Origin of the sequence: Agarivorans sp. Toyoura001 (assembly GCF_005405585.1) — a bacterium.
Lineage (GTDB): Bacteria > Pseudomonadota > Gammaproteobacteria > Enterobacterales > Celerinatantimonadaceae > Agarivorans.
The window spans coordinates 112746-157191 of record NZ_BJEQ01000010.1; the positions used below are offsets into that span (position 1 = coordinate 112746).

At 42.8% G+C, this 44446-nt stretch carries 43 protein-coding genes; 29 read left to right on the forward strand and 14 right to left on the reverse strand.

Going from position 1 to position 44446, the window contains the following annotated elements:
• Positions 1-34: 34 nt before the first annotated feature.
• From FFR00_RS13150 to FFR00_RS13175, 6 genes are all read right to left on the reverse strand, one after another.
• A complete protein-coding gene (locus FFR00_RS13150; protein ID WP_137673861.1) occupies positions 35-625 on the reverse strand; it encodes a hypothetical protein in 591 nt (196 codons plus the stop codon).
• 239 nt (positions 626-864) lie between these two features.
• Positions 865-1347, reverse strand: a complete 483-nt coding sequence (locus FFR00_RS13155; RefSeq protein WP_137673862.1) for a hypothetical protein — start codon at positions 1345-1347, stop codon at positions 865-867.
• A gap of 2 nt (positions 1348-1349) precedes the next feature.
• On the reverse strand, positions 1350-1892 hold the full coding sequence (locus tag FFR00_RS13160; RefSeq protein WP_137673863.1) for a TIR domain-containing protein: 543 nt from the start codon (positions 1890-1892) through the stop codon (positions 1350-1352).
• 283 nt (positions 1893-2175) lie between these two features.
• A complete protein-coding gene (locus tag FFR00_RS13165; protein WP_137673864.1) occupies positions 2176-3204 on the reverse strand; it encodes a nucleotide kinase domain-containing protein in 1029 nt (342 codons plus the stop codon).
• Positions 3194-3736 (reverse strand): adenylate kinase, encoded by a 543-nt coding sequence (locus tag FFR00_RS13170; protein WP_137673865.1) that lies wholly within the window; start codon positions 3734-3736, stop codon positions 3194-3196. The genes FFR00_RS13165 and FFR00_RS13170 overlap by 11 nt, the downstream gene beginning before the upstream one ends.
• Positions 3733-4815, reverse strand: a complete 1083-nt coding sequence (locus tag FFR00_RS13175; RefSeq protein WP_201798746.1) for a thymidylate synthase — start codon at positions 4813-4815, stop codon at positions 3733-3735. Before FFR00_RS13175 ends, FFR00_RS13170 begins: the two co-directional genes overlap by 4 nt.
• Positions 4816-5037: 222 nt before the next feature.
• Between FFR00_RS13175 and FFR00_RS13180 the strand changes: the two genes are divergently transcribed.
• From FFR00_RS13180 to oxyR, 5 genes are all read left to right on the forward strand, one after another.
• Positions 5038-5598, forward strand: a complete 561-nt coding sequence (locus FFR00_RS13180) for a TIR domain-containing protein (RefSeq protein WP_201798747.1) — start codon at positions 5038-5040, stop codon at positions 5596-5598.
• Complete coding sequence (locus FFR00_RS13185) at positions 5592-6257, forward strand: hypothetical protein (RefSeq protein WP_137673866.1); 666 nt, start codon at positions 5592-5594, stop codon at positions 6255-6257. The genes FFR00_RS13180 and FFR00_RS13185 overlap by 7 nt, the downstream gene beginning before the upstream one ends.
• An 18-nt stretch (positions 6258-6275) precedes the next feature.
• Positions 6276-8285: a TIR domain-containing protein gene (locus FFR00_RS13190; protein ID WP_137673867.1), complete on the forward strand. Its 2010-nt coding sequence runs from the start codon at positions 6276-6278 to the stop codon at positions 8283-8285.
• Between the two features lie 816 nt (positions 8286-9101).
• Positions 9102-12440, forward strand: a complete 3339-nt coding sequence (locus FFR00_RS13195) for an esterase (protein ID WP_137673868.1) — start codon at positions 9102-9104, stop codon at positions 12438-12440.
• 215 nt (positions 12441-12655) lie between these two features.
• Complete coding sequence (gene oxyR, locus FFR00_RS13200) at positions 12656-13546, forward strand: DNA-binding transcriptional regulator OxyR (RefSeq protein ID WP_137673869.1); 891 nt, start codon at positions 12656-12658, stop codon at positions 13544-13546.
• On the opposite strand, the gene FFR00_RS13205 is transcribed toward oxyR, so the two are convergent.
• Complete coding sequence (locus FFR00_RS13205) at positions 13543-16119, reverse strand: penicillin-binding protein 1A (protein WP_137673870.1); 2577 nt, start codon at positions 16117-16119, stop codon at positions 13543-13545. The genes oxyR and FFR00_RS13205 overlap by 4 nt on opposite strands.
• Before the next feature lie 159 nt (positions 16120-16278).
• On the opposite strand from FFR00_RS13205, the gene pilM reads away from it, so the two are divergent.
• The 9 genes from pilM to FFR00_RS13250 all read left to right on the forward strand — a co-directional run bounded on the left by pilM (position 16279) and on the right by FFR00_RS13250 (position 25191).
• Positions 16279-17355 (forward strand): type IV pilus assembly protein PilM, encoded by a 1077-nt coding sequence (gene pilM, locus FFR00_RS13210; RefSeq protein WP_137673871.1) that lies wholly within the window; start codon positions 16279-16281, stop codon positions 17353-17355.
• Complete coding sequence (locus FFR00_RS13215; protein ID WP_137673872.1) at positions 17348-17923, forward strand: PilN domain-containing protein; 576 nt, start codon at positions 17348-17350, stop codon at positions 17921-17923. The genes pilM and FFR00_RS13215 overlap by 8 nt, the downstream gene beginning before the upstream one ends.
• Entirely contained in the window at positions 17923-18519 is a 597-nt protein-coding gene (locus tag FFR00_RS13220) for a type 4a pilus biogenesis protein PilO (protein ID WP_137673873.1), read from the forward strand. Before FFR00_RS13215 ends, FFR00_RS13220 begins: the two co-directional genes overlap by 1 nt.
• Positions 18516-19043, forward strand: coding sequence for a pilus assembly protein PilP (locus FFR00_RS13225; protein ID WP_137673874.1), 528 nt, complete (start codon positions 18516-18518; stop codon positions 19041-19043). Before FFR00_RS13220 ends, FFR00_RS13225 begins: the two co-directional genes overlap by 4 nt.
• Positions 19044-19053: 10 nt before the next feature.
• On the forward strand, positions 19054-21126 hold the full coding sequence (gene pilQ, locus FFR00_RS13230; RefSeq protein ID WP_137673875.1) for a type IV pilus secretin PilQ family protein: 2073 nt from the start codon (positions 19054-19056) through the stop codon (positions 21124-21126).
• A 170-nt stretch (positions 21127-21296) separates the two neighbouring features.
• A complete protein-coding gene (aroK, locus tag FFR00_RS13235) occupies positions 21297-21812 on the forward strand; it encodes a shikimate kinase AroK (RefSeq protein ID WP_137673876.1) in 516 nt (171 codons plus the stop codon).
• A 7-nt stretch (positions 21813-21819) separates the two neighbouring features.
• The gene (gene aroB, locus FFR00_RS13240) at positions 21820-22896 is read left to right on the forward strand and encodes a 3-dehydroquinate synthase (RefSeq protein ID WP_137673877.1); all 1077 of its coding nucleotides are present in this window, start codon (positions 21820-21822) and stop codon (positions 22894-22896) included.
• 10 nt (positions 22897-22906) lie between these two features.
• Positions 22907-24373 (forward strand): AAA family ATPase, encoded by a 1467-nt coding sequence (locus tag FFR00_RS13245; protein WP_137673878.1) that lies wholly within the window; start codon positions 22907-22909, stop codon positions 24371-24373.
• A 2-nt stretch (positions 24374-24375) separates the two neighbouring features.
• Positions 24376-25191 (forward strand): Dam family site-specific DNA-(adenine-N6)-methyltransferase, encoded by an 816-nt coding sequence (locus tag FFR00_RS13250; RefSeq protein WP_137673879.1) that lies wholly within the window; start codon positions 24376-24378, stop codon positions 25189-25191.
• Here the strand turns inward: FFR00_RS13250 and FFR00_RS13255 are convergent.
• Positions 25188-25370: a DUF2970 domain-containing protein gene (locus FFR00_RS13255; RefSeq protein WP_137673880.1), complete on the reverse strand. Its 183-nt coding sequence runs from the start codon at positions 25368-25370 to the stop codon at positions 25188-25190. The two genes, FFR00_RS13250 and FFR00_RS13255, sit on opposite strands and share 4 nt — an antisense overlap.
• Before the next feature lie 118 nt (positions 25371-25488).
• On the opposite strand from FFR00_RS13255, the gene rpe reads away from it, so the two are divergent.
• The 9 genes from rpe (at position 25489) to FFR00_RS13300 (ending at position 34599) form a co-directional block, all read left to right on the forward strand.
• Positions 25489-26166, forward strand: coding sequence for a ribulose-phosphate 3-epimerase (rpe, locus tag FFR00_RS13260; protein WP_137673881.1), 678 nt, complete (start codon positions 25489-25491; stop codon positions 26164-26166).
• Positions 26167-26175: 9 nt separating this feature from the next.
• Entirely contained in the window at positions 26176-26871 is a 696-nt protein-coding gene (locus FFR00_RS13265) for a phosphoglycolate phosphatase (RefSeq protein WP_137673882.1), read from the forward strand.
• A gap of 30 nt (positions 26872-26901) precedes the next feature.
• Complete coding sequence (gene trpS, locus FFR00_RS13270) at positions 26902-27906, forward strand: tryptophan--tRNA ligase (protein WP_137673883.1); 1005 nt, start codon at positions 26902-26904, stop codon at positions 27904-27906.
• 146 nt (positions 27907-28052) lie between these two features.
• Entirely contained in the window at positions 28053-28961 is a 909-nt protein-coding gene (locus tag FFR00_RS13275) for a cation transporter (RefSeq protein ID WP_137673884.1), read from the forward strand.
• Between the two features lie 88 nt (positions 28962-29049).
• Positions 29050-29631 carry an aminodeoxychorismate/anthranilate synthase component II gene (locus tag FFR00_RS13280; protein ID WP_137673885.1) on the forward strand — a complete coding sequence of 194 codons (582 nt, stop codon included), beginning with the start codon at positions 29050-29052 and terminating at the stop codon, positions 29629-29631.
• A gap of 294 nt (positions 29632-29925) precedes the next feature.
• A complete protein-coding gene (locus FFR00_RS13285) occupies positions 29926-31137 on the forward strand; it encodes an aspartate aminotransferase family protein (protein WP_137673886.1) in 1212 nt (403 codons plus the stop codon).
• 115 nt (positions 31138-31252) lie between these two features.
• The gene (gene astA, locus FFR00_RS13290; RefSeq protein ID WP_137673887.1) at positions 31253-32284 is read left to right on the forward strand and encodes an arginine N-succinyltransferase; all 1032 of its coding nucleotides are present in this window, start codon (positions 31253-31255) and stop codon (positions 32282-32284) included.
• A 40-nt stretch (positions 32285-32324) separates the two neighbouring features.
• A complete protein-coding gene (gene astD / locus FFR00_RS13295; protein WP_137673888.1) occupies positions 32325-33794 on the forward strand; it encodes a succinylglutamate-semialdehyde dehydrogenase in 1470 nt (489 codons plus the stop codon).
• Positions 33795-33804: 10 nt separating this feature from the next.
• Positions 33805-34599 (forward strand): DUF1338 domain-containing protein, encoded by a 795-nt coding sequence (locus FFR00_RS13300; protein ID WP_137673889.1) that lies wholly within the window; start codon positions 33805-33807, stop codon positions 34597-34599.
• Positions 34600-34648: 49 nt separating this feature from the next.
• Here FFR00_RS13300 and crp read toward each other — a convergent pair whose 3' ends face one another.
• Positions 34649-35287 (reverse strand): cAMP-activated global transcriptional regulator CRP, encoded by a 639-nt coding sequence (gene crp / locus FFR00_RS13305; protein ID WP_016403770.1) that lies wholly within the window; start codon positions 35285-35287, stop codon positions 34649-34651.
• 211 nt (positions 35288-35498) lie between these two features.
• Between crp and FFR00_RS13310 the strand changes: the two genes are divergently transcribed.
• Positions 35499-35903, forward strand: coding sequence for an OsmC family protein (locus tag FFR00_RS13310; protein WP_137673890.1), 405 nt, complete (start codon positions 35499-35501; stop codon positions 35901-35903).
• A 1-nt stretch (position 35904) separates the two neighbouring features.
• Here the strand turns inward: FFR00_RS13310 and FFR00_RS13315 are convergent, their stop codons facing one another.
• The 3 genes from FFR00_RS13315 to FFR00_RS13325 are packed head-to-tail and all read right to left on the reverse strand — an operon-like array spanning position 35905 to position 38055.
• Positions 35905-36774 (reverse strand): phosphoribulokinase, encoded by an 870-nt coding sequence (locus tag FFR00_RS13315; protein WP_137673891.1) that lies wholly within the window; start codon positions 36772-36774, stop codon positions 35905-35907.
• A gap of 37 nt (positions 36775-36811) precedes the next feature.
• Positions 36812-37060 (reverse strand): YheU family protein, encoded by a 249-nt coding sequence (locus FFR00_RS13320; RefSeq protein WP_137673892.1) that lies wholly within the window; start codon positions 37058-37060, stop codon positions 36812-36814.
• Complete coding sequence (locus FFR00_RS13325; protein WP_235836224.1) at positions 37057-38055, reverse strand: hydrolase; 999 nt, start codon at positions 38053-38055, stop codon at positions 37057-37059. The genes FFR00_RS13320 and FFR00_RS13325 overlap by 4 nt, the downstream gene beginning before the upstream one ends.
• A gap of 124 nt (positions 38056-38179) precedes the next feature.
• Between FFR00_RS13325 and FFR00_RS13330 the strand changes: the two genes are divergently transcribed.
• Together FFR00_RS13330 and FFR00_RS13335 are read left to right on the forward strand one after the other, a co-directional pair.
• Positions 38180-39571, forward strand: coding sequence for a coniferyl aldehyde dehydrogenase (locus FFR00_RS13330; protein WP_137673893.1), 1392 nt, complete (start codon positions 38180-38182; stop codon positions 39569-39571).
• Between the two features lie 32 nt (positions 39572-39603).
• A complete protein-coding gene (locus tag FFR00_RS13335) occupies positions 39604-39843 on the forward strand; it encodes a DUF3624 family protein (protein ID WP_161985167.1) in 240 nt (79 codons plus the stop codon).
• Between the two features lie 6 nt (positions 39844-39849).
• Here the strand turns inward: FFR00_RS13335 and miaA are convergent, their stop codons facing one another.
• Entirely contained in the window at positions 39850-40779 is a 930-nt protein-coding gene (gene miaA / locus FFR00_RS13340) for a tRNA (adenosine(37)-N6)-dimethylallyltransferase MiaA (protein ID WP_137673895.1), read from the reverse strand.
• Between the two features lie 118 nt (positions 40780-40897).
• Positions 40898-41107 carry a DUF1127 domain-containing protein gene (locus tag FFR00_RS13345; protein WP_137673896.1) on the reverse strand — a complete coding sequence of 70 codons (210 nt, stop codon included), beginning with the start codon at positions 41105-41107 and terminating at the stop codon, positions 40898-40900.
• A 792-nt stretch (positions 41108-41899) separates the two neighbouring features.
• Here FFR00_RS13345 and FFR00_RS13350 point away from each other — a divergent pair.
• From FFR00_RS13350 to FFR00_RS13360, 3 genes are all read left to right on the forward strand, one after another.
• Positions 41900-43024: an alanine--glyoxylate aminotransferase family protein gene (locus FFR00_RS13350; protein WP_137673897.1), complete on the forward strand. Its 1125-nt coding sequence runs from the start codon at positions 41900-41902 to the stop codon at positions 43022-43024.
• A gap of 80 nt (positions 43025-43104) precedes the next feature.
• The gene (locus tag FFR00_RS13355) at positions 43105-43719 is read left to right on the forward strand and encodes a flavin reductase family protein (RefSeq protein ID WP_137673898.1); all 615 of its coding nucleotides are present in this window, start codon (positions 43105-43107) and stop codon (positions 43717-43719) included.
• 2 nt (positions 43720-43721) lie between these two features.
• Complete coding sequence (locus tag FFR00_RS13360; protein ID WP_137673910.1) at positions 43722-44222, forward strand: C40 family peptidase; 501 nt, start codon at positions 43722-43724, stop codon at positions 44220-44222.
• Positions 44223-44446 lie beyond the last annotated feature (224 nt).

The following is a 44446-nucleotide window of genomic DNA, read 5'->3' on the forward strand; positions in this document are numbered from 1 at the left end:
AATCAGTCAGAAGGCTAAGTTAACTCAGTACATTTTAGGATTTATCAGTACCGGGTTTTGCGATACCTTCTCTTTGTATTTCAATTAGTTTTACAACTTGCTCAACTGCCAATATGTAATCTTTTGCCGAGTCCATTGATGGTTTAACTTTGGCGTGCGCAACCCGATTACGCAGTTCATATACTTCTATGACGAGCTTCTTTGTTTCTGGCTCTAACAAATCAGTTGATATTACTCCCAAATAAACTGATTTGAAGCTATCCATTGGATCAACTAGAATTCCTGCATCTCTGCCGATGCGAAAGAGAGCGCCATCAACACTTTTCCAGCCTTCTAAAATCATATTTGTTGGATCATGCTTGGTGGTATATATCTTTGCCAGAGCAACATCCGTCTTCTGGGCTTTTGATGAGTTCACCGAACTATTAGCAATGATTTCTTTTGAGCTTTCGAGTAATTTCCTTGCGTCGACATTGAATTCAGCCTCTATCGGCCCAGCCTTTATTTTACGTAAAAATAGCAGTAAATCAGAGATTCTGTTGCGATGAACTAGCCCTAAAATCAAAACAACAATAGGCCATGCGGTCGCATTAATGATTTTACTAATAAATGTTAATTGATCCATATTTCCTCAGAAGCCTAACATTTTAATCGTGTGCATGCGTATATACACGATACTTAATCTATGTGAGACAACACGCATATTGGATTCACCACTATTAAACAGTATGTGCCCCATAGCGCCTCAGCATCATAAACGAAAAACTAAACTCTTCATTATCGGTTTCATTCTAAGTCGATTCGGACTCAAACTAAGTTTGGATCTGAAAGTTGCCTAAGAGAGCTGTGGCGATTCACGTGTTCTTATTCATTATTACCATCTTCAAGCTCAGTAAGATCTTCAACTCCAGCCATATCAGCTAACATTTTTGTATATATTTTTAGTATGCTTTGTAGTTTGACTAGTTCGGATCTAAATTCTTTGCATTGGTCAGGGTTTTCAAAAGCACCATTTAGCGATAGTCCGTGCCACTTGGCTGTAAACGGTCTTACTACTTGGTTTAACACAATAATTGCAATCTTAGTAAACTCGACGCAGTGGCGGCCATTGTTTTTCATTACATCGCGTGTACTTTCAAATATTGAATAAACGCTAGCTAATGCTGTTTTCTCATTACCATGGGCGTCATCTAGTGGCTGAGAGGTAATTCTTGTAAGCAGTTCAATGTATAACTCCCAAGCGGCGGCTTTATCCACATCTTGAGGATTCCAGTCCATTTCGAGGAAAGGCGCTTTGACTTTGAGGGAGGTCATGTCCCAGTTTTCCAACCACTTTGACCACTTCATATTTAGCTCCAACTAATTGAAGAACGATTCTGTCCAAACATTTCACGTGAATTGTCTGGGTTAAGCTGTCTACGACGAATAAAGGCTTCATGAATCCATTGTTGAACAGTATATGGATCATTTGACCAATTGTAGATCTTTGCGAAACCACAATCCAAATTGTCTTGCAGCCTTGGCGGTATAGTACCCTTATTGTATTTACTTGTATCTGTTCTTGGGTAAGTTGGAAGAATAATACCAATTAAGCCTGTTCTTGAGTTTAATTTTGTATCTCGAATACTCGATGATATTTCCCAATCAACATGCTTTCTTTTCCATGTTTCCGATCCAATCAAAACTACACATACACTTGCTGTACGGATGAATTCATCCCTAATTTTTTGGCGTATAGTTTCTGTTTTTACAAATAGATTAATGTCACCATCGTTGACAGCCTTAGTTTCTAAAATGTCATAAACTCCAGAGAAGAGCCTCTCAAACTCAAGTTTATAAGGTTCATCATTTTTGTGGTGGTAACTAATAAATACATTGTGACGATTACGCATTCTTTCTCCATCTATATTTAGCTGTGTATTGCTTCGAGCTATCACTAAGTCTGATGTGCAAGTTATTCTGAATAACTCTTTATGCAGCTCTATTTTCATTAAGTCGATTGAAGATATCCCAGCTAGTCTAGTAGATTCTATTTTATCTAATTTACGAGCAATCCCTTTTCAGTTTATTTCGTCTCTTAAAATAAAACGAGCCATGGACACTAAAACTAGTTACTGGATGTGTCCCAAACTATACGTACGTTTATGTTTTTCATGCAATTTAGATAAATGGTTCTCAAATAAGACTTTTCTGAAAAGGTTCAGGGAACTTATATTTCTGCTTCGGCCTTTTACCGCTAAATATAGTTCTACAGCGCTTATCAACCTCACACGCCCCGCTATTTTCCATATCCATAAGGGTGTATATGCGCTCATCTTTAGGTAGGAAGTGGAATAGTTCATCCATAAGCCAGATTTCGTTATACTTCTTGGCAATTTCGAATTGATTTAAAGTAAACCAAAATAGACACTCTTCGCTGGTCATGCCGTCTCGATTAGAGAATAACCAGTTAATTCCTCTTTCACATCCAGGCCCTGAGATAACAAAGTTATGCTCTGTAAATGGAAATTCTTTTAGATAAGTGAAATCAATGAATATCTGGTAGGAAAGGAACTTCCCAATACCAGAGAAACTCATTAGGTGTGAATAAACATCTAATTGTGAACGAGCTTTAGATACACCTTGTAGGATGCTGTTTTTGTTGTAGTAAACAAACTTGATCATTCGCAGTATCATGTTTTCTTCAGCTTTTCCCTCTACCTCTTGTATCGCTTTACCAAAGTTTACTTTGGGGCCCCCTAAAATGTAGGCTGCACTGAAAAATACATACTTGGGATTATGTCTCTCTCTCTCTGCTAAACGATATCTATATTCACTATTGATTTGGGCTAGGGTCAGCTTTTTAAACTCAATAGGGCCTCCTAATAAGTCTAAGGTCTCCCCTTTGTTGATCACGCGAAATAAGAAACAATTAAGTAATTTGTCTTCATATGACATCGATGGATTGTCTATCACATGGACTAGTAGCCACCTAGTTTCTTTATCCCACTTTCTCTTGGTATTAACAAATTTATACTTGCCTAAGATTGGGTCAGTCGTCCAAGGCGGTCGCTCTTTGAGAATCTCTTTCTTATAGAAAATTTTGGTTCGCTCTCTTTGGTGATGAAACCACTCTTTGACTACTTCAGGATTTAGAGTTGGCTTGGCATTCTTAACGATATGTTCTCGAACATTACAAAATAAAGTGTCTGCCTTATATTTCATTTCTTACCTCATTAACGAAAAATAGCTCAAAGCTATCTACCCCATCAAACTTGTTCTCAAAAACGTAGTCTGCGTGAGGTTTGTTCATCTCTATTTCATTATCAAAGTCGTACTCCTGATAGATAGACTTGAATGGCTGGAGATAAATTATCTTGAAATCATTATTTCTACACCAAGCAAACTCTTCATTAGTTCTAAGGTCACTAATCACAACATTACTATATTTTCCCGCTTTAAATTTTGAATCTAACATCCTAATAAATATTAAATTCTCTATCTCGCGAAGATGATTCAAATGAAGCCAAATTTTTCTGGGGGAAATGGTTATCCTCTCATTCTGGCTTGTCGATAAATCCAATGGCGCTTCTTTCACTAAAGGAGGGTAATCACGTTCTAGCCAAGGGTAAATGTTAGTGGCAAGCTCTTTTAGTTGATCACTAAAGGATAACCTTGTGAAGTCGTGAACGGCGCACAAATGTTCGGTAAGATAGTCTTTGCCAGCTCCAGATATCCCCATAAGTGCTAGTTTCATAACTCTTCCTGAGGTTGCTTTTTAAAGCTGCTGTTAAGAACGCTGTATCTAAACTCTTCAGAAGTGTTGTGTAAATCCAACTCTTGATGTTGTTCAGCTTTTTTCTCGTATACGAAACAAAGGATGTTAGTTGTATAGCCCCAGAGTAAATTGCCTACTGTTTTAACACTGTAGTAATCGAAAATAGCTCTTGCTTCTGTTACTCCGGACTCAAATGAAAATTTATCACTGGTGATAAATCCTGTAATCACATCAACAAGATTTTCAAAGAATTCCTTGTTTAGATTTATTTCGTTAGGGAAGGTCAGGGTGTCCGATGCATGAAGATGAAGTTGCTGTAAGGCTTCGTTCGCTAAAATATTATAGCCTTGCTTTTCAATGGATTGGTATAAGTGCAGATTGGTGACAGAGTGGTTATAAAAGCCCAATGTCAACTCATCATCTACCTCTTTTTTCAAATGCTGCAAAACAAGCTCTTGTATCACAGTAAACTCGAATATATTGATGTTGCAAACACCAAATAAAATGTCACCAGACCTTTGTGTTACTTTTAAATTCAACTTTTTATTTGGAGTAACGTAGAAATTTAGTAAGTTATTACATGGAACGTCTAGAGTATTTTCTAAGTTGTATTTGTCTCTCAAAGATGTATAAGTATCTTCAGATGGAAAGTACAAACTCAGTACTGCTCGTCTGGTGAAAATACCATCTTTTTTGAAGCATTCTAAGATGTTCTCCAATTGTCCAAAAGCGTACAGTCTTTCGCCGTAGGCGGCTCTCCAAGTAGTACCATCATCAGAATAGTTTGGAGCTCGGGGTATAAAAAACTCTAAATAAGGTTTGATATCTTTCCTACCAGCCAAGACCCAGAATGTTTCTGCAATCACAGCAAAGATATTGTTTGTTCTTCCCACCAAACTAAGGTGACGCGCTCGAGGATTTTCTAAAATTAACTCAGTATTGTACAGGGTCAGAGTGCTTCCATTTCTTGAGGGCATGCTATGACCATCAGAGGTAACTTTTTTTAGAGCTCTATATGTGAGTTCGTTGATGCTTGATCCCTCAATGATATTAATCATCTACTTTCCCTTAAAAACATAGTTTTATATCAATACTAGTAAAAGTGACATCATATTACTCTCCAATTGAAACTCTATAGACCTTATTTTGGGGGGACAACCTTCAATTAGGAGAATATGCTACTAACATCTTAATGTTTGACGTCAATCAAATAAAAGACTTCCTTAAATAGTTGAAATCATTTTACTTTTATTCGGTAGCATATTTACTATAGAATTATATTGTTATTGATTGAAGCTTTTATCTGTGTAAGCGGTTTTACTATCTCATATCAACAAATTCGGGTTAAACGTATGGCTAAAACGATAAGAAATGTTTTTATAAGTCATCACCACAAAGATGATTCTAGTGTTGATGGATTAACGAAGTTAGTATCGAAAAAGGATTATGTATTTAGGAATAGCTCTATACGGGTAAAGCCTGAAAATGAAGCAAGAGTAAAAGCTAAGCAATTAAGTGATAAGACTATCGCACGTTTATTGCGAATGAAGATGAGATGGGCAAGTCAGGTTATCGTTGTTATTGGGAAAGAAACTCATAGTAGAGATTGGGTCAATTGGGAGATTAAAACTGCCTATCAACTAGGAATCCCGATCATAGGCGTGTTTGAAGATGGTTTAAAGGGCCAAGCGGATATTCCGGAAAACCTAGAAAAATACGCATCAGCAGTCGTCGGTTGGAGAGCTGAATCAGTTGTAGGGGCGTTGGATGGGGAAAGCAACTTTCAAAAGCCTGATGGTACAGCTTGGCCTAAAAATGAAGGGGGGCGCTTAATATGTTGATTAAACCAGGAGCTACACTATTTAGTTATGCCATAACAAGGGATTTCGGATTCGCTCCTAATCCTTTTAATGGTATTTGTTCACTTGCTACATGCAAACCTAAAATCCGAAAACATGCAAAAGTTGGTGATTGGGTGATGGGTGTTGGTGGTAGCGGACTTAAGCGATGCAAACGAAAGTGTATTTTTCTAATGCGAGTATCCGAAATAGTCGATTTTCAGCAGTACTGGGAAGATCCTAGATTCTCTCTGAAAAAGCCATCCAGAAATGGTAGTCAGGTACAGTTACTGGGAGATAATATTTACCATAAGGATGAAGATGGGAGCTGGATTCAAGAAGATTCCCATCATAGTAATGGTGATGGAACAATCCATAAGGTCAATTTGGAACGTGATACTGGGTCTACTGAAAATGTTCTTCTTTCAGACTATTTCTTCTATTTTGGAGAGAAAGCAGTGCCAGTAGACCTAGGCTCAATTGGCCACATAAGAATACGTGATTATAAAAAAAACTCTCTAAGCGCTGGTACCGCGGGGGAAAGATTAATAATAAAAGTGACATCAAAGTACCGTTCGAGCAAAAACATGATCCTTGGAGATCCTGTAAGTTTCGATCACTCCCATAAGCGAGTTGATCAGAAAACTGGGAAGCTTACTTAACAAGAATGGAAAACAAAAATGGAATATTTACCTCCTATATCAGTAAGTTTTGTTTGGCATCCAACAGATAACGAAGTTGTACGACCTATTTTAGATTTCTTCCAAAGTAATTTGGCACGCAACAAAGATAAGCCCTTTTCTAGAACGCTAAATATTCCCCTTTTTTTCTACAGCTCTCAGTCTGAAAATACCATTCCTCACACTTTTCCTAATGCAAACGCAAGCACCTCTATTACATTTGTTTTTACGAGCCAGCATACAATTGGTATTTCAATTTGGAAAGCATACATAGAAGAATCTCCAGTTACGGATTCAACTTTTATAGTCCCTATTGCGATTGATGATTTTGGCTTAAGTCATGGTGGTAATATTGCAGGTGTTAATTGCATACGCTTAGATGATTTTGAAGCTTTATCACCAGAACAGACAGTTATGTCGGTATCTGTTTCTATGATTCATGAAATTACGAGAAGGTTGGATTACTCTAGTGATCTAATTAATGAAAAAGGTACAGATTCATCCTTGAAGTTGTTTTTGAGCCATTGCAAAACGAGAAACACTGGGGTTCGCTATGCAACAGCACTTAAACGTTATATCGACGACTCCAATATGACTCGTTTTTTTGATGTGAATGATATTTCTCCTGGATTTTCTTTTGAAAGCGAAATTTCTCAGCACATCGCTTCATCAACCTTGGTGATATTTGAAACTGATGAATACTCTTCACGTTACTGGTGCCAGCGTGAAGTCCTACTCGCTAAGCAACTAAACCGGCCAATTATTGTTGTCAATTGCTTGGAGAGTTTTGAAGATAGAATTCTTCCTGCTTCATCAAACGTCCCTTCTCTTCACGTTGAAGCGAGCTCAGATTTAAGTCTCGATAATATTTTGCGTATTCTCGTTACTGCATTGTTGGAATCTCTCCGGTTTACTTATGCTTATAAGAAACTTGAGGGGTTCAAACTAGCAAGTTGGATACCATCTGATAGCTTAGTTTTAGCAAGGCCTCCCGAAATACAGCAGGTTGTAGAACTCAGGGAGAAGGGTACAACAATCAACAAAATTTGCTACCCAGAACCTCCAATGTATGAAGAGGAAACCACTTGGCTAGCTTATTTTAATATGGAAGCTTTTACCCCTTTATGGCGCCAAGAGGAAAATAATATATTTGAGAGCTTTAGTATTGGTATCTCAATATCTGACCCTGTATATGATGAAGGCGAAACTGACCACATAAACCCTGATACTTTGACACATTTATCACAGGACCTTGCTCGACATCTGCTTGCTAGGTCGGCTTCTCTTATTTACGGTGGAGACCTGAGAGATAATGGTTTTACACAGTTCATTCTAGACGAGGCAAGGGTACTTCAGGAGCGTTTACAGCAAGTGGCTCCCCCAGTTAAGAACTTTCTCGCCTGGCCGCTACACCTTGATAGTAAATCGACAATTCAATTCAGAGCTAAGTATGGTGATGCTATCACTTTAGTGGAGAGCATAGCTCCTAAAGGTGTGGATGCAGGAAAGTTTTTACCACCAGATACTCCAGATAATTTACTGTATTGGTCTAGAAGTTTGACTCAAATGAGGCAGGACTTAGTAAGCGAATCAGGAGTCCGTATTTGTGCAGGTGGCAAATTTTCTAATTTTAAAGGGAAGATGCCTGGGGTTCTTGAGGAAATCATGCTTGCCTTGGACTCAGCTAAGCCGCTTTATCTTCTTGGAGGGTTTGGCGGTGTAGTGAGTGAAGTCTCAGATGTACTTTTACATAAGCAAAAAATCTTTAAGTTGTCTCAAATATGGATTCAAGATAATCAGGCCGGATATTCGGAGTTGCAGTTCTTAGCTAAAGCAAGTAACGAGCACTATGATTCTCTTGAAGTTGAAAAAAAACTGCTCACCTTAGATATTGTTTCATTGTCAGCTAATGCGGGCCTAAGCGAAAGTGATTATCGTAAACTCATGGTATCGTCGTTTGTGGATGAATGTGTTCACTTGGTAATGAAAGGGATCAAAAACCTGAGATAGTAATTACCAACTCAGTCATGCGGTACCTTGCTTAGCTATCTTGGGGTATAAAGTGGGGTTCCTTGTGATTGTTTTTAAAATTTTAATTTAAAATTAATTGGTTAAAATCGTATGGGCGGCATGATGTAATCATCGCTCCAGCTATTCATAGAAACTCATAAGGTTTCTAAAAGCCGGTAAAGCTTAGCTTTACCGGCTTTTTTATTGCTGTAATTTTTGTATTCTGACTATCAATTACTAACAACTCCGCTCTAGATTGATTACAGAAAGGCTATAGGGATTAGAGGGGCGGCTATTGGTTGCTCGGCTTTAAGTCTGAATAAGCCAAGTTAATGAAGTACAGCATAACTAAACTGAATACTTAGCAAGCTAATTGAACGCCATTCGGGCATGCGTCATGTTCACTGTCGCCTTAATATTCTTAATCGTGAAAGCATGCCTTTATTTCCAAACTATGGCCACAAAATTTCCACCATCGCACTTTGCATTGAATCCCGCTATTGATTTTACTATTTAGGCTACCAATTACTATTCAGCAACAGAGTTGGTTTAGGTATAAAAATCTAGCCCTGTTGGTTTTTAACAGTTAAGGCCTTGCCTCACAAAATCAGTAGTGACTTTTTAGTCAGCAATGAAGCGTGATGGACTTCACTTACCATACAACCACTAAATATATACTTATCAATAAGGTGTTAATGCCTTAGGTGTGCCTTTGCCTCGCACTAAAAAGATAACAAATTTGCAGTTACTAAGGATTTCTTGGCGGCTGTAAACGCAGAGCAAAGTACGGAATAATCGTTATAGTGGGAATAACAAATGCTAACAAAAATTACAGTGAGCAGAGGTTTTATTGGCCTTAGCTCAATTATATTGCTGAACGGCTGTTTATCTGATGATTCATCGTTAAATTGCGCTCCGCCCTTAGAACAAAATGCCGAGGGTACTGCTTGTGTCAGTGTTGCTCCTTATCAAGTTCCTTTATTTTTGAAAGGTAGCTTTAGCGGTTGGTCTGCCGAAGAGAAGTTTAAGCTGAGCTTTAATGGCGAAAATTATCACTTAGATAACACTGAATTTACCGCAGGAGTCCATGAGTTTAAGGTAGCCGATGAAAACTGGACCTTAGAGACAACCTTTACAGCAAATATTGATGAGCTAACTCAGCTCAGCCCTAACACCGATTACCCTCTAGCCACTGGCGAAGCAGCTGCGAACATGTCTTTGGTGTTAGAAAATGCAGGTGTTTATGATTTTGTGTTAACGGTAGGCGAGGATCTCTCTTCTCCGGTATTTAGTTACAAGGAAGATATACCTCCATTAGCTCAAAAACTCTATATTCGCGGCGGCTTTAATGGCTGGACCAGTGATGATGAGCTGAAGTATTTAGGTGATAACCAATATCAGCTAACTAAGCAAATCGCCCCCGGTAACCATGAGTTTAAATTGGCTTATGCTGATTGGTCGAGCGAGTGGGTGTTGGATGCCGATAATCCGGTGGTGGCAGAGCTAGATAAAGAATACACCTTGGAGGAAAGTGGTCCGAACAGTAGTTTTTTTGTTACAGAAACGGCTTTTTACCAGTTTACTATCGATGCTAGCCAACCTTCTGCACTGGTCTTTAGTGTTACTGAAACCGATGGTAGCGGTGATGTAACCATAGATCCCCATTTAGATCATGAGCTCACCCTTGAGCTGAATTACCCGAATACCATTGATGACGATGTTAGCAAAGCGACGTTTTCAGTTAAAACGGCAGCGGCAGAACTACGCGAATATGCCCAATCAACGACTCAAGATTTACGGGACCCCGGCAATAACTACGTACTTTACCAAGAGCTAGCTGGCCAGGCTAAGGTACGTACCGGAAACATTGCCTTTGACGGCTTGTTTGCGCTGGCCCTAAATGAAACGCTGCAAAATAGCGTAAGCGAAATTGTTGATGACAATTACAACGGGGGTGGAGCTATTCCATGTGATTGTTTTGAAACGGGAGCTAAATGGCACTACGTGTGGACCAGAGATCTGTCTTACGCTGCTCATTTGGGCTTGGCAATGATTGATCCTCTGCGTGTTAAAAACTCTTTGGAATTTAAGCTGTCACCATACCGTGAAGGGCAAACTAAACCCGCTTATGCAAAAGGGTCTGACGATGGCTTACAGATTGTACAAGATACTGGCACGGGCGGAAGTTGGCCAATCAGTACCGACCGTGTTACTTGGGCAATGGGGGCGGAAAAGCTACTGCATAATTTGAGTGGCAATGATCGAACAGCTTTTGTGAACCAAGCATACCCTGCATTAGTTAATACCTTAGAGAATGATCGTGTTGCTGCGTTTGACACGCAAGACGGCTTATATAGAGGCGAACAGTCGTTTCTTGATTGGCGTGAACAAAGCTACGCCAGCTGGATTGTTAACGACATTGCTAGCCTAGGCAGCAGCAAAGCCTTATCAACTAATGTGCTTCACTACCAAGCGATTCAGCTGGCTGCATCGTTAGCCCAAGAGTTGGGGGACAGTGTTGCGTCAGCTACGTATCTGGGTTGGGCAAGTGACCTTAAAGATGCTATTAACCAAGAGTTTTGGTTAGCTGATAAAGGTTTGTACAGTAGCATTATTGCAGGTCATCAAGATGGCGCAGCCTTATACAAGTTTGATTGGTTAGGCCAAGCTTTAGCGGTGGTAAGTGGTATTGCTGATAGTTCGCGAGCGGCGAGTGTTGTGGCCAATTATCCACACGGTGACTTAGGCGCGCCGGTTATCTTTCCTCAGCAACCGGGAATTGCTGTTTACCACAATCGTGCAGTTTGGCCATTTGTGACTGCTTATGGGTTGAAAGCGGCGATAAGCACCAATAATGTTGCGGTGGCCGATGCTGCCTTTGATACCCTGATTCGGGCTGCATCGCTGAATCTGTCGAATATGGAAAACCTAGAATGGTTAAGCCTTAAACCTAATTTATTGGATATCGATAATCCGGGATTATCTGGGCCGGTGATTAATTCGACTCGCCAGCTTTGGTCTGTGGGGGCCTATGTAGGCATGGTGGTTGAGGGTGTGTTTGGCGTGCAAACAGAAGAGAGCGGCATAAATCTCAATCCGTTTATCACCAGTAAATTACGCCGTACCCTGTTTGCCAATAACAGTACTATTAGTTTACAAGGGCTTACCCTGCGTGGTCACAATATTGATGTACAAATCGAATTGCCCGCAGAGAGTGACGAGCCTGGCTATTATCCTGTTCAAAGTGTCAGCTTAAATGGGACAAGCAATGCTTCTTCAATCGCCTGGTCGGCATTGGCAGACAGTAATAGCATAGTGATTACACTAGGAGATTTGGTAGCAGGAGCTAATGATATTACTCAGGTGACAGCTGAGGCTCTAGCTAGCCAAGCCCTACAAGTGTTTGCTCCATTCTCTCCAGTGATCGAACGAGTATTTTTAGAGGCAGGCAAGCTAGCGCTAGAGATAAGTGATACTCAAAACAACGAACCAGTAAGTTATCGCATCTACCGTAATGGTGATCAAATTGGCGCTCAACAAGCCTTAGGCGTTTATGTAGACAACATTGCCCCCGAAGCAGGCGTTGCTGATTGTTATAGCGTAGAAGCAGTATTTAGCACCTCAGACAATGTTTCGCATCACAGTGTGCCGCAGTGTTATTCATCGGGCCAAGAAATACTGGTGAGTGATTCTCGGGTAAGTAGTAACGTTGCGGCAAGCCCTGCCGATGCGGTGATTGCTCAAGCTTACTTAAAGCAATGGGGTAACCAAGGCGATAGTTTAAGTGTGAGCAATTTACAAATTAGCGCCAACGGCAGCTATAACATTCAACTTAAATACCATAATGACCATAACGCGATTAATTTAGGGGTAACTAACGCCGTGAAATGGATGGCGGTTAAAAATAGCAGTGGTGATTTAGTGGCAGAAGGGCCAATTCAAATGCCACATGCGCGTACTCAGGCTAATACTAAGCCACTGGTATACTCTACACCGCTGCAGGCTGAGTTAGCCATTGGCAGCTACTCACTGGCTTTGTACGATTTTTACAATATGAGTTATTTGGCTGCTAATAGCACTTTTACTGATACCAAAGATGCTGCTATTAACTTGCTCGATATTGCAGCTATTCGAATCCAAGCAGCGGTTAAATAACCTACTAGTTAAACAGCCAGTTGCTTTGCTACTGGCTGTTTTTCCCATCTAGCAATACCTGCCTTTCTGGCTTGAATCTTCATTTAGCTACTAGTCACTCCCTAACTGAAGAAGCATATTTGATGAACCGATAACTAATGATGGTAAGCTAAGGAAAAATGATTAGCTATTGCAGCACTGCGCTAGTGTTCAGCAAAGTTGAAAATGAGAATTAAATGAATTTAAGAGATCTAGAATACTTGGTTGCTCTACAAGAGCTGAAACACTTCCGCAAAGCGGCAGAAAAGTGTTTTGTTAGCCAACCTACCTTAAGCGGGCAAATTGCTAAGTTAGAAGAAGAACTCGGTTTACTGCTGATTGAGCGAACATCGCGGAAGGTGATTTTCACCCATGCAGGCGATGAGCTTGCTGCTAAGGCGCGTACTATTCTTCTTGAGGTTAAGGGCTTGAAAGACATGGCTAAAAGCTTCCAGGCACCTATGGCTGGGCCGCTGCATGTAGGTTTAATTCCTACAGTTGCGCCTTATTTGTTACCCAAAATCGTGCCACATATTCGTGAAGAGTTTAGTGAAATGGAGTTGTTTCTGTATGAGGAACAAACTCATGTTTTATTACAAAGATTAGAAGAGGGCGAGCTTGATTGTCTGCTGCTGGCTTATTTACCAGACATGGAGCGCTTTGGCTCAATTGATTTGTTTGATGAACCCTTAATGCTGGCAATGCCAAGCAATCATAAATGGCAGAATCAGCAGGAAGTTCAACTCTCTGAACTGAGCGGTGAGCAGGTGTTAATGTTAGAAGATGGCCACTGTTTGCGTGACCAAGCGATGGGTTACTGTTTTGCCGCTGGTGCCAAAGAAGATACCAGTTTTAAAGCAACCAGCTTAGAAACCTTACGGCATATGGTTGCGGCCGGAATGGGTATTACCTTATTACCTCAACTCGCGATACCAGATACTGAAGAACAAAATGGCATTTGTTATCGCCACTTTAGCTCCCCAGAGCCTAGTCGCCGAATAAGTCTGCTTTATAGAAACAACTCAGTTCGACGACCATGCTTTAATCAGTTAGCTAAACTGATTCAATCTCATACAGAGTTAGCTTAGAACAACTCTTCTTCTTCACTATCAAATACTGAACCTGAAGATGGTTTTACATATTCTTTGGGTTCGGTACCGTTCTCGAAGTACTCAAAGCGAGTCGTGTGATCGCTCGATTTGGTCAACAAACCGGTGGTGCGATCAATCCTTACCGTGCTTACGTTTTTAGGTGGTGTGAAGGCTTGTTCTGGCACGCCCTCTAAACCTACTTTCATAAAATCGATCCAGGCTGGTTGAGCAGTTCTTGCGCCGAACTCTTTGCCGGTAACTTGGTTTTTGTCTAAATTAGCATTGTACGATGCCTCGCCTAACTCGCGGTTAAAGTCATCAAAACCAATCCAAGATGTCACCACTAGGTCGGGAGAGAAACCTGAGAACCAGGCGTCTTTGGCATCGTTTGTTGTACCCGTTTTACCGGCTATGTCTCGACGTTTAAGCTCTTTCGCAGCTCGCCAACCGGTTCCATTCCAACCTGTTTTATGTGCCCAACTACCACCGCCCCAAACGGCACTGTTCATCGCTTGCGAGACCAAAAACGCATTTTCAGCACTAATAATTCTTGGTGCTAAATCATCTTCTTGAGCAAATGAAATATCACATTGTTTTAAAGGATTACCTTTAACATTGAGTAACTTGCCCAAACTAGGGGCGTGTTCAATGATGTCAAAACATGAATCACAGGCTACTTTTGGCAATTGTTGGAAGATGATATTGCCTTCGCCATCTTCTATACGGTCAATAAAGTAAGGACTCACTAAATATCCACCATTGGCAAAAGAACCATAGGCACTGGCAACTTGCATGGGCGTTAAAGATGCAGAGCCTAAAGAGAGAGATTCGTTGCGCGGTAGCTCGTTTGCTGGGAAGCCAAACTTGGCTAAATGTTTAATAACGGCATCTATACCTAAGTCTCGCATTAAACGTACTGAAACAACGTTTTTAGATTGAGCTAAAGCCACTCGCAGACGGATAGGGCCATCATAAACAGGCGGGGAGTTTTTCGGGCGCCAAGCCACTCCCATTGCCTTATCCCAACGGTTAATAGGTGCATCGTTCTCCAATGTGGCTAAGGTCATACCCTGCTCAAAGGCTGCCGAGTACAAAAATGGTTTTATATTTGAGCCTACTTGACGGCTGGCCTGAGTAACTCGGTTAAATTTGCTTTGATTAAAGCTAAACCCGCCCACTAAAGCTTCTACAGCTCCGTCTAATGGAGAAATAGCTATTAGTGCGGCTCCAGCATCCGGAAGCTGAGAAAGCGAGTAGCTGCTTGCTAGAGGCTGGCTCTCAGGCTCACTGCTGTCACTAGCTTCTTTGTCTGCGGTATCTAGGTTATCGGCGATTGCTTCTACCCATACTACATCACCGGCAGATAGTATCTCACTGGCTACCTTAGGCGCAGGGCCTTGGCGAGTATCAGTAATAAACCGACGTGCCCATTTCATATCATCCCAGGCGATTACACCAAGCTTTCCACCTTTAACTAGAATATTTGCGCTGTTGTCAGTAGTCGATATTACTGCTGCAGCACGTAGTACACCGTAATTAGGTAAACTGGCGAGTTGTTTGTTTATGTCTTCTTGGCTTAACGCTGGTTCTTGGTCTTTCCATAGCTGTTTAATCGCGCCGCGAAAACCATGGCGTTGATCATAACTTTTAAGGTTTGTTCGTAACGCGTCGGTTGCGGCATTTTGTCGTTTGGCAGTCACGGTGGTATACACATCCATGCCTGTCGTGTACGCATCTTCGCCAAATTGCTCGAGAATTTGCTGACGAACCATCTCGGCCAAATAAGGCGCAGCGAGGCTGATTTCAGCGCCGTGATAAGTCGCTGTAATCGGTGCTTGATTCGCTTCATCAAAGCTTGCTTGATCAATATAGCCGGTTTCTAACATACGGCCCAATACCACACGGCGACGGTCACGGGCACGTTCTGGAGAGCGAATAGGGTTTAACGCAGAAGGAGCCTTGGGCAAACCCGCAATAACCGCTATTTGCGGTAGTGTAAGCTGGTCGACTGTTTTTCCGTAATATACTTGTGCAGCGGCGCCGACACCAAATGAGCGATAGCCCAAGGGGATTTTATTGAGATATAAAGCAAGAATTTCATCTTTCGATAATTCCTGTTCAATCTTAATCGCTAAAAAGATCTCCTTGATCTTACGGATGTAAGTTTTTTCCCGAGTTAAGAAAAAGTTACGCGCTACTTGTTGAGTAATAGTACTTGCGCCTTGGCTTTTTTCGCCAGTAGCGATCAAGTTTACTGCAGCCCGAGTAATACCAATTGGGTCGATACCTGGATGTGAATAGAAGCGGGCATCTTCGGTAGCCAAAAATGCTTGCAGCATTTGTTCGGGAACCTCATCAATTTGTAAGGGAATACGGCGTTTCTCTCCAAATTGGGAGATTAACTCGCCATCCGCACTAAATACTCGCATGGGTGTTTGTAGTTGCACATCTCGTAAAGTTGTCACGTCGGGCAACTGAGGTGCAAAATAAAAATATAATGCAGTGACTGCTGCTAGCCCAAGGCTAAACCCTAAGAAAATCAAAAATAACAGTCTTTTAAGCCATTTCATTCCGAATTTTGCACTCTGTATCTAAAGAATCGCCGATTATATCGTCAAATTGTGACCTGTTTCGACAACTTTCTTAATAACTATTAGCACCTAAATCAATAACCCGTTATTCTGCAATCACAGGTAACTGTTTAAATTTAAAAAGATAGTTGGCGAGTCATGGTACTAGGGATAGGTAAAAAATCATCGACTGCTTTGTTAGGTATCGACTTTGGATCTGCCACAATTAAGGGCTTATTGCTTTCAAAATCCTCAAAAGGGTTGAAAGTTGAGTCTGTGGCCGAAGTAGATACACCAACAGGCGCGTTAGTCGATAACCAAGTTGTTTCTCCGGAAGAGATTACTGAATCATTACGCGAATTGAAGCGAAAGCTTCCATCGCGTAGTCGCCAGGTGGCGACAGCTGTAGCAGGTAGCCATGTAATTACTAAAGTAATTTACATGGACAGTAGTTTGTCAGAATTAGAGTTAGAGACTCAAGTTGAGCTTGAGGCTGAAAACTCTATTCCATTTCCAATCGATGAAATTAGTCTTGATTTTGAAGTATTAGGTATTAACGAAAGTGAGCCTAATCGAAATAATGTGTTGTTAAGTGCTGCCCGCACTGAGGCTGTAAGCATCCGTGCTGAGGTGCTAACCAATGCTGATTTTGAAACCAAAATTGTAGATGTTGAATCACATGCTTTAGGGCGTGCTTGGAACTACGTGCTTAACCAGCAAGACGAAGAGTTTGATGAAAGCAAAATTATCGGTTTAGTTGATATCGGTGAAACTACTTTAAACTTTGCCATTTTGGATAAAGGTGAAGTGGTATATAACCGAGCACAAAACTTTGGTGGCGCTCAATATACCCAACAAATTGCGAGTTTCTATAGTCTTAGCTTAGAAGAAGCGAAAGAGATGAAAGTAAGTGGTCGCTTACCGGAAAACTACGAAATAGACGTATTTGCTCAGTTTGTTAGCGGTATTATTCAAAACGTACGCCGTCAAGTGTCGTTATTTTTAAGCTCCAGTGGTTATAAATCTTTAGACGCTATCGCAGTTAGTGGTGGCAGTGCTTTGTCAGATGAACTGATGTTTCAGATGCAAAGCGATCTAGAGGTGCCAGTAATTAAAGCTGCTCCGTTTAATGATTGTCAGTTTGACCGTTCGGTTGACCGCGAAAAACTTCGTCAAGAAGGCGGTAAATATATGGTTGCGCTGGGTCTAGCTTTAAGGAGTTTTGATAATGTCTAACATTAACTTACTTCCTTGGCGCGATGAGGTTAAAACTAAACAAAAGCGTGAATTTTGGATTGGCTTAGCATCTGCTGCAGCTATTACGCTGGTAGCGTTACTGGGTGTGCAGGGTTATTACACCAACCTTCAAGACAAACAAACTGCGCGAAATCAGTTTCTTGAAAAAGAAATTGCCATTCTTGACCATCAAATTGGTGAAATTCGCAAAATTAAAGAACAGAAGAAAAGTTTGAAAGAGCGGATTGCATTGATTCAAACCTTGCAAGAAAGCCGCAACGTTCCAACTAGAATCTTTAATAACCTGCCGTTAATTGCCCCTACTGGCATCTATTTGGATAGCTTAGCCTTTAGAGACTCAGCAATTAATTTAGATGGTAAGAGTGAGGCGAACTACCGAGTGGCTAGCTTGATGCGCAATATTGAGCAAAAAGTGTGGCTAGGTAGCCCTAGTATTCGTTCTATTGTTGCTTTACCAGGTAAACAAGCGGATATGGAACTCAGTAAGTTCCAACTTAACTTTGCAGTAAAACTTGGTGTTCCTGAAGAAAAAAAGGAGGCTAAGTAATGGATTTACAGCAGTTAAATGAACTCGATTTAGAGAGCATTGGTACCTGGCCTAAAGTTGCAAAAATTGTTTTCGGCTTGGTGGTGTGTGGTTTGCTTTCTGCAGGCTTTTACTATTACCAAATTGCAGACGAGCAAAAAGAGTTGGTGAAACTTGAAGCTAAAGAGCAAGACTTACGCTCAAAGTTTGAAGTTAAGGCGGCTATTGCTGGCAATTTACCCATTTACCAAAAGCAAGTAGAAGAAATGCGCGTGGCATTTTCATCTTTGCTTAAACAGCTTCCAGAGAAACATGAGATTCCCGGTTTGCTGGATGAACTTAGCTTTATTGGTATTGATAATGGCTTAGAGTTTCGTCGCATTAATTGGGAGCCAGAAGTAGAACATGAGTTTTCTACTGAGCTACCAATTAAGCTGGAAGTGAGTGGTACTTACCATCAATTAGGTGCTTTTGTCAGCGCTGTTGCAGCGCTTCCTCGGATTGTTATTTTGGATAACATCACCATGAAAAAACAAGGTGATGGCGGAACATTAAGTATGGCGATGTTAGCCAAAACTTACCGCTATAAAGAAAAACCAGCGCCGAAGGGGAAATGATGAGAGCTATAGCTATTGGATTGACCCTGCTTGCATTAGTGGGTTGTGAGGCATCTCAAGATGACTTGCAACAATATGTAATGGAAGTGAAGGCACGGAAAGTACCGGTTAAGGAAGATGTTCCAGAAATTAAACCTTTTGAGCATTTAGCTTATCAAGCGACTGAACGACGAAATCCGTTCACTAGCCCAAGGGCTGAACTTGCTGATACCACCTTAAACACAGAGAAAGAGTGTACTGTTACACCAAGCATCACGCGTCAAAAGCAATCGCTTGAACAGTTCTCTTTATCCAGTCTCACTATGCGTGGGATTCTGGGGGACGGACCAAGCCTATGGGCTTTGGTTGAGGCGCCTGGTGGCGAGCTGTATCGTGTTAAAGAAGGTTACTATTTAGGCTTACATCACGGCATGATTGTGAAGGTAAGCGATGTAGGTTTGGATATTCAAGAAGTTGTTTCAGACGGCGAAGGCTGTTGGAACGAAAGAACTACTCAACTTTCGCTCTCGAAAGTTGATCAATAGGGAAATAGGCATGAAGGGAAAGATGCTGCAAGGAGTATACAAAAGCGGCTTGCTGCTGGCTGGTGTGTTTTGTTGCATAACACAAGCTTGGGCAAATGCTCAGTTAATTCAACTAAACACTAACCCAATGGTGAAAGGAGCGGTGGAAATAGAGTTACTTTTCGATAAGCCTATCGAAAATGTAAACGACCACCTCGAATATTCGCCGAATCAGTTGGTTATTGATGTTGCTAACGCTAGCTCTGCATTAAAAATTAACCCTCTACCCATTGAAGGTGGTGGTGTTAAGCAAGTTCAAAGTTTGCAAACTGAGTCAGGTTTGCAGCTGGTACTAGCCTTAGAGCGATTGGTGCCTTACCAGGTAAGCAAAGACTCACAAAGGGTATTAATTAAACTTGGTGCACTGCCAATTGCGGCAGCGAATGCGCAAAGCTCTGTTGATGATGCTTTTGAAAATGCTAGCCGTGTTGAGCACGCCACCATTAATACCGTTGAGGGGATAGACTTCCGCCGCGGTAAAGGTGGTTCAGGTCAGGTGATGATTGATTTGAATAACAGTTCAATCGCTGCCGATATTAAGCGCCGAGACAACAGCCTAATTGTTGATTTTTACAATACCGATATTGCTGAAGAAAATGTTTATGTCATGGACGTAAACGATTTTGCCACACCAGTTGAAAGTGTAGAAGTGTTTAAACATGATGCTAAGGTACAGCTTAAAATCGCCATTGATGGTGACTTTGATTACCGTTATGACCAATCGGGAGAATTGTTTTTAGTTGAAGTTAAGCAGCTTGAACCTGAAGAAGGTGCCAAGGTTGAGTATCAGGGTAAGCCTATTTCCCTGAACTTCCAAGATATTCCTGTGCGTACGGTGCTGCAGCTAATTGCAGACTTCAACAAGCTTAACTTGGTTACCACGGATTCGGTACGCGGTAACATTACCTTGCGTATGGACGATGTGCCTTGGGAGCAAGCGCTAGACATTATTTTGAAAGTAAAAGGCTTAGATAAGCGCTTAGATAACAATGTATTGTTGATTGCGCCAGCCGCTGAACTTGCGGAGCAGGAGCGTCAACAGCTTGAAAGTGCTCAACAAGTGGCTGATCTAGCACCGCTTTACTCAGAGTATATTCAAGTTAACTATGCTAAAGCTGCAGACTTATCAGCCTTGCTGAAAAGCGAGCAGACTTCAATGTTGTCAGAGCGCGGTTCGGTTGCGGTTGATGATCGTACTAATACCTTGTTGATTAAAGATACTGAAGAATCACTAAATAACATCAAAGCGATGGTTGAAAAACTGGATATTGCGGTTAAGCAGGTCGTGATTGAAGCGCGCATGGTGACGGTAAGTGACGATGTTAGTGAAGAGTTAGGTATTCGCTGGGGGGTGACGAGTTCTGGTTCCGCTGGCAGTGGTACAGGTATTACTTCAGGTACTCTAGAAGGTGCTGACGATGTACTCGCTGGTAACATCCCAGACTTGGATGACCGTTTGAATGTGAATTTACCGGTGTCAGATCCTGCTGGTTCAATCGCCTTCCAAGTGGCCAAGTTAGCCAACGGGCAAATTCTTGATTTAGAGCTTTCAGCTTTAGAGCAAGAAAACAAAGGTGAAGTGATTGCAAGTCCACGCATTACTACTGCAAACCAAAAGGCTGCGTACATTGAACAGGGTCGTGAGATTCCTTATGTAGAAAATGCTTCTAGTGGTGCTACCTCGGTTACCTTCAAAAAAGCGGTATTAAGCTTACGTGTAACGCCGCAAATCACGCCTGACGGTAATGTAATTCTTGACCTAGTTATTACTCAAGATTCAGAGGGTGATGCGGTACTCACGCCTACAGGACCAGCGGTTGCGATTAACAAACAAGAGATTGGTACTCAGGTACTGGTAAAAAATGGTGAAACCATCGTATTAGGTGGTATCTACCAACAACAAAATGTTAATCGAGTGAAGAAAGTACCTATTTTGGGTGATGTTCCAGGCTTAGGTTACTTGTTCCGCACGACTACTGAGAGCGTTAACAAGAATGAGTTACTGATATTTGTAACGCCTAAAATCTTGCTAGACACCTTATAAACAAGCCTTTTAGTCACTCTCAGGTCGAGTCATTCGATTTGAGAGTGATTTTGCGGTTGCCAAAGTCCCCTCCATACTGAGATAATCCCGCCCTGATCTTTTTACTAAGGTTTGAACATCACGTGCCCGCATTGCCGGGAGAAAATAGACAAAGACAAATTTGAAGAAGCATGGCTGAGAAACGAAATATCTTCCTTGTAGGACCAATGGGTGCTGGGAAAAGCACAATCGGGCGTCATTTAGCACAGCAATTACATTTGCAATTTTACGACACTGACCAAGAAATCGAACGCCGTACTGGTGCAGATATCGCTTGGGTGTTTGACGTAGAAGGCGAAGCTGGTTTTAGAGTTCGTGAAGAAGGCGTTATTGACGACCTATCTCAAGAACAAGGCATCGTGTTAGCAACGGGTGGTGGCTCTGTTATTAGTAAAGAAAACCGCAATCACCTTTCTGCGCGCGGTATCGTAGTTTACTTAGAAACCACAATCGATAAGCAGTTTGCGCGTACTCAGCGTGATAAACGTCGCCCATTACTTCAAACAGATGAACCTAGAGAAGTATTGGAAAATTTAGCGGGTGAGCGTAATCCCATGTACACCGATGTGGCCGATTACACCGTTAAAACAGACGATCAAAGTGCCAAAGCAGTGGCCAATCAAATCATCGAACTATTAGGATTCTAAAATAACAATGGAATGTTTGACGGTTGCTCTTGGTGAGCGTAGTTACCCCATTACTATTGGCCAAGGTTTATTAAACCAAGCTGATTTATTTAGTTCTGCCATCTCCAGTAAAAAGGTTATGGTTGTCACTAATACTACGGTCGCACCACTATATTTAGAGCAACTATTGGCTTGTTTAAGCGGCTACACCGTAGATGTAGTGAGCTTGCCAGACGGCGAGCAATACAAAAACTTAGACACGCTAAATCAAATTTTTTCAGAGTTGTTAGCTCAGCAACACAGCCGAGATACCACTATTGTGGCCCTTGGCGGTGGAGTCATTGGTGACATGGCAGGTTTTGCTGCCGCATGTTATCAACGAGCGGTACCCTTTATACAAGTACCCACAACCTTGTTGTCACAGGTTGACTCATCGGTGGGAGGGAAAACAGCGGTAAATCATCCGTTGGGTAAAAACATGATAGGTGCATTTTACCAACCTAAAGCGGTGATTATCGATATCAATTGTTTGGCTACGTTGGATAAGCGCGAGTTAGCCGCCGGCATGGCTGAAGTGATTAAGTATGGCATTATTTATGATGCTGATTTCTTCAGTTGGCTTGAAGAGAATCTTGACCAACTTATGAACTTAGACCCTGCTTTAATGACGCGTGCTATAGCACGTTGTTGTGAAATTAAAGCTGAAGTCGTTGCTAAAGATGAGACCGAGCAAGGTATTCGAGCGCTCCTTAATCTTGGGCATACCTTTGGTCACGCTATTGAAGCTGAACAAGGTTATGGGGTTTGGTTACATGGCGAAGCTGTAGGTGCTGGAATGGTAATGGCCGCAGAAACAGCTGAACTGGCCGGTATGATCGATAAAACGCTTGTTGAGCGTATGCGTAAGCTGATTGAACGAACGGGTTTACCAATTGTACCGCCGCAGAACATGGGCTTAGCGCAGTTTATTCCCCATATGATGCGTGACAAGAAAGTATTAGACGGAAAACTACGTTTAGTACTACCTAGCTCTATTGGTACAGCAGAAGTAGTTGATACAATTACTGAAAGTGATATAAAAACAGTTATCAATCGATTTCAATAAGGCAATTTGAATGGTGGAAGTGCGGCGCGATGCCGAGTTTGCGCAATTGCAAAGTCAATTACGTTTGCGCGATAGACTTATCACCCAAATTCGCTTTAGTGCTAAATTCATTTGTGTAACGGGTGAGACGGGCTCAGGAAAGTCATCTCTTGCAACTTCGGTATTAGAGCGTGCTCCTTTTGCTAATCACGCTTTTGTTACCGCTGCTGCCGATGAAGGCGGCCGACTGCGTCGCGATTTACTCCAACAGTTACTCAAAGACCCTCTCTTTAATCAAGACGATCCGCTATTTGATAGCTTCCAGCGCAATGTAAAAGAAAGCGCTGCGCCCTTGGTTGTGATAGTGGACAATGCACAGCACTTGAGCGCGGATATACTCAAAGAGTTAGTCGAGTTTTATCAACACTACAATCAACTTTATCATCACGATATGTCGCTGCTGTTGCTTGCAGAAAGCGGCACAGAGTTTAATGCGCAATTGGATGCGCTAAACAATGACGTACTGTATTTTGATGTCTCTCCGTTAAACGAAAGTGAAGCATTTGAACTCGCTTCACTATTGTTTAATCGTGCAGACTATGTGGCTGAGTTTGAAAATCAGCAAGCCATTGAACAACATATAGCCTCGGCGAAAGGAAATCCTAGTCTAATTTATCAATTTGTCGACCAAATCGTTACCGGAGATATTCCCATGTCAGAAGCAAGCAGTCCTAATCGTAACAAGCTCTATTTGGTTATCGCGGTGGTGTTATGTGCAGCAGTCGCGGGTTTACTGGTACAAGTTATCAATGATTGGGGCGGCGATGGTGATAATAACGACAGCCGTATCGCACTTGCCTTGATGGAAGAGCCGACGTTAGCTAATGGTAGTTCACCAAGCCAAAGTGCTGCAGATACAACGTCGAGCAGTTCAAACCTACTCGGGAGTCAAGTCGAGACCGCCGAGCTCCCGTCTCAAGATTTACCGGAAGAGCTTGATATTAGTTCGCAAAGCAGTAGCGATGAGCTACGAGTAATTGTTGAAGACGACGTAGTTAATAAACTATTGGCTGAGCAAAACGAGCCTAAAGCTGACACAGGCCAAGTGACAGAGATTAAAGATAACGACAACTTACTTGCAGAGCTGCCCGAAGAGGCCGTTAGCCCAAGCCTTGAAACGATTGAAAACAGTGACGTAGCAATTAAAGTTACGGATGTTAAATCCCTGTTAGAAGCTAAGCCAAGTAAGCATTACACCTTACAGCTAATGGCGCTGAATAACCGCGAGAAAGCCCAACAGTTTGTCTCTGCGCGCCAATGGTCACATGACGTTTGGGTTTATCGCTCAAGTGCTAACCCCAACGTACCCTATAAAATTATTTACGGTGACTTTGCTACTCGCGAAGAAGCCCAAGCCGCTCGCACAAGTTTAAAACAGCAAAATCTAGATTCATTGATTAAGCAATTTAAACAGGTACAGTTTGAATTGACGCAATAGAAATGAAGAAAACTCGTGCTTTTTTAAAGTGGGCCGGCGGAAAATACGGCCTGATTGAAGATATTCAACAACAACTTCCTGAAGGCGATACCTTAGTTGAACCTTTTGTTGGCGCTGCTTCGGTATTTCTAAATACCGACTATTCTCGTTATCTGTTAAGCGACATTAACCCTGATTTAATTAATTTATATAAACTTTTGCAAACAAGTCCGCAGAAGTTCATTAATGACGCCAAGCTTTACTTTACGCCTGAGTGTAATCAGAGTGAGTTTTACTATGAGGTGCGTAAGCGGTTTAATGCTACTACAGACAGCTATCAACGTTCCTTAATGTTCTTGTATATGAATCGTCATGGCTACAATGGTCTGTGTCGCTACAATCGGAGTGGTGGCTTTAATGTGCCCTTTGGTTCTTACAAGCGACCTTATTTTCCTGAGCATGAGTTAGCGTTTTTTGCTGAGAAGGCGAAGCGTGCAGAGTTTCGTTGTTGCAGTTATGTAGACACCTTTGCTGAGATTAAAGCCGGTGACATTGTTTATTGCGATCCACCCTATGCTCCCTTAAGCCCTACCGCCAGTTTTACCAACTATGCAAGTAAAGGCTTTAATCGCAGCGATCAAGAACGTTTAGGTGAACTAGCAATAGTAGCTCAGCAGCGCGGGGCATCGGTGTTGATTAGTAATCATGATTTACCACTAACACGCACTATCTATCAAAGCAGTGAGTTGAGTCAGCTAAGTGTGCGCCGTACTATTAGCCGTAAGGGGCATAAACGCATGAAAGTGGCCGAATTACTGGCTTACTACCACGCTAATTAAGTAATCACTTTTACTAGCAGCGCAATACTCAGAACAAACACTATCACCATCACAATGCCTAACACGATAAATTTCCACGCTTTGCCTTGGCTAAAGTCGTGTTGGCGTTGCTTGTTTGATTGAACACCAAATAGTGCTCCCAGTACGCTTTTGAACAAAGATGCAGTTTTACCGGCCATTTTTTGCTCCTTAGAATGTGAAAATTCAGCATGCCATAAAAACTATCTTTGTACAGTGATTGGATCACGGCACAAGCTGCGCTAAAATTGCGCACTTTAAAATCCAATGGTTACCCCAATGAGCAAACCCTTTTTAATTGCCCCTTCAATTTTAGCTGCCGATTTTGCCCGTTTGGGTGAAGAAGTAGAAAACGTATTAGCTGCCGGTGCAGACGTGGTTCACTTTGATGTAATGGATAACCATTACGTACCAAACTTAACAGTTGGTCCTATGGTGTGCAAGGCGCTTCGCGACTACGGTATTACCGCTCCGATTGATGTACACCTAATGGTAAAACCGGTTGATGCAATTATTCCGCAGTTTGCTAAAGCAGGCGCTAGCATGATTACCTTCCATGCTGAAGCCTCTGAGCACATTGACCGCAGCTTGCAGTTGATTAAAGAGCAAGGCTGTAAAGCGGGCTTAGTGCTTAACCCTGCTACACCTTTGCATTGCCTTGACTACGTAATGGATAAGCTAGACATGATTTTGTTAATGTCGGTTAACCCAGGTTTTGGCGGCCAGAAATTTATTCCAAATACTCTTGATAAGCTGCGCGCGGTACGTAAAAAAATCGATGATAGTGGTTACGATATTCGCTTAGAAATTGATGGTGGCGTAACCCCTGACAATATTGGTGAAATTGCCGCTGCCGGTGCCGACATGTTTGTAGCTGGGTCTGCTATTTTCAGTAAGCCTGATTACAAAGCAGTGATTGACCAAATGCGTGCTGAATTAGCCAAAGCAACAAAGTAAGGCCAATTAATGACTCAGTTAAAACAGATTAAACTTATCGCTTTTGATTTAGATGGCACCTTAGTGGATAGCGCTCCAGATTTGGCTTTAGCTATAAATGCTATGTTGGTGGATTTAGGGCGTAGTGAATTCTCAGAGCAAACTATTCGTCATTGGGTTGGCAATGGTGCTGAAGTGCTGATTAAACGTGCCTTATCTGGTGCTTCTGTTATTGCTGAAGATGTAGATGAAGCTTTATACCTCAAAGCCAAACCGCTATTTAATCGCCACTATAGCGAAAGGCTCTGTGTAGCCAGTAAACTTTATCAGGGAGTAGGGGAAAGTCTTGCCGCGCTTGCGGAGCTAAATATTCCTATGGCCATTGTTACAAATAAGCCAGGTTTGTTTACCCAACCTTTATTAGAACAGCTAAATCTTGCACGCTACTTTGACGTAGTATTGTCGGGCGACAGCTTAGCACGTAAAAAGCCAGACCCACTGCCGTTACAGCATCTTGTAGAGCACTATCAATTGAATATCGACCAGCTTCTTATGGTGGGAGACTCAAAAAATGATATTCAAGCGGCAAAAGCGGCGGGTTGTGCCTCTCTGGGCTTGACCTACGGCTACAACTACGGTGAAGATATTGCACTAAGTGGCCCCGAATTTGTGGCAGACAGCCTTGAGACTTTAGTAGAGCTAATGAATGGCTCGGTAACGGCTTAAGCCCATCGTAATTGTTTGAATAGGAACATCATGAGTAAACCCATAGTATTAAGTGGCATTCAGCCTTCAGGTTCGTTAACCATTGGTAATTATATTGGGGCAATAAACCAATGGATTGACATGCAAAACGACTACGACTGTCACTTCATGTTAGCCGACTTACACACTATTACTGTTCGCCAAGAGCCTACGCAGTTTAAGAACCAGGTATTAGATGGCTTAGCCATGTATATTGCTTGTGGCTTAGATCCAGACAAAAGCACCATATTTGTTCAGTCACAAGTACCAGAGCATGCTCAGCTAGCCTGGGCGCTTAACTGTTACACTCAAATGGGCGAACTGAATCGCATGACTCAGTTTAAAGATAAATCGAGTAAGTACGCCAGCAACACTAATGCCGGTTTGTATACCTACCCAGCGCTTATGGCGGCCGATATTCTATTGTATCAAGCCAATGCTGTTCCTGTTGGAGACGACCAAAAGCAGCACCTTGAGTTAACCCGTGACATTGCTCATCGTTTCAATACGCTTTACGGTGACATTTTCACTGTGCCAGAACCATTCATCCCTAAGTTTGGTGCGCGAGTTATGTCGCTTCAAGAGCCAACTAAGAAGATGTCAAAGTCAGACGACAACCCTAAAGCATTCATCTTGCTAAACGATACACCAAAGCAAATCGCTAAGAAGATTAAAGCATCGGTGACTGATTCAGATGAAGCCGCGCGTATCTATTTTGATCGTGATGAAAAGCCAGGTGTATCAAATCTTCTAACTTTGCAATCGGTCGCTACCGGAAAATCGATAGATGAGTTGGTGGCCAGCTATGAAGGCAAAATGTACGGTCACCTTAAAGTTGACACGGCAGACGCAGTGGTGGCGATGATAGAACCAATTCAGGCGCGTTATCAAGCACTACGCGACGACGAAGCAGCCCTACAAGCCATTATGGCGAAAGGTGCAGCCCGTGCTAGTGAGCAAGCCAGTAAAACCCTAGAAGCGGTTTACGATGTTTTAGGTTTCATTCGCTTAAAGTAGCAATTTGTTCTAAGTGTTAAAGCCCAGCCAAGCGCTGGGCTTTTTTATACCCAATAGTTAACGCTAGTGACTTAGCTGCCTGCTTGCTAGTATTTGGCGTAATATCAACATATTGAATTAATCGGCCAATGCCGAGGAGCGAGTAGATGGATCTAGAACGCATAACTCTGGTGTATTCGGCGGTTATCGCCTTGATACTTTCTCTATGGGGTATTGCAATGGGGGTGCACACCGAGTCTGGCGCTATTATGTTAGACGGGGTTTTTAATCTACTGTCTTCAGTGATGGCCTTTACTGGGATCCGCATTGCCTACCTCACCAGCCAGAATTACAACGAACGCTTTCCTATGGGGTACTTTGCCTTTGAGCCGCTAATGGTAATGGTGAAAGGGATCTCTATTCTGGTACTGGTTGCGTTCGCCTTGTCGGCAAATTTGCAAACCATGTTAGCTGGTGGTCGCGAGCCGCAAATTGGCATGATGCTGATTTATGTGGTGCCCGCTGTGTCTGGTTGTTTATTGGCTTGGTGGCTATGTTTACGTAGCAATAAGCTGCAGGCCTCTAACTTACTGCTGGCAGAGCAACAAGGTTGGCTAATAAACTCGGTGATCTCTGGTGCCATTGGCGTAGCATTAATCATTGTATTGCTTATTCAAGACAGCAGCGTAGGGTGGATAGCCCGTTATGTAGACCAAATTCTAGTGATTGTATTTTCACTTATCTTCTTAAAAGACCCTTACCTACTGGTTAAAAATGGCTTTAAAGAACTACTACTGAGCGCACCTGAACCCGAACATACCAAACCATTTACTCAAGCCTTAGAGCAGCAAACCATGTTAAATGGTTTTGAGTTAGGAGAGATAGTAGTGATGAAAACCGGTCGTCGCTTTTGGGTCACCATAGAGGTAGTGTGCCGGAATCATCAACTTGCGCTAGACGATATGGTTCAGCAGAGAAAGCAAATTCGTAGTTTGGCTAATCAGTATTACCAGAATAATTATACCGAAATTGTATTTGTTGAACCCTCAGAGCAAGGCGAATTTTCTGCTGGATGAAAATTATTAAAGCAGCTCGAAATGTCGCTGCCTGCTAACTAAAAATCAGCTACTATAGCGCTTTTAACCTGCAGGCTATTCTGGTTACATGCTACTGATTATCGACAATTACGATTCATTTACCTACAACCTCTATCAGTACTTTTCGCAGCTGAATGTAGAGGTTGTGGTTCGTCGTAATGATGAGATTAGCATTGAACAAATTAAGCAGCTTGCGCCGTCTCATTTGCTTATTTCACCAGGTCCATGTTCACCCAATGAAGCAGGGATTTCTCTCGCGGTGATTGCCGAGTTTGCCAACACGCTGCCTATTCTTGGGGTGTGTTTAGGACATCAGTGTATTGCACAGCACTTTGGCGGCAAGGTAGTGAGTGCGGCTCAAGCTATGCATGGCAAGGTAAGGCCGGTATATCACCAGCAAGATTCGGTATTTAGTGGGCTCGCTAACCCAATGGCTGTTACTCGCTATCACTCCTTGGTGGTTCAGGCACACAGCTTACCGGAATGTTTAGAAGTGACCGCTTGGAGCCACGATGATAAAGGTGAAAAGCACGAAATTATGGGGCTTAAACATAAGCACTTACCGATTCATGCGGTACAGTTTCACCCTGAAAGCATTCTTACAAAGCAAGGTTTGCAGTTGCTAAGTAACTTTATTGGTTCTAATTAATAGAATGAATGAGCTTTAAAATGATTTAATGTATTGATTATATAGAATGAATAAGTAATGCATATTTATGCTTTATGATTTTGGTGTGAGGGCATTGCAAGCAATATTCCCTACGCTATTATTAGAACTATGCACTGAATATGCTTAAAAATGGCCATATTTTGTATGGCTGAATGGCTGAATACTCAGACATCGCTCTCGATATTTGCCATAATCGCCAAACTCTTTACATACTATTAACCTTTCTGGCCTTTGACATAAAGGAATTGCCAGAAAGCTAAAGGAGAACACTACATGTCACACGCTGTTACTCGCGCGCTATTCGATGAAGTTATGGTTCCTAATTATGCCCCGGCGGCTATTATTCCGGTGAAAGGCGAAGGTTCACGCTTATGGGATCAAGAGGGCCGAGAGTATATCGACTTCGCTGGTGGTATTGCGGTTAGCTGTTTAGGGCATTGTCACCCTGCGTTGGTGAAAAGCTTAACCGAACAAGGTCAAACCTTGTGGCATCTAAGTAATGTATTGACTAACGAACCGGCTCTGCGCTTAGCCAAAAAATTAGTCGACAGTACCTTTTCTGAAAAAGTGTTTTTCTGTAACTCGGGTGCCGAGGCAAACGAAGCCGCGCTTAAATTAGCGCGCCGTTACGCAATTGAGCATGGCTCAAAAGACAAAACCAAAATCATTGCCTTTGAACAGGGCTTCCACGGTCGCACCTTCTTTACCGTTACGGTAGGCGGTCAAGCTACATACTCAGATGGTTTTGGTCCTAAGCCGGGTGATGTAGAGCATATCCCTTACAACGATTTAGCGGCGCTTGAAGCGATTATCGACGACCAAACTTGTGCAGTGATGATGGAGCCGCTGCAAGGCGAAGGTGGCATTATCAGCCCAGATTTAGCCTTTGCAAAAAAAGTGCGTGAGTTATGTGATAAACATAATGCGCTACTTATCTTTGATGAAGTACAAACAGGTGTTGGCCGTACTGGCGAGTTGTATGCTTACATGGGCCTAGATGTGACGCCGGATATTCTTACCTCAGCCAAAGCCCTAGGCGGCGGTTTTCCAATCGGTGCGATGTTAACCACTACTGAGATTGCGGCTTCTATGAAAGTAGGAACCCACGGCAGTACATACGGCGGTAACCCATTAGCTTGTGCCGTTGCAGAAACCGCTTACGACATTGTAAATAGCGAAGAAGTGCTAAACGGTGTTAAACAGCGCGAGCAATGGTTTAGAGAAGCCTTGAATGCCATTAACGAGAAGTACCAAGTATTTTCAGAAATAAGGGGTAAAGGTTTGTTACTGGGAGCAGTGCTAAACGAGCAATACCAAGGCCGCGCGCGCGACTTTTTAGTGGCAGCGGCCGATCAAGGCTTAATGGTATTAGTCGCTGGTGCTAACGTAGTGCGCTTCACGCCTTCTTTAATTGTCCCTCAAGCTGATGTTGAACAAGGCATGCAGCGTTTCGAGCAAGCTGTTGCCAAAGTGGTAAACGCTTAGCGTTTTTGGGCTGGCCTTAGCAATAAGGCCAGCCAAGTTATACTTTTTAACTATCAAGAGTAGTGGCTAATATTTAGCTACGGTTCTGTGCTATTCAAAAAAGGGAGATGTAGCCATGTTAGTTATCCGTCCTATTAAGGAAACGGACTATCCTGCCTTGTTACAAATGGCGGTTGGGTCTGGGATAGGCTTTACTTCTTTACCGGTTGACGAGCCTTTATTGCGTGAAAAATTAGCGCATTCTATTCGTTCGTTTGCAACTGATACCGATAAACCTGGCGACCAACACTATTTAATGGTGGCGGAAGATACCGTAACCGGTGAAGTGGTTGGCACCAGCGCCATTGATGCTGCTGTAGGCATGAGCAGTCCATTTTACACTTATCATCTAGGCAAGGTGGTTCATGCTTCACGTAGTTTAAACGTTTATAACGTGGTGGAAACGCTCACGCTAACCAATGACTACACTGGCGTTACTGAACTATGCACCTTGTTCTTACAAGAATCGCACCGTCAAGGTCAGAATGGTCGCTTACTATCTAAGTGTCGTTTTTTACTCATGGCCGAGCACCAAGAGCGCTTTAATGAATCGGTCATTGCCGAGATGCGCGGTGTATCCGACGAGCAAGGCCGTTCGCCATTTTGGCAATGGTTGCAAGATAGCTTCTTTAGCGTGGATTTCCCCACTGCTGACTACCTTACTGGCGTAGGCAAAAAAGAGTTCATTGCGGAACTGATGCCGAAATATCCCATTTACGTGAATTTGCTTAGCAAAGAAGCCCAAGCGGTAATTGGTGAAGTGCATGAAAAAACGCGGCCAGCACTACGTTTGTTGGAAGCCGAAGGCTTTTGCAAACACGGTTATGTAGATATTTTTGATGCTGGACCCACGGTAGAGTGTCCTTTGAAGTTGATTGAGAGTGTTAAGCACTCTTTTAAACTCAAGATTCGTATTGGACAGCCTAGTGATGCAGCTGAAGAGATGTTACTCACTAACGCGCGTCTTCAAGACTTTCGCGCCTGTGTATCAGCTATCGATATTAATCTGCAGCAGCAAACAGCGCTTATTTCGCCAGAAGCTGCAAACGCATTATTGGTAAATGAAGGAGCAAGCATTCGCGTGGGTGCCTTGCGTTTCGAGCAATAGAACTTCGCCTACGGGCAGCATTAAAGGATTTGAGCTAGTAATGAAACATTTAAATCAGTTTATTAATGGTCAATGGTTAGCAGGTGAAGGGACCGTATTTGAGTCTATAGACCCAGCTAAAAACCTTAGTGTGTGGCAAGGCAAAGCGGCGCTTTCTTCACAAGTTGATAATGCGGTAGCTGCCGCACGTGAAGCACAGTTTGCTTGGTACATGAGTGGTGTTGAATCTCGCCTTGCAGTGATCAAACAGTTTGCCCACTTGCTGGAGCAAAATAAAGAGCAACTCGCGTTAACCATTGCCCAAGAAACCGGCAAACCTTTGTGGGAAACCCGCACCGAAATAGCTGCCATGATCGGTAAAATTGCTATTTCAGAAAAAGCCTATTTTGAGCGTACTGGGGAGTCATCTTCAGAGTTGCCTATCGCGACCGCGGTATTACGTCATAAACCGCATGGTGTAGTGGCTGTATTTGGCCCTTATAATTTCCCCGGCCACCTGCCTAATGGGCATATTGTTCCGGCCTTAATTGCCGGCAATACTGTGGTACTTAAACCATCTGAATTGACTCCTTTTATCTCCGAGCGAGTGGTTAAATTGTGGCAGCAAGCAGGTTTGCCTGAAGGGGTGCTTAACTTAGTCCAAGGTGAAGTTGATACAGGCAAGGCCTTAGCCTCGCACGCTGGCATTGACGGCTTGTTCTTTACTGGTAGCTCAAATACCGGTCACGTATTGCATAAACAGTTTGCCAGTCAGCCAGATAAGATCTTGGCCTTAGAAATGGGCGGCAATAATCCTCTTGTGGTTGATAAAGTGGAAGACATCGATGCTGCGGTGCATGACATTGTGCAATCCGCCTTTATTTCGGCAGGCCAGCGTTGTACCTGTGCTCGCCGCTTGTTTTTACCTAATAACGAACAAGGCGAGCAAATTCTTAGCCGCTTAGTGGAAGTCACTAAAGCCATAGAAGTGGGCGAATACGACGCTGAACAGCAGCCATTTATTGGTGCCATGATTAGTGCTAAAGCAGCAGCTGGTATGGTGGCTGCACAGCAACAATTATTGGACTTAGGGGCTAAGTCTTTAGTTGAACTTAGCCAAGCGGATCTAAGCAAAGGCTTTGTTAGCCCAGGAATTGTAGATGTCACGGCAGTGGCAGTACTACCAGATGAAGAATACTTTGGGCCTTTGTTACAAGTTATTCGTTACGCTGATTGGGATGAAGCGATAGCCCAAGCCAACAATACTCGTTATGGCCTCTCGGCTGGTTTACTTAGCGTGGACGAGGACAAGTGGGAAAACTTCCGCCACCGTATTCGTGCAGGCATTGTGAACTGGAACCGTTCAATTACTGGCGCTTCAAGTGCTGCGCCGTTTGGCGGAATTGGCGCATCAGGCAATCACCGCGCGAGTGCTAAATATGCGGCCGATTACTGTGCTTATCCTGTTGCATCTATGGAAGGTAAAGCCAGCGTATTACCAGCAAGCTTAAGCCCTGGCCTGCACTTCTAAGGAGTGAGTTATGACTGTAGATTTGTTTTTTGAGCGCTTGTGGGAGCAATACTTGGCGGTTACACCTAGTGCTGACTCTATTCATCAGCTACTCGGTAAAGGTGCTGAGGTAGTGAATGATCACATTGCAGTGCGTACCTTTAATTTACCTAATACCGGTGTTGATGCCTTTGCTAAGCATTTAATCGCTATGGGTTATCGAAAGGGTGGGGAATATCATTTTGCCAATAAACACTTGGATGCAGCACATTTTGAACACGATGACCCCACTGTTCCAAAGGTATTTATTAGTGAGCTGCAGGTAGAAAGTTTGTCGCCAGAGTCTGAAGCGATTGTTCAAGGCTTGGCTGCACAGGTAAATAACGACTTATACCAGCGACCAGAGGTATTTTTTTCCGGGCGACCTTGGCAGCTTAGTTATGCCGAATACCAAACACTGCTTAACGAAAGTGAATATGCGGCTTGGTTAGCGGCCTATGGTTATCGAGCCAATCATTTTACTATTTCGGTGAATCAACTCGCGGGTATGGATGATTTACAGCAAGTGAATCAGCAATTAAAAGAGGCTGGCTTTAGCTTAAATACTGCAGGGGGAGAGATAAAAGGGTCGCCAGAGGTGTTGCTAGAGCAGTCTGCCACCTTGGCCGATCAAGCTGAAGTGGTATTTAGCGACAGTAAGCACAGTATTCCTAGCTGCTTTTACGAGTTTGCCTTGCGTTACCCTAAGCCTAACGGAGAGCTTTACTCGGGCTTTGTCGAAGCCTCAGCTGATAAAATATTTAGCAGTACCGATAGCGCACAGTAAAAACAAAAAAAGCCGCATTTAGCGGCTTTTTTATTAGCGTGTTAGCTTACTAGCGCGTGCCGTAAACCACTATAGTTTTACCGTGTGCGGTAATTAACTCTTGCTCTTCTAACATCTTAAGAATACGACCTACCGTTTCGCGTGAACAACCAACAATTTGGCCGATCTCTTGGCGGGTAATCTTAATTTGCATGCCGTCTGGATGCGTCATCGCGTCAGGCTGCTTAGCTAGGTTTAATAAGGTCTGTGCAATTCGACCAGTAACGTCCAAGAATGCTAAGTCACCTACTTTTTGGCTGGTGATTTGCAAACGGTTCGCCATTTGGCCTGAAAGGCGCATTAAGATCTCAGGGTTAACTTGGATTAGCTGACGGAATTTCTTGTAAGAAATCTCCGCTACCTCACAAGGACTTTTAGCCCGGATCCAAGCAGTACGAATTGGATTTTCAGTGTCTTCGAAAAGACCCAATTCACCCATGAAGTCACCTTGATTCAAGTAAGACAAGATCATTTCCTTGCCTTCTTCATCTTTAATCAATACTGCGACTGAACCTTTTACAATGTAGTAAAGCGTTTCAGCTTTTTCGCCAGCATGAATCAAAGTACTTTTTGATGGGTACTTATGAATGTGACAGTGAGAAAGAAACCACTCCATCACCGGATCAGCTTGAGGTTTGCCAATTACCATATTAAAGAAATCCTCTGTCTTTATAATTATTTGCTAGCTTTATAACTAACAAATTGTATTTATTGTTGTAGTCGTCCATTCCGCCTCTAGCATAAAAGGCTTCGGGCTTTGCTGCAAGGCATTTATACGCCTTTAGTATGAGGCAAACACTAGCCTTGAACCTTGACCTAGATTAAGCTGGCTGACGAAATATTCCCTAGGAGAATCTAACATGAAAGCGACCGTTACGTGGTCTAAAGAACTACAATTTATTGGAGAAAGTAGCTCAGGTCACCAAATTTTGATGGACGGTGACAATGCACAGGCTGCTGCAAGCCCAATGGAGTACGTATTAATGGCCGCTGGTGGCTGTAGTTCAGTAGATATTATCTCAATTTTGGGCAAAGCGAGACAGCAAGTCACTGATTGTAAAGTTAATCTAGATTCTGAGCGGGCTGAGGGAACCCCCCGAGTATTTACCAAGATTCACTTAGAGTTTGTGGTAAAAGGGCATGATTTAAGTGAAAAACACGTAGCGCGCGCTGTGCAACTAAGCATGGAAAAGTACTGTTCAGTGTCATTAATGTTGAGTAAAAGCTGTGATATAAGCCACAGCTATCGTATTGAAAGCGCTTAACTTAGCGAATTTTTCCTGTCTCTAATAGTTGTTGAATCATTGGTGACAGGATCAGCTCCATGGCAAAACCCATTTTACCGCCTGGTACCACAATGGTGTTTTGCCGAGACATATAAGCGCCATCAATCATTTGCAGCAAGAACGGAAAGTCGACGTTTTTCAGCCCTCTAAAGCGAATGACCAACATGCTTTCGTCTAATGTCGGAATGCTTTTCGCGCTGAAGGGGTTAGAGGTGTCAACTGTAGGCACACGTTGAAAGTTGATATGTGTGCGCGAAAACTGCGGGGTAATGTAATTAATGTAGTCGTCCATTGAACGTACTATTGATTCTTGCACTGCTTCACGTGAATGGCCCCGTTCAGTGGTATCGCGTACTAGTTTTTGAATCCACTCTAAGTTAACAATGGGGACCATGCCGATAAGTAGGTCGACTTTAGAGGCGACATTTTTTTCGTCATAAACCACACCGCCATGCAAACCTTCATAAAATAATACGTCGGTTTCTTCAGGTAAGTCTTGCCAAGGAGTAAAAGTACCCGGCATTTGGTTATATGGTACTGCTTCGTCAAAAGTATGCAGGTAGCGGCGGTATTGACCGGTGCCATTCTCACCATATTGTTTGAAGAATTCGTACAATAAATTGAAGTCGTTGGCTTCGGGGCCAAAATAGCTAATGTGTTTGCCGTGTTCGCGCGCTTTGCGGATCGCTACGTCCATTTCTGGGCGAGTGTAGCGATGGAAACTGTCACCCTCTATAAACGCCGCGTTTAGTTTGTGCTGTCTAAACAGGTGGGCGAATACTTCGCTGGTGGTGGATGTTCCTGCGCCTGAAGAACCGGTAACGGCAATAACGGGATGCTTAGCTGACATAGTGGCCTTATCTGTTGGTGATGATTATAAACATGGTTTACCCATCATCCTGCTGCCCTTCCATGGCAGAGGCATCAAACTGCTCTTTGGCAATTAAGTTTACTGTTTCGTGAAGCTCTGAGTATACGATTAAAACCGAACCATTAATAACTTGTTGTTTAATTTGTTCAAGTTTCTCGCTTAAGCTCAGCTCTTGCTCGCCGTAGTCAGTCCCTTCGCGTAATACATAACTCTCTAATAATGCATCGAAGGTATTAGGATCTAGTTGCTGCCAAGGAATAATCATTTATCTGTTTGCTCTAATTGCTGCTTAAACCAATGCGGAATACTCGATTCCAACCAAAATTTGGGGCGCAGCAGGCTACCACCAACAAAACCTACGTGTCCACCTGTGTCACTTAAACGATACTCCACTGCCTTGCTTAGCTGACTGGTATTAGGAATCACTCGTTGATCCATAAATGGGTCATCGGCAGCGTGAATTAACAAGGTAGGGTGTTGAATGTCTTTTAATAACGGTAGGCCGCTACAACGCTGATAGTAATCTGCTGCGCCTTTAAAGCCATGGGCCTTAGCTGTGTAATGTTCATCAAACTCCACAAAGTTGCGCCATTGTTGAACTTGTTGAGGTTTTAAGGGGGCTTGATGAGTTTGGGCGATTTTTTTTACCAGATTGTCTTTCATGCGAGACAGCAAGTGATGCTGGTAAATTTTGGAAAAACCTTGCTGCAAGCGTTCTGAACACGCGGCTAAATGCAGTGGTGGAGAAACAATAACCGCCGCTTTAACAGGGGAGCTAGGTGTTTTTGCTAAGTAGTTAACGAGCATATTGCCCCCTAGCGAATAACCTAAAGCTAATAAAGGCGCATTAGGAAACTGCTGCTGCAAATGCGCAATGCATGCGGTGGCATCGCCTATTTCGCCACTGTGATATCCCCGCCATAGTTTATTGGCTTTACCGCTGCAGCCACGAAAGTGCATCACAACCGCGCGCCAGCCTTGTTGTTGGCAAGCTTGCAGAATACCCTTGGCATAAGGAGAATTTACACTGCCTTCTAAACCATGAAATACCACTACAATAGGTTGTTCAGGAGTTGCAGCTTGAGCGCTATCTATCCAGGCTAAATCTACAAAGTCGCCGTCGCTTAGCTCGAGCTTTTGCCAATCGAGTGAGATTTTTTTTCGCCTCAATAAAAAGGTGGGCAGTAGCGTTTGTAGATGATTGTTGCTGGCCCACCATGGCGCTTTAAATTGACTTGGGTTAATGCTTTTTCTCCACAATATAGCTAGCTACAAACTATGTGCTTAGTCATAAAATTGTTCAAGCTTTGTCATTTTTATTTACAAGTTACCGTTGGTAACATAATCTAGGTTTACGTAAGACAAACTATTATTGGTGGCGTCCATGAATCAGCAGCAACTCAATCAAGATTTATCTCGTATGCAAGCAGCGTTTAAACAACAAACGTATCCAACGTTGCAGCAGCGCAAATACCATTTAGACCAGCTGCTGGTACTTATATTGGAAAACCAAAGTGCCATTATAAACGCTATTAGCGAGGATTTTGGCCATCGAAGCTCTCACGAAACTCAGCTGATTGAAATATTCCCTTCTATTGAAGGGATCCGTTATGCACTTAAGCACTTAAAAAAATGGCTTAAGCCGCAACGGCGTGGCGTTAGTATTTGGCATTTTGGGGCTAGTAATAGCGTAGTTGCGCAGCCGCTAGGGGTTATTGGGGTTATCGTGCCCTGGAATTATCCTTTGTACCTAGCCATTGGTCCCTTAACCGATGCATTGGCGGCGGGCAATAAAGCAATGATTAAAATGTCAGAGCTAAGCCCGCACCTTACTAAGCTGCTGATAGATCTAATGCCTCAATATCTAGCTGATGACGTAGTGAGTATTTACGCTGATGATGGCGACTTAGGCTCGTTGTTTTCAGGATTGGCCTTTGACCACCTAGTCTTTACCGGTTCTACCAATACTGGCCGTAAAGTGATGCAGGCCGCTGCTGCGAACCTTACCCCAGTAACGCTAGAGTTAGGTGGTAAGTCTCCGGTGATTATTGCTAAGGATTACCCAATAAAGTTAGCGGCTGAACGCATTATGATGGGTAAACTATTTAACGCAGGGCAAACCTGTGTGGCTCCCGATTACATATTGCTGCCTAAATCTCAGCGCCAAGCCTTTATCGATGCCTGCTTGGCTTACTGCAAAAAGCACTATAGAGATTTATCTGATGAATCTATTTCAAGTATTATCTCCAGTGATTTTCTGGCCCGCTTACACGAAATACTTGAAGATGCAGAGCAACAGGGAGCCAATACTACTCCGCTTATTTCAGGCGAAAGTAGTGGCAAAATAGCACCCACTTTAATCTTTGATGCTCCAGCTACCACCACCTTGATGCAGCAAGAGATATTTGGGCCATTATTACCTGTGGTTGAATACGAAGAATTTGCAGAGGCAATTGCTTATGTTAATCAGCATGAACACCCTTTAGCGCTGTATGTATTTAGTAAGCAACAGCAGCTACAACAGCAAGTGATACAACAAACTCAAGCGGGTGGGGTATGTATTAACGAGGTATTGCTGCATGTAGCGCAGCATGAATTGCCATTTGGTGGAGTAGGGGCAAGTGGTATGGGCCATTATCACGGCTATGATGGATTTGTGCAGTTCTCAAAAATGCTGCCTATTTTCAAGCAAGGGCAGTTTGCGGCGATTAGCCTAATGCAGCCACCTTATAACAAGTTTACTGATCTCTTGATCAAACTGATGACGCGTGGATAATTAGCGTAATTGAAACCAGTTGAGTCGCCATTGTGAGCTGTCAGTTTTGCCAAAAAGCGTGGTTTGTAGAAAAGTTAGGACGTTGCCAGCAATGTATGTTGCTGGCGAATCTTGGTTGGCTGGTTATGTTGCTTTTAAGTGTAATGTATAGCGGTAAGGTCGCGGTTTATCAGCTGAGCTTATGGTTAGCTTTTGCAGCCTTTGCTTTGCTAAGTTTGGCTCATTGGCTGATGTTTTGTTATTACCGCTGGTTTACCTCAGAGCCACCTTAGAATTAACTAACTTGTTAAGCTATTTAGCTGTGGCTCAACAACCTGCTTCGCTTGTTCTACTAAGTCATATTGTGGATCCAGCCAATGAATCACATTGCCACGGCGTTCCATTTTCCTAAACCAGGTGTCTTGGCGCTTAGCAAATTGATGAATCTGTGAGTTCAGCTTTTGGAACATATCGTTGTATGTGAGTTGTTCTTGTAAGTGCTGGGCAACTAAGCGGTATTCTAAACCGTAAAACTCCAGCTTTTGATAACTTACACCCTCTAAATGCAAGCGCTGTACTTCTTCAATCAAGCCTTCTTCTAAGCGTTGTTTTAGTCGCAGCGTGATGCGCTCGCGTAATACCGAGCGATCCCAGCGGATCCCGATATATAACGGCGTAATAGTTGGGTGTACCGCTACATCTTGCTCGCTGACTTGAATATCGGCTTCAGCAATCTCTATCGCTCGCACTAAACGTGGCCGCACCGTTAAGTCGGTGCTGTTATGTTGCTCTGGTTTTAAGGCGAGTAAACGTTGCTGTAGCGTTTCCAAGCTAAGCGTGGCCAGTTCGTCTCTAAGCGCTTTGTTTACCGGCGCTTCGTTCAATTGATAGTTTTGAGTCACAGCGTCAATATACAGACCCGTCCCTCCCACCATAATGGGTAACTTTTTAGCCTGTTTTATTTGTGTGTAAGCAGCAAAAAAATCACGCTGAAAATGAAACACACTATATTCAGTATCGGGTTCAACGATATCGATTAGGTGATAGGGGATCTCCTGATACTCGGCAAGATCTTTCCCTGAGCCAATATCTAAACCACGATATACCTGCCGTGAATCCGCTGATAGCACTTCGCCATTATAGTGGCGAGCTAACTCCACACCTAAGTGAGTTTTACCTGAGGCAGTAGGGCCGAGTACTACGATTAGATTGGCTGAGTGAGTTTGCATAGTGTTTTTCATAGCGGATTTTGCGGGGAATGGTAACAAGAAAAAACAAAAACGGCATGTGCAACGCAGCATGCCGTTCTAAATAAGCCTGAGATCCTTGGCGAAAAACGCGTTTGTTTTAGTTTTCCCAGAAGTGCTTACGAGACTCTTGGTAGCGATCAGCTTCGCTTAAACCAATATCACGTAATAAGTACGCAGGTAATTGGGCTAATTGACGTCGTGTTTTTTGGCGTAACAGCCAAACATTACAAAGTTGGTAAACCTCTACAGCGTGCTGTAAGAAAGACGTATTTTTGTTGTTGCCGATAGTATTTGTGTTAGTGCTCATAATCTAGGACCTCATCTCAGTTGATGGGGCCATCTTAGGCTTGCTCTGCGGCTTTCTCAAACAAAATAAACTGCATCATTTGCATTAGAAAAACTAATTTAACTTTCTTTTCTGTGAAGCTTTATTTTTAGTGAAAAAACAGGCGAATAGTTATTCACTAAAATGAATTTAGAGTACAAATTCTAGCGAGGGATAATTAACTATTGTTTAGATTTTGAACCAAGTTTCTAGATTTATAGCCTGTTTGTTAAGGAGAGTTACAGGGGGGAGGACTTGATCGCGATTTGACTTTTTATTCTACGCCATTCTAAGTGCTCTAATAATTTCCTTGCCCTTTTATCTGTATGGCTTTGTTGGACATTGTTAAAGTCGGGCTGTTTTATGTTTTAGATCAATTTTCAGGTACTAGATAGGCTTAACAAGCTCGTCCTTACTGGTGATCTTCAGGTTAAATTCTGTGCTTTTTTGTTAATGCGTTGTTGGTAGTTTGATCTTATTCAAGTAAGTGCTGATTATTGGGATTTTTCAGCTATTCACTAACTGTGATGTTAACCTTATTAGGCTTAGTTATATTTATTAAAGGACTCGCAGTGTTGTTTTAGATTGAAACTAGCAATTGCTTATCAATATCGAAGTTGTTACCGAGCGCTTCACTGTGCAATTTATAGCGTTAAACAAAGTGTCGATGCGCAGCTGTACATTTTACGTTCAACTTTTGTTAAGGCAATGTTAGAGTAATTACGCAACACAGATAATTACAATAAATAACAATATAAATATAAGGACATTAGGATGGACGTAAGTTCTTTTAATCCCCCGCGCCGTACCTTAATGGGTCCAGGCCCTTCAGATATTTCTCCTCAAGTATTACAAGCGCAAAGCCGACCAATTATTGGTCATTTAGATCCCTTGTTTGTGAATATGATGGATGAGATTAAAGCCTTACTGCAATATGCATTTCAAACGACTAATCAGCATACGTTCGCTGTATCAGCACCAGGCTCTGCGGGCATGGAAACGTGCTTTGTTAATCTACTTGAACCAGGCGATAAGGTAATTGTATGTATTAACGGTGTATTTGGTCAGCGCATGCTAGAGAATGCGGAGCGCTGTGGTGCGGTGCCTATCGTCGTTGAAGACAATTGGGGAGAACCAGTTTCTCTTATTAAAGTCGCTAAAGCATTAGAGCAACACCCAGATACCAAAGTGTTGGCGTTTGTACATGCAGAAACATCCACCGGCGTCGCATCAGACGCACAAGCCTTATGTGCCTTAGCCAAGAAAAATGGCAGCTTAACTATTGTAGATGCTGTGACTTCATTGGGTGGCATTCCTCTTAAAGTAGATGAATGGGGCATTGATGCCATTTATTCTGGCAGTCAAAAGTGTTTGTCCTGTGTACCGGGGTTGTCTCCAGTTAGTTTTAGTCAGGCTGCAGTAGATAAACTTAAGCAACGAAAAACCAAAGTTCAAAGCTGGTTTTTAGATCAAACCTTAGTCATGGGTTATTGGTCAGGAGAGCAAAAACGCTCGTATCATCATACTGCTCCAGTAACAGCTTTATATGCCCTACACGAATCCTTACTAATGTTATATAAAGAAGGATTAGAAGCGTCTTGGCAACGTCATGCTCAGCAACATACTGTACTTGCTGAAGGCTTAGCTAAACTAGGTTTAGATTTAATGGTGGATGAGAGTTGCCGCTTGCCTCAGCTAAATCTGGTGGCCATTCCTGAAGGGGTAGACGAGCAAGCAATTCGATCTCGGTTGCTTAGTGATTATAATTTAGAAATTGGTGCCGGCTTGGGTAAGTTTGCAGGTAAAGCTTGGCGTATTGGTTTGATGGGCTACGCAGCTCGCCAAGAGAATGTTAGTTTGTGTTTAGCGGCATTGTCTGAGGTAATGGCTAAAGACTAGTTATTTCGTTCTATACTGATAAACAAGCCCGCTATTGCGGGTTTGTTGTTTACCGCCTTCCTATATTAAGGAGCTTTTAGGTGTATATCGACTTTGCCGACTTGTTAAGTAACCAAGTTTATCATTGCATGACTCAAACCATTGTACCTCGTCCTATTGCTTGGGTACTTAGCGATAATGGCCAGCCCACTTCTTATAATCTCGCTCCTTTTTCTTATTTCACTGCAATTAGCTCAGATCCACCATTGATCATGCTATCGGTGGGTAAGAAGCCCGACGGCAGTGATAAAGACACCAAGGTCAATATTCAGAACGGTAAATACTGTGTAGTGCATATCGCCAGTGCAGAACAAGCCAAGCAAGTAACGGAATCAGCAAAAACCTTGCCTTATGGTGAATCTGAGATTGTTCAACAGCAACTAGAACTTGCTTCTTTCGAAGGGTTTGCATTACCACGTTTAGCTGATGCACCTATTGCCATGGCGTGTGAACTGTTTGAGATGCAGTCTATCGGGAATACGCCGCAGTCGATGATCATCCTTAAAGTATTACACCTATATATAGAAGAACAATTTGCCACAATGAATGAAGGCCGTATGGATCTAGATACCAACGCGCTAAATCCTTTAGGTCGTTTAGGTGGTGGAGAGTACTGGGCAAACGGTCAAAGCTTTACTATCCAGCGGCCCAAATAGTGATGAAGTTTGAATTAGCTAATAACGTCGTGCTTAGTTACCAGCTTCTGGCTTTGTTCATTGCTGGAATGTGGCTGGTGGGTTGCAGTAGTCAGTCATCTACTAGCGGTGGGGTGAACCAGCAAGCTAATTCAATAAGCGGCGAGCAAACTCAGTTCTTGGCTCTACATAAGCAGTGGCAAGGTACGCCCTACAAATTAGGGGGATCGAACAAAGCAGGGATTGATTGTTCCGCTTTTGTGCAACACCTATATAGTAGTATCTACCAAAAGCAGCTTCCTCGAACCACTCAAGCCCAAATGCAGCAGGGTAAAACCGTTAACTTAGCTAAAGCGCGTACCGGTGATTTGGTGTTCTTTAAAACCAGCCATAAAGTGAGACACGTTGGTGTCATTTATGACCAACAGCACTTTCTTCATGCATCTACTTCTAAAGGCGTGATCTTTTCCCGACTCGATAATGTTTATTGGTCACCAAAGATCATCACGATAAAACGGCTCTAATTGTAGATAAAACCAACTAAAATCACTGCATCTGACTACTATCTGAACACTTGACTCGATTTCTGTGATTTTCTTCAAAAAACGCTTGCACCAAAATCGCGGATCCCTATAATGCGACTCCACTGACACGGCAAGCGGCGCTGCAAAGCGATGTAGAAACGATGTCAGGGTTGGTAAGGCCTGAGGCTTTATTAACGGCGCAAAAACTTCTTCTTAATTAATAT

Excerpts from the sequence above, each read along its gene's own strand:
- FFR00_RS13150 (WP_137673861.1), bottom strand. The coding sequence starts at position 625 with ATGGATCAATTAACATTTATTAGTAAAATCATTAATGCGACCGCATGG.
- FFR00_RS13155 (WP_137673862.1), bottom strand. The coding sequence starts at position 1,347 with ATGAAGTGGTCAAAGTGGTTGGAAAACTGGGACATGACCTCCCTCAAA.
- FFR00_RS13160 (WP_137673863.1), bottom strand. The coding sequence starts at position 1,892 with ATGCGTAATCGTCACAATGTATTTATTAGTTACCACCACAAAAATGAT.
- FFR00_RS13165 (WP_137673864.1), bottom strand. The coding sequence starts at position 3,204 with ATGAAATATAAGGCAGACACTTTATTTTGTAATGTTCGAGAACATATC.
- FFR00_RS13170 (WP_137673865.1), bottom strand. The coding sequence starts at position 3,736 with ATGAAACTAGCACTTATGGGGATATCTGGAGCTGGCAAAGACTATCTT.
- FFR00_RS13175 (WP_201798746.1), bottom strand. The coding sequence starts at position 4,815 with ATGATTAATATCATTGAGGGATCAAGCATCAACGAACTCACATATAGA.
- FFR00_RS13185 (WP_137673866.1), top strand. The coding sequence starts at position 5,592 with ATGTTGATTAAACCAGGAGCTACACTATTTAGTTATGCCATAACAAGG.
- FFR00_RS13190 (WP_137673867.1), top strand. The coding sequence starts at position 6,276 with ATGGAATATTTACCTCCTATATCAGTAAGTTTTGTTTGGCATCCAACA.
- FFR00_RS13195 (WP_137673868.1), top strand. The coding sequence starts at position 9,102 with ATGCTAACAAAAATTACAGTGAGCAGAGGTTTTATTGGCCTTAGCTCA.
- oxyR (WP_137673869.1), top strand. The coding sequence starts at position 12,656 with ATGAATTTAAGAGATCTAGAATACTTGGTTGCTCTACAAGAGCTGAAA.
- FFR00_RS13205 (WP_137673870.1), bottom strand. The coding sequence starts at position 16,119 with ATGAAATGGCTTAAAAGACTGTTATTTTTGATTTTCTTAGGGTTTAGC.
- pilM (WP_137673871.1), top strand. The coding sequence starts at position 16,279 with ATGGTACTAGGGATAGGTAAAAAATCATCGACTGCTTTGTTAGGTATC.
- FFR00_RS13215 (WP_137673872.1), top strand. The coding sequence starts at position 17,348 with ATGTCTAACATTAACTTACTTCCTTGGCGCGATGAGGTTAAAACTAAA.
- FFR00_RS13220 (WP_137673873.1), top strand. The coding sequence starts at position 17,923 with ATGGATTTACAGCAGTTAAATGAACTCGATTTAGAGAGCATTGGTACC.
- FFR00_RS13225 (WP_137673874.1), top strand. The coding sequence starts at position 18,516 with ATGATGAGAGCTATAGCTATTGGATTGACCCTGCTTGCATTAGTGGGT.
- pilQ (WP_137673875.1), top strand. The coding sequence starts at position 19,054 with ATGAAGGGAAAGATGCTGCAAGGAGTATACAAAAGCGGCTTGCTGCTG.
- aroK (WP_137673876.1), top strand. The coding sequence starts at position 21,297 with ATGGCTGAGAAACGAAATATCTTCCTTGTAGGACCAATGGGTGCTGGG.
- aroB (WP_137673877.1), top strand. The coding sequence starts at position 21,820 with ATGGAATGTTTGACGGTTGCTCTTGGTGAGCGTAGTTACCCCATTACT.
- FFR00_RS13245 (WP_137673878.1), top strand. The coding sequence starts at position 22,907 with ATGGTGGAAGTGCGGCGCGATGCCGAGTTTGCGCAATTGCAAAGTCAA.
- FFR00_RS13250 (WP_137673879.1), top strand. The coding sequence starts at position 24,376 with ATGAAGAAAACTCGTGCTTTTTTAAAGTGGGCCGGCGGAAAATACGGC.
- FFR00_RS13255 (WP_137673880.1), bottom strand. The coding sequence starts at position 25,370 with ATGGCCGGTAAAACTGCATCTTTGTTCAAAAGCGTACTGGGAGCACTA.
- rpe (WP_137673881.1), top strand. The coding sequence starts at position 25,489 with ATGAGCAAACCCTTTTTAATTGCCCCTTCAATTTTAGCTGCCGATTTT.
- FFR00_RS13265 (WP_137673882.1), top strand. The coding sequence starts at position 26,176 with ATGACTCAGTTAAAACAGATTAAACTTATCGCTTTTGATTTAGATGGC.
- trpS (WP_137673883.1), top strand. The coding sequence starts at position 26,902 with ATGAGTAAACCCATAGTATTAAGTGGCATTCAGCCTTCAGGTTCGTTA.
- FFR00_RS13275 (WP_137673884.1), top strand. The coding sequence starts at position 28,053 with ATGGATCTAGAACGCATAACTCTGGTGTATTCGGCGGTTATCGCCTTG.
- FFR00_RS13280 (WP_137673885.1), top strand. The coding sequence starts at position 29,050 with ATGCTACTGATTATCGACAATTACGATTCATTTACCTACAACCTCTAT.
- FFR00_RS13285 (WP_137673886.1), top strand. The coding sequence starts at position 29,926 with ATGTCACACGCTGTTACTCGCGCGCTATTCGATGAAGTTATGGTTCCT.
- astA (WP_137673887.1), top strand. The coding sequence starts at position 31,253 with ATGTTAGTTATCCGTCCTATTAAGGAAACGGACTATCCTGCCTTGTTA.
- astD (WP_137673888.1), top strand. The coding sequence starts at position 32,325 with ATGAAACATTTAAATCAGTTTATTAATGGTCAATGGTTAGCAGGTGAA.
- FFR00_RS13300 (WP_137673889.1), top strand. The coding sequence starts at position 33,805 with ATGACTGTAGATTTGTTTTTTGAGCGCTTGTGGGAGCAATACTTGGCG.
- crp (WP_016403770.1), bottom strand. The coding sequence starts at position 35,287 with ATGGTAATTGGCAAACCTCAAGCTGATCCGGTGATGGAGTGGTTTCTT.
- FFR00_RS13310 (WP_137673890.1), top strand. The coding sequence starts at position 35,499 with ATGAAAGCGACCGTTACGTGGTCTAAAGAACTACAATTTATTGGAGAA.
- FFR00_RS13315 (WP_137673891.1), bottom strand. The coding sequence starts at position 36,774 with ATGTCAGCTAAGCATCCCGTTATTGCCGTTACCGGTTCTTCAGGCGCA.
- FFR00_RS13320 (WP_137673892.1), bottom strand. The coding sequence starts at position 37,060 with ATGATTATTCCTTGGCAGCAACTAGATCCTAATACCTTCGATGCATTA.
- FFR00_RS13330 (WP_137673893.1), top strand. The coding sequence starts at position 38,180 with ATGAATCAGCAGCAACTCAATCAAGATTTATCTCGTATGCAAGCAGCG.
- miaA (WP_137673895.1), bottom strand. The coding sequence starts at position 40,779 with ATGCAAACTCACTCAGCCAATCTAATCGTAGTACTCGGCCCTACTGCC.
- FFR00_RS13345 (WP_137673896.1), bottom strand. The coding sequence starts at position 41,107 with ATGAGCACTAACACAAATACTATCGGCAACAACAAAAATACGTCTTTC.
- FFR00_RS13350 (WP_137673897.1), top strand. The coding sequence starts at position 41,900 with ATGGACGTAAGTTCTTTTAATCCCCCGCGCCGTACCTTAATGGGTCCA.
- FFR00_RS13360 (WP_137673910.1), top strand. The coding sequence starts at position 43,722 with ATGAAGTTTGAATTAGCTAATAACGTCGTGCTTAGTTACCAGCTTCTG.